The sequence below is a fragment of the Streptomyces sp. NPDC001536 genome (assembly GCF_042894505.1).
Classification (GTDB): domain Bacteria; phylum Actinomycetota; class Actinomycetes; order Streptomycetales; family Streptomycetaceae; genus Streptomyces.
The window spans coordinates 1-57,285 of the sequence record NZ_JBIAVQ010000006.1 but is presented as its reverse complement, the minus strand read 5'-3'; the positions used below and the strand labels follow the sequence as shown (position 1 = coordinate 57,285).

The following is a 57,285-nucleotide window of genomic DNA, read 5'->3' as shown; positions in this document are numbered from 1 at the left end:
CCGGTGCGGCCGTGCAGATCCTCGACTGGGCCGCGCACACTGCCCACGTGGTGGACCGGCATTGACATCCGTTCGGGCAGATGTCTTAACTTACGCCCCAGAACGGTCATGAGCGTCAGCGACAAGCCCTGGCTAGCTGACCGGCAACCCTCGCTCCGCGGTGGGGTGCCCCAGGTGACGACCGGACCGACACACATCGGTAAGCGCGAGGGCCCCACGGGCCGGAAGACACGGTGACGGACATGTACGCAGCTGCCAGGACGGCCACCCGCCGCGCCTCGCGCTGCGTACGGCCGTACGCGAACCTTCTCGTCGCCGACCGGGCCGTCGACCTCCTGCGCGTGAACAGCGCACTGTGTACCGCACCGGGCCGAGCCCGCTGTCGGGGCTGACGTCCCCCTCCGCAGCCCCAGCGTTCCCGACGAACACCGCCCGCGCGGTGTGCCGTTGTCCGCCCAGCCCCCGGTTCCCGTGCGTCCCCGTGTGCCACGACCTGCCGTAGCAGAGCCGTCGTAGCCACGTCCCGTGCGCCCGTGTCCGGGGGATCCGATCCCGCCGGAGCCCCTCATGAGCGAACCCCCAGGCACCGCCGTCTCCGTAACGGAGGCGCCGCAGACTTCTGACATCCCGTCAAAGCCACTGACAGCACAGCGAGTTCTGCCGCTGCGGCGGCCCGGACGCTGGATCGCCACCGCCGTCGTCCTGGTCCTCGCGGCCCAGTTCGTGCACGGCCTGGTGTCCAACCCCTTCTACCAGTGGGACCGGTTCGCCTACTGGTTCCTGCGGCCGACGATCCTCGACGGACTGCTCATCACCCTCGAAGTCACCGCCTACAGCGCGGTGCTGGGCCTTCTGGGCGGCATCCTGCTCGCCCTCGCCCGGCTGTCGTCGAGCCCGGTCCTGCGCGCGGTCAGCTGGACCTACATCTGGGCCCTGCGCTCCATACCCCTGATCGTGGTCCTGCTGTTCCTCTACAACTTCAGCGCCCTGTACCAGACGCTCAGCCTGGGCGTCCCCTTCGGACCGGCGTTCTTCACCTTCGACGAGTCACGGCTCGCCACCGACATGGCCGTCGCCGTCATCGGCCTCAGCCTCAACGAGGCTGCCTACGCGGCCGAGGTCGTGCGCGGCGGCATCCTCTCCGTCGACCAGGGCCAACACGAGGCGGCCGCCGCGCTCGGCCTGCCGAAGCGCTACCAGTTCCGCAGGATCGTCTTCCCGCAGGCGCTGCGCTCCATCACCCCGAACTACGTCAACCAGCTCATCGGCCTCATCAAGGCCACCTCGCTGGTCTTCTACGTGTCCCTGCTCGACCTGTTCGGCACCGCGCAGACGATGGGCTCCACCTACCCCGGCGACATCGTGCCGCTGCTGCTGGTCGTCACCGTCTGGTACCTGATCCTCACCAGCGTCGTCTCCGTCATCCAGTTCTATGTCGAGCGGTACTACGCCCGGGGCGCCACCCGCAGCCTGCCGCCGACGCCGTTGCAGAAACTGCGGTCCGGTCTCACCGACCTGCGGGCCCGCATCCGCAGGGAGGCCGCCGTATGACCACCACCGAGACCGTCAAGGCCGCGCCGGCCGCAGTCGAGGTGCACGACGTGCACAAGTGGTACGGCGCCCACCGGGTCCTGGACGGCGTCGACCTGACCGTGCGGCCCGGCGAGGTCACCGTCATCCTCGGCCCGTCCGGATCCGGTAAGTCCACCCTGCTCCGGGTCATCAATCACCTGGAGAAGCCGGAGATCGGCTATGTCAGCGTCAGCGGCGAGCTGATCGGCGTACGACGCCAGGGCGAGCGTCTCAAGGAGCTGAGCGAGCGTGCCATCCTCACCCAGCGAAGCCGCATCGGGTTCGTCTTCCAGAACTTCAACCTCTTCCCGCATCTGACCGTGCTGGAGAACGTCGCGGCGGCCCCGGTGGCGACCGGCAAGCTCGACAAGGCACAGGCCCAGGAACTCGCGCGCGAACTCCTGGACCGGGTGGGACTCGCCGACAAGGCGGACGCCTACCCGCGGCAGCTCTCCGGCGGACAGCAGCAACGCGTGGCCATCGCCCGCGCCCTCGCGCTGCGGCCCGGCGTCATCCTCTTCGACGAGCCCACCTCCGCCCTCGACCCCGAACTGGTCGGCGAGGTCCTCGCCGTCATCAAGGACCTGGCGAAGAGCGGCACCACCCTGGTGATCGTCACCCACGAGATCGGCTTCGCCCGCGAGATCGCCGACCGGGTCGTCTTCATGGACGACGGAAGGATCGTCGAACAGGGACCGCCCGCCGAGGTCCTGGACCAGCCGCGGCACGAGCGGACCCGGGACTTCCTCAGCAAGGTGCTCTGACACCGCCCTCGACTTCCCCCCACGGCAGCACCCTCACCATCTCTCCCAGTGACAAAGGACAGTCATGCCTACCCAGTTCACCCGACGCAGCCTGATACGGGGCATCACCGCGGCCACCGCCGTCGCCACCCTCGCCACCGGGCTCACCGCCTGCGGGGGCGAGAGCGACGCCGCGACCACGACCGACACCGCCGGCACGGTGACCGTGGGCCGGGTGTCCAACGGCGCCGCCACCGAGACCGCCATCAAGGTCGCCGAGGTGAAGTCCATCAGCGCCCAACTCCCGGACGCCATCAAGAAGAAGGGCACGCTGGTCATCGGCTCCGGCATCCTGCCCTCCGGCAGCCCGCCGCTCGGCTTCATCGGCAGCGACCAGAAGACGCTCACCGGCTCCGAGCCCGACCTCGCCAACCTGGTGGCCGCCGTTCTCGGCCTCAAGCCGGAAGTACGCAAGTCGACCTGGGAGAACCTGTTCATCGGCATCGACAGCGGAAAGGTCGACGTCGGCTTCTCGAACATCACCGACACCGAGGAGCGCAAGCAGAAGTACGAGTTCGCCTCCTACCGCAAGGACGACCTCGCCCTGGAGGTGAAGAAGGACAACACCTGGAACTTCGACGGCAATTACGAGAGCCTCGCCGGAAAGACGGTCTCCGTCGGCAACGGCACCAACCAGGAGAAGATCCTCCTGGAGTGGAAGGCGAAGCTGGCCAAGGAGGGCAAGAAGCCCCTCACCGTCAAGTACTTCCAGGAGAGCAACAGCCTCTACCTGGCCCTGAACAGCGGCAAGATCGACGCCTACTTCGGTCCCAGCCCCAACCTCTCCTACCACGCCACGAAGACCGCGAACACGCCCCAGGCGACTCGGATCGCGGGCCAGTTCTCCGGCGCGGGCGAGTCCCTCCAGGGGCTGATCGCGGCGACCGCCAAGAAGGGCAGCGGGCTCGCCGAGCCGCTCGCCGCCGCGATCAACTACCTGATCGAGAACGGCCAGTACGCGCAGTGGCTCAAGGCCTGGAACATCTCCGGCGACGCCGTCGCCAAGTCCGAGGTGAACCCGCCCGGGCTGCCGCTCACCAACTCCTGATCATCTGTCAGAACACCCTGTGAGAAAGGCCGTCGTGGTCCCCCAGATCGCCCTCGGAACCCGTCTCCTGGACAACCCGGTCTGGGCGGCCCTGGACGGACCGCACGCGGCCTTCGCCGAACGGGTCGGCCGGGCGGCGCGCTATCCGGCGGACGTGTACGCGTTCGCCGCGCTCGCCGACCCGGCGGACCCGGCCGCCTGGACCGACCTGCACACCCTGCTGGGCCCGGCAACCACCGCACGGATCAAGGGAGTCGAGACCGTCCCCGACGGATGGGACGTCGTCGGTGGCGGCCAGGGCGTCCAGCTCGTCGACACCCGGCTGCGGGCCGAACCCGCCCCGGAAGCCGTACGGCTCGGCCCCGACGACGTACCCGACATCCTGGACCTGGTCGCCCGCACCAGACCCGGTCCCTTCCTCGCCCGCACCGTCCACCTCGGCACCTACCTCGGCATCCGGCACCGGGGCCGGCTCGTCGCCCTCGCCGGCGAACGGCTCCACCTGCCCGGCTGGACCGAGATCAGCGCCGTCTGCACCGACCCGGCCCACCGCGGCCGGGGCCTGGGCACCCGCCTTGTGCGGGCGGTCGCGGCGGGCATCAGGGAACGCGGGGAGACCCCGTTCCTGCACGCCGCCGCGAACAACGCCACCGCGATCCGGCTGTACGAGTCGATCGGCTTCACCCTGCGCCGTCGTACGACCATCCTCCAGGTGCGCACACCAGGAACAGATCCGCGGGCCGGGGTGTTGTGAGTCACGACGAGACGCGTGCTACCGGGGCGGGAGGCAGGGACGTGCTGAGCACCCACCAACTCCTTCTGCACTCCCGCCCGTACATCGACCTCCAGCGTGTCGCCGGCGCCCTCTGTCGCCCCTGACCTCCTTCTCCGCCACCGTGCCCTGAGTGCCGCATGCCCGGGCCGGTGATCTCGTACGGATCTCCAGGAAGGCACCCACTCGTGTCCCCTTCTTCCTCCCTGCATCTCGCCGTGGCCCTCGACGGCACCGGCTGGCACCCGGCCTCCTGGCGCGAGCCGGTCGCCCGCCCCCGGGACGTGTTCACCGCCGCCTACTGGGCCGACCTGGTCGCCGAGGCCGAGCGCGGCCTGCTCGACTTCGTCACCTTCGAGGACGGCCTCGGCCTCCAGTCCTCGGTCTTCGGCGAACTGGACGGCCGCACCGACCAGCTCCGCGGCCGCCTGGACGCCGTACTGACCGCCTCCCGCGTCGCGCCCCTGACCCGGCACATAGGACTCGTGCCGACCGTCATCGCCACCCACACCGAGCCCTTCCACATCTCCAAGGCGATCGCCACCCTCGACTACGTCAGCACCGGCCGCGCCGGGCTGCGCGTGCAGATCGCGCCCCGCCCCCACGAGGCCGACCACTTCGGGCGCCGCACCGTCCCGCCGCTGAGCCTGGAAGAGCTCCAGAGCCCGGCCGGACAGGAACTCGTCAGCGACCTCTTCGACGAGGCCGCCGACTACGTCGAGGCCGTCCGCCGGCTCTGGGACAGCTGGGAGGACGACGCGGAGATCCGGGACGTCACCACCGGCCGCTTCATCGACCGCGACAAGCTGCACTACATCGACTTCGAGGGCAGGCACTTCAGCGTCAAGGGCCCCTCCATCACCCCGCGCCCGCCGCAGGGCCAGCCCCTGGTCAGCGCACTGGCGCACCAGACCGTGCCGTACCGGCTGGTGGCCCGCCAGGCCGACGTCGGCTACGTCACCCCGTTCGACGCCGATCAGGCCCGGGCGATCGTCGCGGAGATCCGCGCCGAGCAGGAGACGGCGGGCCGGACCGACGAGCCTCTGCATGTCTTCGGTGACCTGGTGGTCTTCCTCGACGAGGACCCGGCTGAGGCCGAGGCCCGCAAGGAGCGCCTGGATGCCCTCGACGGCGGTGCATTCACCAGCGACGCCCGCATCTTCACCGGCACCCCCGCCCAACTCGCCGACCTCCTCCAGGAGTTCCAGTCGGCCGGTCTGACCGGCTTCCGGCTGCGCCCCGCCGTCCTCGGCCACGACCTCCCGGCCATCACCCGCGGCCTGGTCCCCGAACTCCAGCGCCGCGACGCCTTCCGCACCGCCTACGAGGCCGACACCCTGCGCGGTCTGCTGGGCCTCGCCCGCCCCGCCAACCGCTACGCCGCCGCCTGAGCCGGAAGGACCCCGCAGAGCCATGACCAAGCCGCTGAAGCAGATCCATCTGGCCGCCCACTTCCCGGGCGTCAACAACACCACCGTGTGGAGCGACCCCCAGGCCGGCAGCCACATCGAGTTCAGCTCCTTCGCCCACTTCGCGCGGACCGCCGAACGCGCCAAGTTCGACTTCCTGTTCCTCGCCGAGGGCCTGAGGCTGCGCGAACAGGGCGGCAAGATCTACGACCTGGACGTCGTCGGCCGCCCCGACACCTTCACGATCCTCGCCGCGCTCGCCGCCGTCACCGAACACCTCGGCCTGACCGGCACCATCAACTCCACCTTCAACGAGCCCTACGAGGTGGCCCGCCAGTTCGCCAGCCTCGACCACCTCTCCGGCGGCCGCGCCGCCTGGAACGTGGTCACCTCCTGGGACGCCTTCACCGGCGAGAACTTCCGCCGCGGCGGCTTCCTCCCGCAGGAGGAGCGCTACTCCCGGGCGAAGGAGTTCCTGGCCACCGCGAACGAACTGTTCGACTCCTGGCAGGGCGACGAGATCCTCGCCGACCAGGCTTCGGGGCAGTTCCTGCGCGACGCCAAGGCCGGTTCCTTCGTCCACACCGGCCAACACTTCGACATCCACGGCCAGTTCAACGTCCCGCGCTCGCCGCAGGGCCGCCCGGTCATCTTCCAGGCGGGCGACTCCGAGGAGGGCCGCGAGTTCGCCGCGTCGAGCGCCGACGCCATCTTCAGCCGGTACGCCACGCTGGACGGAGGCCAGGCCTTCTACACGGACGTCAAGAAGCGCCTCGCGAAGTACGGCCGCCGCCATGACGAGTTGCTGATCCTGCCCGCCGCCAGCTTCGTCCTCGGCGACACCGACGAGGAAGCCGAGGAGCTCGCCAAGGAGGTGCGCCGCCAGCAGGTCAGCGGGGCCACCGCCCTCAAGCACCTGGAGTTCGTCTGGAACCGGGACCTGTCCTCCTACGACCCGGAAGGACCGCTCCCCGACATCGACCCGGACGTCAGCGGCGACCACATCGCCAAGGGCCGCGCCCAGGTCCGGATGTACCGTGACCCGCTGGCCACCGCCCGCGAATGGCGCGAGCTCGCCGCCGCCAACAACTGGTCCATCCGTGACCTCGTCATCGAGCAGGGCAACCGGCAGAACTTCGTCGGCTCCCCGGAGACGGTGGCGAGGACCATCAACGACTACGTCCAGGCGGACGCCAGCGACGGCTTCATCCTCGTCCCGCACATCACCCCGACCGGCCTCGACGCCTTCGCCGACAAGGTCGTCCCGCTGCTCCAGGAACAGGGCGTCTTCCGCACCGAGTACGAGGGCCCGACCCTGCGCGACCATCTCGGCCTCACCCACCCGGACGAGACGCGGGGCGAGCAGCGAGTGGCGTCGTGAAGTTCCTCGCCATCACGCTGATCGTGCACCGGCCGGACCCGGTCACGGGTGTGCGGAAGTCGACGCACGACCGGTTCCGCGAGGTGCTCGACAACGCCGTGCTGGCCGAGGAGTTGGGCTTCGACGGCTTCGGGGTGGGGGAGCGGCACGAACGGCCGTTCATCTCCTCCTCGCCGACCGTCGTGCTCAGCCACATAGCCGCCCTGACCAAGCGCATCAGGCTCTTCACGGCGGTGACGACGCTGAGCCTGCTCGACCCGGTGCGCGCCTACGAGGACTACGCCACCCTCGACCACCTCTCCGAGGGCCGCCTCGACCTGATCATCGGCAAGGGCAACGGCACCGCCCAGCGTGAGCTGTTCCAGGTCACGCCCGAGGACCAGTGGGACCGCAACGCCGAGAGCTACGAGGTCTTCCGGAAGATCTGGCGCCAGGACAAGGTCACCGCCAAGACCCGCTTCCGGCCGGAGCTGACGGACGCCGAGGTGTGGCCGAGGCCCTACCAGCGGCCGATCCGGGTCTGGCACGGCAGCGCCACCAGCAGGGAGTCGGTGGACCTGGCGGCCCGCTACGGCGACCCGCTGTTCTCGGCGAACGTCACCAACCCCATAGAGCCGTATGCCGAGTTGATCCGCCACTACCGCGAGCGCTGGGAGCACTACGGGCACGACCCGGCGAAGATCGCGGTCGGCGCCGGGACGGCCGGGCTCCTGGTGACGCCCACCTCCCAGGAGGCGCTGAAGATCTACCGGCCGATCTTCGAGTCGACCCTGGCGTTCCAGAAGCAGTTCGGGCTGCCGGTGGTCTTCGAGACCGTGGAGGACTTCGTCGAGCGCAGCTCCGCGCTGATCGGCAGCCCGCAGCAGGTCATCGACAAAGTGCGGCGCTATCACGAGCAGTTCGGCCACACGGTCCTGCATCTGCACGCCGACGCCAGCGGGTTGACGGACACTCAGCATCGGGACTCGCTGGAGCTGTTCCAGTCCGAGGTCGCCCCGGTGCTGCGGCGCGAGATACCGGATCCGCCGTTCCCCTGGGGACCCGTACTGGAGGAGTCCGCCCATGCCTGAGATCCCCCTCGGCGTCCTGGACCTGGTCCCCGTCTCGACCGGCTCCACCGCCGCCGACGCCCTGCGCAACTCCATCGACCTCGCCCAGCGGGCCGAGGGGTTCGGCTACGCCCGTTACTGGTTCGCCGAGCATCACCTCAACCCGGGTGTGGCCGGCACGTCCCCGGCGGTCGTCCTCGCCCTGACGGCCGCCGCGACCTCCACGATCCGGCTCGGCTCCGGTGCCGTCCAGCTCGGTCACCGCACCGCGCTGAACACGGTCGAGGAGTTCGGCCTGCTCGACGCCCTGCACCCGGGCCGCTTCGACCTGGGCCTGGGCCGCTCGGGCGGACGGCCACCGGCGGAGCAGGCGGCCACCTCCTCCTCCGTCGTCGACGGCCGTGCCCCGAACGGCCTGCTCATCCCGCCCCGCTTCTCCTTCGCCCGCCTCCTCGGCTCACCCCGGATCGCCCTCCAGCGCAAGCTGCTCCTGCTGCCCGGCGCCGAGTCGCAGGAGTACGCCGAGCAGATCGACGACATCCTCGCCCTGCTGGCCGGCACCTACCGCTCCCCGGAGGGCATCGAGGCACACGTGGTGCCGGGCGAGGGCGCCGACGTCGAGCTGTGGATCCTGGGCAGCAGCGGCGGCACGAGCGCCGAGGTCGCGGGAGCGCGCGGCCTGCGCTTCGCCGCGAACTACCACGTGAGCCCGGCCACCGTCCTGGAAGCCGTCGACGGCTACCGCTCCTTCTTCGAGCCCTCCGACACCCTCGACAAGCCCTACGTCAGCGTCTCCGCCGACGTCGTCGTCGCCGAGGACGACGAGACCGCCCGCGAACTGGCCACCGGCTACGGCCCCTGGGTCCGCAGCATCCGCACCGCCGAGGGCGCCATCGAGTTCCCGACGCCGGACGAGGCCCGCGCCCACACATGGACCGACGAGGACCGGGAGCTGGTCCAGGACCGCCTCGACACCCAGTTCACCGGCTCCCCTACCACGGTCGCCGACCGTCTCGAACAACTCCAGGAGGCCACCGCAGCCGACGAGTTGCTCATCACAACCATCACCCACGACCACACCGACCGAGTGCGCTCCTACGAACTCCTCGCGAACGAATGGCGAAAGCGAGGTCACTCCGCCCAGTCGAGCTGATGCTCGGGCGTGCCGAGGCCCCTACCGTGCGCCACCTCCTCGGCACGGCCCTCCGGATGTAAGGGAGTTGGTGGCGGACACGCCGGACGGCCGCTCGCTACTGAAGCACCAGGGCGGCGGCACCCCAGCAGGCGGCGAGGAACACGGCGAGAATCCCGGTTGCCACGGCGTTTCGGGCCTTGGCCGTCGCGGCATGTGTCTCGCCGGCCGCGCGCAGCCTGCGCCCGGCGCCGAGGAACACGGCACAGGAGACCGCACACAGCCCCGCCGTGACCGGCAGCAGCCACAGGACCGTCAGGAGGAAGTGCCGCAGCTCATCGCCGGTGCCGCCGTCCGAAGCAAGCATGAGCGGATCCTAGGCGGGCGGGCCGGCGGCGGCAACGGCCGCGAGCAGCACGTCCAGGGACTCCTCGGGTGCCTGCCCCGCGGTGTCGACCACCACGCGCTCGCGCTCCCATGGCTCGTACTCCCGACCGATGATCTCCTCCCAGTCGGGCAACGGCAGCCCCGGCACATCGACCGACCGCGAGGTGGCCCGACGGCGGTGCTCGACGGGGTCGGAACAGCGCACCTCCACCTCGACGACCCCGACACCGGCCCGTGCGGCGGTCTCCCGCCAGGCGTCCCGTGTGACGGCCAGCGGGTTGACCGACTCGGCGACGACGGTCAGCCCCTGCCGCAACTGCTCCTCGGCGAGGGCGTATCCGACGACGTACCCCACCGGCCCCACCGGATGGTCCGCGAGCCCGGACCGCACGATCGCCTGCTCGATGGTGTCGATCCGCAGATGCACCGCCCCGACACGGGCGGCCAGGAGCCGGGAGAGGGTGGTCTTTCCGGACGCGGGAAGGCCGCCGACGACGATGAGCATGCCGTCATCCTGCCGCAGCCGGCGAATGTTCATACGGGCGCAATGCCACGCCCTGGCGATTCCCGAAGCCGCGTGCCTACGGTGAAGAGGTGACCGGTCAGGTGTTCTTCCGCAGGCTGCACGTGGACCTGGCGCGCATGGGCGCGTCCTTCTGTCCGCGCGTCTGACGCCGCCCGCATCCCGGCGCCCCTCGTCGCGCCCGGCTGCCTCGTCGTCCCCGCACGACGACCCTCTCCGCATCCCAGCCCGAGGAGCAGGCATGACCACTGCCGCACGCCCCGACATCCGCCGCGCAGGCCCCCGCTTCGGGGCCGAGATCGACGGAGTGGACCTCACCCGACCCGTCGACGACCTGACCGCGGGCGAACTGCGCCGCGCCTTCGCCGAGCACAAGGTCCTCGTGTTCCGCGGCCAGCATCTGACGCCCGATCAGCAGGTGGAAGCCGTAAGGATCTTCGCCGAGCCCTTCGACCACCCGACCGCCCTGCGCCACCCCGAGAACCCGCTCGTCTACCCGTACAACGTGCGCCAGACCGGCAAGGCCAGCACCTGGCACATCGGCGGACTGTGGCGCACCCCCGTCTTCGCCATCGAGTCCCTCGTCTACGAGGAGGTCCCCGAACTCGGCGGCCACACCCTGTGGGCGGACCTCCAGGCCGCCTACGACGATCTCTCCGAGCCCTTCAAGCAACTCCTCGCCTCGGTGAAGGCCGTCTACGACGGCAACGCGGAGAACTACGCCCAGGGCAGCAAGAGGACGGCACAGGGCGACCCCGTCGAGCACCCGGTGGTCCTCGAACACCCCCTCACCGGACGCAAGGGCCTGTTCATCAGCTCCTCGGCCCAGGGCCTCACCGGAGTCACCCCGCAGGAGGGCCGGGTCCTGCTCGACCATCTGCTGCGGCACGCCTCCTCGCCGAACTACACGATCCGGTTCGGCTGGCAGCCGGGTGACTTCGTGCTGTGGGACAACCAGGCGACCTGGCACTACGCCGTCGACGACTACGGCGACGGTGCCCGCGTCTACCGCAAGGTCCTCGCCGTGGAGCCGCTGCGCCCGGCGCCCACGGAGTAGGCCACAAGGTCCACCAGCCTCCGCCCGTCGCGGCCCGCGAACCACTCGGCGTGGCCCACGTAGTACGCGTAGGCCAGCCGGGTGTTCGCCGGCGAGCGGGTGACGCCGTGGAAGTAGCCCAGCTCGGAGAGCGCGAACTCCGCGTGCACCAAAGGCAGTAGAGCGGGGAGCGCCGAGGACTCGGCGGGGGAGAGGGGGCGTACGCACTGGTAGCCGTCGAGGAGCGCGACCGCGTCCTCCTCGCGTACCGGGTGGCCCGGCAGCAGCCACTGCACCGCGTTCCGTTCGATCGCCGTGGCCAGGTCGTGGACCGCGGTCGTGCGGTCGCTCATGCCGAAGTCCAGAACGGTGGCCACCCGGCCGTCGGTGTCCCACAGCAGGTTGGAGGCGTGCCAGTCGTTGTGGGTCCAGAGGGGGAGCAGACCGGGGAGGTGCGGGGCCAGTTCCTCGTGGAGGGGCACGAGTACACGGTCCGTGTCCTCACGCCAGGCGAAATCCCTTAGACCGTCCGCCAGGTGGGGACGCTCCGCCACGTACCGATCCAGCGCCGCCCACGGAACCTCCGCCGCGAACACCGTGAACGAGGCGACCAGCGGCTGCACTTGACGTCTCGGCGCATCGAAACCCTCCGCCGCCAGATGCAGCCGCGCCAGCGCCTCGCCCGCCGCCCTCGCGTGCGCGGCAGACCGGAACGGCGACCAGGACAGCGCGTCGCGGTACAGGTCCGTGCCGGCGCCGGTCGAGTGGACCTCGTACGTCCACTCGCCGCGTGCCGTCACGTCCAGCACCTCCACGACGGGCGCGCCGCGCTCCCGCAGATGGCGCAGGAACGCGTGCTCCTCGGCCAGCCCTTCGAGGGTTCGTACGGTGGCGTGGTGCCGTTTCACGAACAGCCGCCGCCCGTCCCGCTCCACGACAGCCGCCGCCGACAGCGGACGCGGGCTGCGCCACACCACCCGGGCAGGGCCGACGACCTCGGTCACCTCGGCGTCGGTGAGCGGCGCCCAGTCGGGCTCGACCGGGTCGGTGCCCAGGCCGTGTGCCTGATGCGAACTCACGCCGTCCTCACCGCCGTTGTGCCACGCAGCGCCTCCAGGACCCGGCGCTCGGTCGCCGCGAACTCGGGCGTGGTGAAGTCCTCCTCGCCGCGCGGGCGGGGGAGCGGCACCTCGATACGGTCCACCACGGTGGCGGGGCGCGGTGACAGCACGTGGACGGTGTCCGCGAGCAGGACCGCCTCGCGGATGTCATGGGTGACCAGGACGACGGTCCAGCGGTGGCGCTGCCACATGCCGGCCAGCCACAGCTGCATCTCGGTCCGGGTCAGCGAGTCCAGCGCGCCGAACGGCTCGTCGAGCAGCAGCACCGGCCGCTGAAGGACCACCGTGCGCAGCAGCGCGGCCCGCTGCCGCATCCCGCCGCTGAGCTGGGAGGGATACGCCTTCTGGAAGCCGTCGAGCCCGAAGTCGGCGAACAGTGCGTCGGCCCGCGCCCGTGCCTCCTTCCGCCGCACTCCCTGCGCTTCGAGACCCAGCGCCGTGTTGTCCAGGACGGTCCGCCACGGGAACAGCAGGTCCTTCTGCGGCATGTAGGCGACCTTGCCGGACGCCACCGAGGCCGGTTCGCCCTCCACCAGGACCTGTCCCGACGTGGGCCGGTCGAGACCGGAGACCAGGTTGAACAGGGTGCTCTTGCCGGAGCCGCTGGGGCCGATCACGGCCGCGAACTCGCCGGGCTCGACGGAGAGTTCGAGGTCCCTCAGCACCTCCAGTCCGTCGAAGGACTTGCCGACGCCATCGATCCGCAGACTGCTCACTCGCCCACCTTCCGCTCCCACGGCAGCACCAGCCGCTGCACCAGATACGTGGCCCCGAACAGCGCGATGCTCAGCGCCGCCGTCACCCCCACCGCCGCGAACACCAGGTCCGTACGGAACGCGCTCTTCTGCGCCTGCATATAGATCCCGAGCCCCGCCTCGGCGCCCGCGTACTCGGCGAACACGGCGCCGACGACGGCGTAGGTGATGCTCACCCGCAGCCCGGCGAAGAAGTACGGCATCGCGCTCGGCACCCGCACCAGCCGGAACGTCCGCCACCGGCCCGCGCCCAGCGAGCGCAGCAGCCGCATCGCCTCGCGGTCGGTCGCCGCGAACCCGGCGGCCAGGTTGGCGGCCAGCGGGAAGAACGTCGTCAGCGTCACCACCAGCATCTTCGGGAGCAGCCCGAAGCCGAACCAGATGATCAGCAGCGGTGCCACGGCGACGATCGGGATGGTCTGCGAGGCGACAAGCAGCGGATACAGGCCTCGCCGGGCCGCCGACGAGAAGTCCAGGAGCACGGCGACCAGCCAGGCCGACGCGAACGACAGCGCGAAGCCGAGGAGGGTCTCCTGGAGGGTGGGCACGGTCTGCGCCCACAGGTCCTCGCGGTTCGCCCAGCCCTGCTCGACCACTCGGGCGGGGGACGGCAGTGTCGTCGGATCGACCCCGGCGGCGCTCACGTACAGTTGCCAGCCGCCGACCACCACGGTCAGCACCAGCAGCGGCGGCCACAACGACCGCAGCAGCGGCATCACTTCGCGGCCGGGAGGTAGGCGTCGGTGAAGAACTCCGAGGCGTCCGGGGCCTTCGTCAGCTTCTTGCCGTCCGCGTCGACCAGCAGCCCCGCCTTGTACTCGAAGTCGGCGAACGCCTGCCAGCGCTCGGCGCTCTGGGTGCCGATCGTGCCGTCCGCCGCCTTGTAGTACTCCTTGGCCAGCAGCGCCTCGCTCTTCTTCACCAGCTCGGTGTTGGTCAGGACGCCCTTGTTCTCGGAGATCAGCAGATCGGCCGCCTGGTCGGGGTGGTCGGCCGCGTAGCGGTAGCCCTTGTCGAGCGCCGCGAGGAACTTCTTGGCGAGGGTCGGGTTCTTCTTCAGGAACCGGTCGGAGGACGCCACGAGTGTCGAGTAGATCGCCGGGAAGCCGTAGTCGGACAGCTGGAAGTTCTTCAGCGGCTTGCCGCTCAGCTCCGCCTCCAGGCCCTCCCAGGTCGGCATCGGCATCGCGAAGTCGGCCTTGCCCGCGTAAAGCGCCGCGTACGCCGAGGTGTTGAGGGTGACCTGCTTGAAGTCGCCCTCGCCGCCCGCGTTCTGGATGACCTTCTGGAGCAGCGGCTTCTCGTAGGGGGCGCCGAACCCGGCATAGGTCTTGCCGTCGAGGTCCTTCGGGGAGCCGATGTCCTCGCGGTCGGCGCGCACCGCGATGGTGACGTTCGTCTTCTGCGTGACCGCGTAGACGGAGGTGATGTCGGCGCCGGCTGCCCGCGCGGTCGTCACGCCCTCCTGATAGGAGATGCCGAAGTCGGCCTTGTGAGCGGCGAGCAGTGTCTCGGGCGCGGTCGAGCCGTAGGGCACGATCTTGAGGTCGATCCCGGCGTCCTCGAACCAGCCCTTGGCCTGGGCGACATAGATGCCGGTGTGGTTGGTGTTGGGCGTCCAGTCCAGGGCGAGGGTGATGGTGGTGGTGCCGTCCTTCGCGGCGGCCGAGGAGTCGGCGGCGCAACCGGTGGCGCCGAGCAGGGCGCCGGCGGCCATGACGGACAGGAGGGTGCGGCGGTGCATGACAGGTCCTTCGTGCGGAGGGGAGGGCGGCGGTGAGGGGCGGTCACGCCCGACACAGCGCGCTCGCCACCCGCTTGAAGTCGACGGCCAGCCGCCGGGTCAGCCGGGGCAGAAGGGTCACGCGGCCACGTCCAGCAGGCCGTTGGTGAAGGAGCGGTCCCAGTCGCGGTCGTGGGCGAGGGCACCGTTCTCCGCGAGCCAGTGCGCGTACGGGCCCATCCGGGAGGTGTCGATGACGCCCCAGCGGCCGTCCGCGTCCGTCCAGGTCGGTGCGATCAGGGCAAGGGAACGGGCGATGAGCGGGCGCGGGAAATACGGGATCACGCCCTCCAGGAGCTCCAGGGTGCGGTCCTGTTCCCGGGCGGCGGCCGCGTAGCCGTGGGCCGTCACGGCCAGGAAGTCCCGTACGAGAGACGGCTGTTCGGCGAGCAGCCGCTCGCTCGTGCCCAGCAGGTAGCTGTGGTAGCGGGGTGCGCCGATCTCGTCCACCGGCCAGGTCACCCGGCGCTCCTCGGGCAGATGGCCGCGCAGCGCGTCCCAGGACCAGTAGGTGCCGAAGGTGGCGTCGGCCTCGCCCGCCTCGATGTCGTCCACGGTCAGCTCGCGGGTGCCCGCGTCGACGGTGATCACCGCGTCCGGGTCGCCGCCGTCGGCCGCGACCAGGTGGCGGACCATCGCACGGCCGCGCGGGGTCGGGTTGAGGGCGATACGGCGGCCCTCCAGGTCACGGGGGCGGGTGATGCCCGTCGAGGTCGTCGTCTGGATCGCCTCCAGGCCACGGTGGTTGACGGCCGCCACAGCGATGAGCGGCTGGCCGTGCTCGGCACGGCGGGCGAGCAGCCGGTTCGGCGGGAAGATCCCGAAGTCCACCTCGCCCCGGGCCAGGTACTCCAGCGTGTCCCCGCGGCCCGGGTCCTGCACCACCAGCTCCACGTCGAGACCCGCCTCGGCGAACCAGCCGCGAGCGCGAGAGACATACAGACCGGCTGAATTCGGCCAAGGGTGGAAATAGTCGAGCATGACCCGGATGTGCGGCATGGGGGTACTCCGAAGGAGGTGCGCGAGCGCGCGGTGAACGGTGAGAGGGGTGCGGGAGGGTCAGCGACAACAACAGGAGCAGCGCACCGGGGTGTGGGACACCGGTCGCTTCGGCTCGACTGCTGCGGACACGTGAACTCCTACGCGGGACGCCTGGATGGCGTGGTTGGTGCGGTCGGCGTCCCCATGGGGACCGCGTTCGAACCGAACGGATCCCAGACGCCCTCTCAGCCCAGCCGGGTAGGGGCTCCCGCGTAGATGGCCGAAACCATAACCGCATGCCCGGGATGCTGTGCAAGCGAGGTCCGGAATATGGGATGACCTTGCTCGACGGGCGAGACGCCCAGCTCACGGGCGTACCATCGGCCGCCATGACCTCCCTGCTGCCCGGCCCCCTTGTCGACGACACCTGGCTCGCCGCCCGCCTCGACGACCCCCGTCTGGTCGTCCTGGACGCCACCGCCCTGCTGCCCTCACCCCGGCACGACGGCGACTACCGGTGTACGAGCGGCCGCGCGGAATGGGCCGAGCGGCACCTCCCGGGCTCCCGCCACGCCGACCTGACCGGCGACCTCTCCGACCATGACGCGCCCTACCACTTCGCCGTACCGGCCCCCGGGGCACTGGCCGGCGCACTCGCCGCGCTCGGTGTGGGGGAGGGCAGCGCGGTCGTGGTGTACGACGACGGCGGCGGCATCTGGGCGGCCCGGCTGTGGTGGATGCTGCGCGCCATCTCCGTACCGGCCGCCGTGCTCGACGGCGGCCTGGCGGCGTGGGAGGCGGCCGGGCACCCCCTGACCTCAGGTGAGGACGCGCAACCGGCCCCCGCCGTCACGCCCGTGACCCCCGTCCCGCGCCCCGAACTGTGGACCGACCTCGACGAGGTGGCCGCCATCAGCCGCGGGGAACGCCCCGGCACCCTGGTGTGCGCCCTGCCGACCGGCGGCTTCGACGGCACCGCCCCCACCCGCTACACCCGCCGCGGCCACATCCCCGCCAGTCGCAGCCTCCCCGGACGCGAACTTCTGGACCCCGCGGGCCGCGTGCTGCCCGGCCCCGAACTCGCCGCCAGGGTCGGCACGGTGCTCGGCGCCGAGGACTCGCCGGTCGTCCTGTACTGCGGCGGCGGCATCTCGGCGGCGGGCGCGGCGCTCGCCCTGACGCTGCTGGGGCGCGAGGACGTGTCGCTCTACGACGGTTCGCTGGAGGAGTGGTCCAAGGACCCGGAACTTCCCCTGGAGTTCTGAAACATGCCGTGGGCGGCGACAGTCTCCCTCCCCCGAAGGAGACTGTCGCCGCCGCTTCCCCCGGCGCCGGACAGTGGCCGGCATCGCCCGTGTGCGGTCTGTACGCGCTGTCACCAGCACATGACCGCGGTTTCCCCCGAACCCCACGCGGAGTACAGGCGCACACGGACGAAGTATCGACGGCCCTTGACGAGACGGGCCTTGACGGTGGCGTTGTGCGGTGTTCCTCCGTCGTCCTGGCCGGCGAGATAGCGGGGCTCCCCGTCCCTCTCCTCGAAGACCACCACGACGGTGTCGCTGTCGCCGAAGGTGCCCACGCTGTACTCGCGGGTCTCCGGCGGCTCGACGGTGAAGTCGGCCTGCTCGCCCGGGCCGAGACCGAGCGGGGCCGAACGGAACGGCACCAGCGTGGGCGGCCGCGACGGGCCGGCCGGCGGGTACCAGCGCAGGACGTACTCCTTGTCGCAGGGCGAGAGCGTGCCGGGCGGGTTGAGACCCGCGCGGAACTGCTCCGGCTCCAGGATCAGTCCTGCCGAGAACGGATACTCCATGATCGACTGCGGGTCCCAGACCGAACCGTTCACCTCGCGCCCGTCGAGCTTGCGCAGGATGTTGAAGAACGTCCGGTCCCGGGTCCAGAAGTTCGGCGGGCCCGCCAGGTCGGCGTAGACGGCCTCGTCGTCCCAGTGGATCCCGGCGAACGGGTTCTGGTGCTCGTGGTGCATGCCGAGCGCGTGCCCGATCTCGTGCAGGGCCGTCCCGCGCTCCCCGGGCGCGGTCAGGTCCCAGCCGAAGTTCATCGTCCGCTCGTGCAGTCCGACCCGCAGCGCGTCCTTGCCCACGGTCGACCAGGAGCCGTCGCCGAGCTGGAACCCGATGCGCAGTTCCGCCTCGCCGCGGTCGGCCACCTCGGCGAAGGTGACGCCGACACCGAGGTCCTGCCACTCCTGGAAGCACTCGCGCACGACGTCCCGCTGCTCCTTGGCGCCGACCCACGACACCCGTCGGGTCGCCCCGCTGCCGGGCACGGCGATGACCGAGGCATCGGACTCGCCGTCGAAGAAGTGGTAGTGCAGCACGGTGTTGTTGACCCACATCCGGCTTCCGCCGATGAGCGCACTGAGCCTCTCGGCGGCCAGCCCCGGTGCGAAGGCGGGGGCCGGCTGCTGCGCGAGGGAGCAGTAGCGGGAGGTCATGCGCCAAGAGTGCCGTCGGTGCTCCGCGGGCGCCTGAGTCGAGGGCTACTCAAGTCCCTGTGTATCAGGCGTGAGTACTCGGGCTCTTGTAGGCGTGACGACTTTCGAACGCGATGCGAAGACCCTGGAACTGCCCTGGCCGTTCACCGGCCGGGAGGACGAACTGGAGCTGATCCGCCGGTCCTCGGCCGCAGGTCACCACGGCATCGTGGTGACCGGCCCGGAGGGCTGCGGCAAGACCCGGCTCGTCACGGAGGCCGTACGCGGCACCGACTGCGCCAGGGTGGCCGGGACGCCGGAGACCCGGCACATCCCCTTCGCCGCGTTCGCCCATCTGCTGCCCGAGACGGTCTCGCTGCACCGGGCCGTCCAACTGCTGTCCGCGGTACGGCTGTTGCTGGTCGACGACGCACACCTGCTCGACGACGCCTCGGCCGCCCTGGTCCACCAGCTCGCGGTGCACGGCCGCACCCGGCTCCTGGTGGTGGCCACGGACGGCACCCCCGTCCCCGGCGCGGTGTCCCGCCTGTGGACCGGCGAACTGCTGCCCCGACTCGCCCTGGAGCCGCTACCCCACGAGGAGACGGCCCAGCTGCTGGCGGCGGGCGTCGGCGGCGGCCTGGAGCCGCTCACCGTGAACCGGCTGCACCGACTGTGCCTCGGGGACCTGCGGTTGCTGCGCGAGGTGGTCGGTGCCGTACGGGAAGGCGGGCTGCTCATACGGCTGCCGGGCTCGGACGAGTGGGCGTGGCGTGGGCCGGTGCCCGTGACGGCGACCGTGCGGGAGCGGACGGCCGGCGTCCTGGACCGGGCGGACCGCGAGACGCTCGAACTCCTCGCGTTCGCCGAGCCGTTGACACTGGACATGGACGGACTCGACCTGCGGGTGCTGGAGGACCTGGAGGCCGAGGGACTGGTACGGGTCGACGACCACGGCGGCGTACGCCTCGCCCACCCCCTGCACGGTCCGGTGCTGCGGGCGGCGGCCGGCCGGCTGAAGGCGCGGCGGCTCGCGCGTACGCCGGAGCAGTGCAAGGCGGCCCTGGAGGACGAGGCGGCCGAGCTGTCGCGGCGGATGGAGCGGGCCGACGTACGCACCTCGTGCGCACCCGTGGGCGAGTGGCTCGTCGCGGAGGGTGCGTCGGTGCCGTCCTGGTACGCGGCCGTGCGGGCGGGGTTCGCGCGGCTGCGGGGAGAGCTGCGGGAGGCGGCGGCCTGGGCGAGGGAGGGGCTGCGGGACACGGCGGGCGATCCGGCCTGCCGTGCCGAACTCGCCCTGGCCGTCCTGCAGTCCGGCGAGATGACCGACCCCGACGCGGACACCCAGGTGCGCACCGACCCCCGGACGGCGCCCTGGCTGGCGGCCGCGCGCGGCGACCTCGACACGGCGCTGGAGGCGGTCACCGACGCCTACGACGCCGTACGCCTGGGAGCGCCCGGAGAGCCGCCCGGCGGCGGGGTGTTCGCGCTGCACGCCGACGCGCTCGCCCGGGGGGACGGGCCCGCCCTGGACCGGGCGGCCGAACGGCTGGAGGAGCGCGGGTTCCTGCTCTTCGCCGCCGAGGCCAGCGCTCAGGCCGTGCACGTGCACCGCGACCCACGCGCCGCCCGCACCTCACGCACCCGCGCGGTCGCCCTGGCCCGCCGCTGCCAGGGCGCCCGTACCCCGGCCCTGTCCGGTCTCGTCCTCGGTGAACTCACCGCCCGTCAACGGCAGATCGTCACCCTCGCGGCCGCGGGCCTCAGCAACCGCCAGATCGCCGAGAAGCTGACCCTGTCCATCCGCACCGTCGGCAACCACCTCTACAGCGCGTACGCCCGCCTCGGCGCGGGCGGCCGCGGCGCCCTGCCCTGGCTCGTGGAACTGCCCGACGCACAGCCGGCCTAGCCGGCCCACAGACCGGCGGTCTGACCCCCGTGATCGGGGGAGGGGTCAGGCCGCCACATTCCTTCGCCCCGCCTTCGCGGCTCGGGGCGTCAGGCCGCGCCGAACGCCGAGAACGCCCACCCCGTGGCCTGGTGCGTGGCATCACCCGGCAGTGCCGCCCGTGCGTCGCGCAGGGCCTCCGCCAGGGACAGCCCCGCGTCCAGCCCCTTGTGCAGCGCGAGCATCAGCGGTACCACCGCGGCGTCGTTGACGGGGGCCGTGCACGCCACCACGCCCGCGGTGCCCAGTGGCAGCAGTGCGGTGACCAGGCCGAGGAGTTCGTCGGCGCCGACCGACGCGAAGCGGGCGGTGTCGCAGCAGGACAGGATGATCCGGTACGGGCTGCGGTCCAGGCGCTCGAAGTCGTGCACGATGAGCGGCCCGTCCGCCATCCGCAGCGACGAGAAGAGCGGGCTGTCGGCCCGGAAGGTGCCGTGCGCGGCGATGTGCGCGAGCGCGGCCCCGTCCAGCTCCTCCAGCACCCGCGGCACGCGCGCCTCGTCGTCCTCCAGCACCGTCGAACCGCCGTACCGGTCCGCCAGTTCGGGCACCTCGGCGCCCTCGGTCGCCAGCCCCGGCCCCCGCACCAGCACCTGGCGCCCACCGGGCGGCGGCTCGGTCTCCCGGGCCCGCAGCCAGCCGCTCGCCGACGGCGACACACTGAGCACCCGTTCCCGCAGCGACGGCAGCAGCGCCCACGGCACCCGGTGCAGCCGCCCCGGGGGAACGACCACGACCGGACCGGACCCGAGCTGCGCCGCCGCCGGACCGAGCAACAGCTCCTCCAGCCGCCGCCCCGCCTCCGCCACCAGCGGAAGCCGCGCCTCCGCCCCGGGGTGGGCCAGCCGCCGCAGCCCCGCCTGCACATGTTCGGCCTCGGTCTCCGCGTCCGCCAGGAGCCCCGCCTCGAACCGCCGCACCCGCCCCTGCCCGCACAGCAGCACCTGGACCCGCCCGTCCAGCACGGCGAGTTCGACCAGACGTACGTCGTCCCCCAGCCGCTCCAGCAGCCGCGCCGGGTCGAAGCGGCTGCCGTAGCCGGGCGCGTCCCCGCGGATGTGCAGGGTCCGGGAGCGGATCTCCCGCTCCAGCCGGCGCTGTTCGCGATCGAGCGCCGGCACGGGACGGCCCTCCATGCGGGCCTCCTCCGCGCGGGCCGCGATCTCGCGGAACGCCGTCAGGTCGCCCAGCAGCGTCGGATCGGCCGGCGGGCGGGTGGGCGGCGTGGACAGCGCGGTGGCCCGCCAGCGCTCGCTCCACACCAGCAGCCGGCGCGGACCGGAGTCGAGACTGGCCCGTTGGGCCAGCGCGGCCAGTTCGGCGCCCTGGGCGGTGGCCCGGGCCCGCAGCTCCGCCGCGCCCAGCGTCATCCGGTGGTCGTCGAGCACGTCCAGGCCGCGCCGGCAGGCCTCCAGCACACCCCGCCCCGACCCGGCCGCCCGGGCCCGCAGCGCCTGCGCCGCCCAGCCCGTCATCCGGGCCAGCGGCGGACCGCTGTGCCTGCTGCGGGCCGCGACCGCCAGATGCCGTTCCGCGTCGGCCGTCCAGCCCAGCCCGAGCGCGATCCGGCCCGCGAGCAACGACGCCTCCGGCGCGGCCGGCGCGCCGAACGAGGCCAGCCGCTCGGCCACTTCGGCCGCGTCGGCCACCAGCCGCCCCGAACCGCGCCCGGCCATGACCCGCGCCTCGATCAGCACAAGACGGGCATGCGTCTCCCACCAGGGCCGCCGCTGCCCGGCGAACAGCCGCACCGCGAGCGCGGCCCGCGCGATCGCCGTGTGCGGATCTCCCGCGAGGCGGGCGGCCCGCGCCGCGGCCAGCAGCAGCTCCGCCTTGCGCGTGGACTGCCCGCCGATCCGGTCGAGGACCCCGATCGCCGCGTCCGCCTCGGCCAGCGCCTCCGGCACCAGCCCGGCGGCCATCAGGACCTCGCAGCGCCGGATGTACAGCATGAAGGACGGCGTGCCGAGCTTGGCGTACCGCTCCTCGGCCTCGTCCAGCAGCCGCAGCGCGACCGGGACGTCCCCGGACCGGAACGCGGCCAGCCCCCGGCTCTCCACCACGTCCGCCTTGTCGTGGTCCTGCCCGGTGGTGTCCCACAGCGCCTCGGCCGCGGTGAAGTCGGCGTCCGCCCGCTCCACCGCGCCCAGCGCCAGATGCACGGTCGCGCGCAGGGTGAGCGCCCGCGCGGTCCAGATCACGTCGTCCGCCTGCCGCAGCACGGGGATCGCCCGCCGTACGTCCTCCAGCGCCTCCCGGTGCCGGCCCAGCACCCATGAGGCGAAGGCACGGCGGAACAGGACACGCGCACGCGTGTGTCCGCTGCCGATCGCGACACCCCGCTCCAGCGCGTCCAGGCCCTCCCGGGTCCGGCCCGCGTGCACCAGCGCCACACCGAGCGCGGCCAGCACATCGGCCTCGCGGTCGGCCGACTCCGCACGCGCCGCGAGATCGCGGGCGCGCCGCAGATGCTCCAGGGCGATCCTCAGGTCGCCCCAGTCCCGTTGCCAGATGCCGATGACCTGGTGGGCGACGGAGGCGTGCAGCGGTAGGGGATCGGAGCCGAGTACCTCTTCCGCCCTCGCCAGCGCCTGGTTGGGGGCGGCGAACACCATGGGCAGCAGTTCGAGAACCGAGTCGCTTCTCGCCGTCACTCAACGGATGGTAGTGGCCCGGGTGGTGCGCCACACCGGTTTGGCGCTGTATCAATCAACGGCCCCGCGACTCTGACTGACGACCACCGCCCCAGTGGGAGGACACGCCATGGCACCACAGCGATTCCACGAGCAGTTCGACCAGATCCAGCGTTCGATGCCCGACGTCGCCCTGGCTCTGGGGCCCGACGACTCGGCCGAGTTCATCTACGAGAAGGGTGTGGTCCTCGCCCGGGACGGTGAGGAGGCGGCACTCGTCGAGGAGACCGTGCGCACCCACTTCACCGCGGCGACCGGTCTGAGCGGCGACCAGGTACGCCGGGCAGGGCCACAGACCAACCGCTCCGGCATCACCCGTATCCAGGTCGGCGACCCCGGCCACGGCGACCGCCGCGCCGACCGGGCCGTAGCCAACGCCCTGCGCGCCATGCGCGAACCCGAGGGACGCGTCGGACGCCGGCTCGTCAGCCGCAACCACGTCGTGTCCATCGCGGTCAACTCCTGCCCCGGCGACGAGCCCGTGCCGGCCCCGCTCAACCAGGGCACCAACCCGGCCCCCGCGGAGGCGGGTTACCACGCGGACACCGCCGTGGGCGTCCTCGTCATCGACAACGGCCTCACCCACGACTACCAGCTGGTCCCGCTGCTGAGCCATGTCCAGGGCGATCTGCACGGCACCGAGACCGACGAGCACGGCAACCTGCTCCAGTACGTCGGCCACGGCACCTTCATCGCCGGGATACTCGCGGCCATCGCGCCCAACACGGACATCACCGTGCGCAACACCCTCAACGACGCCGGCGCCATCCTCGAATCCGACTTCGGCGAGGCCCTGTTCGCCGCCGTCGACGAGAACGGCTGGCCCGACATCATCAGCCTGTCCGCCGGCACCTCCAACGGCCGCACCGACGGCCTGCTCGGCGTGGACGCCTTCATGCGGGAACTGCGGCAGCAGCGCACCCTGTTGGTCGCCGCGGCCGGCAACAACGCCAGCGCCACACCCTTCTGGCCCGCCGCCTACGCCTCGCTGCCCGAGTACGCGGGTTCCGTCCTGTCGATCGGCGCGCTGCGCAGCGACGGCGACCACGGCGCCTGCTTCAGCAACCACGGCTCCTGGGTCAACGCCTACGCCCCCGGCGAGCGCCTCACCAGCACCCTCACCGGCTTCGACGCGCCGATCCCGTACGTCTACCAGCACTCCACGTACGAGGCCTGCCGCTTCCACTTCACCTACCTGTGCACCTGCCAGCACCCGCGCCACGCGGGCGTGTTGAGCGACGACGGCACCCCCGCCAAGCCGGATCAGGTGATGTTCGACGGCTTCGCGCACTGGAGCGGCACCTCCTTCGCCACCCCAGCCGCCGCCGGCATGGTGGCCGCGTACATGACCGCCAACAAGGAGGGCGACCCGCGGGCCGCCCGGCAGCAGCTGATCGCGGCCAACACCGAGTTCGCGGAGGTACGAGGGGCGCACGTCACCGCGCTCATTCCGCCGACCTGGCGCCCGAGCACGGCCGTACAACTGTGAGGGCCGAACTCGCCCCCGTCACGGCGTACGATGACTTGCCGTACACGAGGGGTGGGGCCGTGGACCGAGCAGATGTCGGCGCGCTGGTCCAGTCCGCCGTCGACGGTGACGCTGCGGCCTGGAAGGCGCTCGTGGAAGGGCTGAGCCCGCTGGTGTGGTCCGTCGTGCGCGCGCACCGGCTGTCCGACGCCGACGCGCACGAGGTGTACCAGACGGTGTGGTTCCGCTTCGCCCAGCATCTGGGCCGGATCCGGGAACCGCAGAAGGCCGGCTCGTGGCTGGCGAGCACCGCACGGCACGAGTGCCTGAAGGTGCTCAAGAGCTTAAGGCGGCTCACCCCCACGGACGATCCGCATGTGCTCGACCGGGTCAGCGAGGACCGCACCCCCGAGCAGTCGCTCCTCGACTCCGAGGAGGCGGCCGTGGAGAGCGAGCGGATCCGTCATCTGTGGCAGGAGTTCGAGGAACTGGGCGAACGCTGCCGGCAGTTGCTGCGCATCCTGATGGCCTCACCGCCGCCCAGCTACCAGGAGGTCTCCTCGGCCCTGGGGATCGCCGTGGGCAGCATCGGACCCCTGCGCCAGCGCTGTCTGCGCCGGCTGCGGGCACGTATGGAAGCAAGGGGGGCGGTGTGAACACCGTGAACGACGACTTCGACGAAGAGGCCCACGACGGCGAGGAGTTCGACGTCGATGTCGATCTGCTGGAGGAGGAACTCCGCCGGGCCGCCTCGATCCTCGATCCGGTACCGGCCGAGCTGCTGCAACTCGCCGTGGAGGCCTACGCGTTGCACAACCTCGACGACCGTATCGCCGAGCTGACCTTCGACTCGGTGGTGGACGCCATCCCGGTGCGGGGAGCCGTCGACGCACCGCGGATGCTGACCTTCCGCGCGGGCGAGGTCACCGTCGACGTCGAGGTGAGCGGACAGGAACTGCTGGGGCAGGTGCTGCCGCCCCAGCAGGCCCTGATCGAGGTGCTCACCGGTCCCCAGGCGACCGCGCCCCTGGTCACCGACGACATGGGCCGCTTCACCGGCGACGCACCCCCTGTCGGCCCCTTCGCGCTGCGGCTGCGGGCGGGCGGGGAGGTCGTGGTCACGGAGTGGCTGCGGGTCTGAGCCCCTCCTCAGGGGCGGCCTACCAGGTCACGGGGAGCGCTTGGGGCCCGCGGATCATCGTCCTGCGGCGCCAGGCGACCTGGTCGGCCGGGACCGCGAGGCGCAGATCGGGCAGCCGGTCGAGCAGGGTGTCGACCAGCAGCTCGATCTGGAGCCGGGCGAGGACGGCGCCGGTGCAGTAGTGCGCGCCGTTGCCGAAGGACAGATGCGGGTTGGGGTCGCGGTCGGGGTCGATCCGGTCGGGGGACGGGAAGACGTCGGGGTCGCGGTTGGCGGCGAGGTAGGAGACGTAGACCGGCTCGCCCGCCGCGATCCGCACCCCGTGCATCTCGACGTCCTCCAGGGCGATCCGGGCCAGGCCGACCGAGGTGCGGTGCGGGATGTAGCGGAGCAGTTCGTCGAGGACGGGCCCGCGCTCCGCTGGCCGCTCCCGCATCCTGCGCATCAACTCGGGCCGGGTGAGCAGCAGATACAGCATCTGGCCGCAGTTGTGGGTGACGGCCTCGCCGCCGATCTGCAGGGGCGCGGCCAGTCCGACCGCCTCCGCCTGGCTGATCTCGCCACGCCGCACGGCCGAGCCGATCAGCGAGTACACGTCGTCGCCCTCGCTGTGGGCGCGCGCCCGCACGGTGTCCGCGATCCAGCCGAACATGCCCTTCTTGGCCGCCGCGGAGGCCTCGGCGCCGCCCTTCGTGGAGACGATCTGCGCCGCCCAGGCGTGCATCCGCTCGCGGTCGGCGGCGGGCACCCCCATGACCTCGCAGATCACGGCGACCGGGAAGGGCTCCAGCACCCGCTCGACGAGATCGGCGGGCGGTCCGTCCCGTACGACACCCTCCACCAGCGGGTCCAGGATCTCCTGCGCGCGAGGCCGCAGCCGCTTCATCGCACTCACGGTGAACGCGTCTGCCACCACCTTGCGCAGCCGGTTGTGGTCGGGCTGGTCGGCCCACGCGGGGGAGCCCGGCTGGGGACTGAAGTGCGGGGCGAGCCGGGTGACCTGGCGGGTCATCCCCGCGGTGCGGCTGAAACGCGGATCGTTGGTGATCGTCCTGACGTCCTGGTACCGGGTGGCCAGCCATGCCCAGCCCTCCCCGAACGGCAGCCGGATGCGGGTCAGCGGCCCCTCCCGCATGAGGTCGGCGAGGATCGGATCGAACTCGGTGCCGTCGAGGTCGAGGGCGGGCCAGTCCCGTACGTCGGGCAGGTCCTGGCCGGTCAGCGTGCTGGTCTCCTCGGTCATGCCCCCAGCCTCACCGGCCGCGCGGTGCGCTGTCGCGCGGGAGTGCTCCAGCCGGAGGTCAGCGGGTGGTGGCGTCGACCAGTGCGGCGAGGGCCGCCGCCAGACGCCGGAGCCCCGGGCCGGCGGGCCCGCCGGGTTCGCTCATGTAGGTGTCCCGCCGGATCTCCACCATCAGAGCGGACACGCGGGGATCACGGCCGTAGAACTCCAACGGCACGTACGTCCCGCTGAACGGACTGTCCAGCCCGATCCCCCCGAAGCCCGCGAACGCCTCCCGGGCGGCCTCGACCAGCTCGGGAGGGGTGTGGAAGGAGTCGGTCCCCAGGCACACCGGCGGCCGGGGCCCCTCGCCGTGCAGTTCGTAGGGGAGCGGTGCGCTGGGGTAGGAGTGCACGTCGACGATCACGGCCCGCCCCGTGGCGGCGAGCCGCTGCGCCACGGCATCGGTCATGGCCCGCGCGTACGGCCGGAAGTACCGCGCGATCAACGGCTCGGGATCGAAGCCCTCGGGCCGCAGCGGCGCGCGCTGGGTCGTCCGTGTGTACACGGCGCCCATCCCGACGGCGAGCATCTCCTCCCGCTCGTCCGGGAAGCGCTCGGGATCGACGACCAGCCGGGACAGCCGGTTCACGAACCGCCACGGCGCCACGTGCGACATCGCGGCCGCCTCAGCGGCGAGCTCCGCGGTGTGCGCGTCGACGATGTGATCCAGCTCCCGCTCCAGCGCTCCGTCCGCCGGCACGATCCCCGCCCGCACCTCGTCCGGTATCTCCCGCGCCGAGTGCGGCACATGCAGGATCACGGGCGATTCCTCGGCTCCGGGCACCAGCTCGAAGGACGGTTCGGCGGAGGTCATGCGGCGGCTCCGGGGGCGTTGTCGGTGGTGTGGCGCACGATCACAGCATGAACGACCGTGAGGTGCGCGCAGGCCTCAGGGCGGCACCATCGGCACCGAGCGGGACAGGCCGCGCGGGGTCGACGCGGTCATGCACTGGACTCTCACGTCGAGCAGGGAGTGCCGGAAGTCGTGGGTGGGGACGGTGTCGACGAGGAGGCGGTAGGTGACCGTCGTTCCGGAGCCGAGGCGTCCGGGGCCTATGCGCAGCTCGGCGCCGCGTAGTCGGGCCGGGGGTGCCTGGGCGTCCCCGGGCCGGGACTCGGTGCTGAGCAGCTCGGCGTAGGGGACGCCCAGACGGAGACGGAACGGCTCGCTGCGGTCGAAGGCACTGCTCCCTATGTCCCGCCGCCCCGAGTTGGTGAGCACCACCGTGACCACGTGCGGGTCGGTCAGGGGAGTGCCGTTGTGACTGATCTCCAGGCTGCCGTCGACGGGGCCGCGGACCAGCGGGTCGTGGCTGACCGTGCAGGTGAGCCGACGCCGGGGGTACGCCGTGCGGAACACGGCCCAGATCCCGCACCAACCCAGCACCACGGTGGCGGCGACCCCGGCCGCGGCCCAGAAGGTCTCCGCCGCGTAGAAAGGGTCGGACGCTACGGGGTGGGTGGATAAGACGTCGTACACGGTCAGCCCCCCTGGCCGGTCTCAGCGTTGGTGCGGGCGGCCGTCGGTGGCCGTTCGGAGGAAGGCGCGCCACCCGCGTGGCGAGAAGGCGAGGGCCGGCCGGTCCGTGTCCTTGGAGTCCCGGACCGCCACCACCTCCTCGACGAAGGTGATCTCGACACATGCCCCGTTGCCCGTGCTGTGACTGCTCCTGTGCCACACGGCGTTCTCGAGACCGACCTGCGGCGGGCGCGGGCCGTTCTGCTTGTTCATGAGTTCTGCATCTCCCTTGTGATCTGATCCAGCAGGTCGAGCGCCTCCTGGGGATCCGGAGCCGCCGCCCGCAGCAGGTCGAACGTCTGGATGAAGGTGCGGACGTCGCGCTCCTTCTCCAGATAGACGTTGCCGGCCATGGAGTTGACGTAGACGACTGTAGGCGTGTGGGGTTCGAACTCCAGCAGGGAGAAGGCACCGGACAGCGCGGCGTGCGCGCCCTTGGCGAGCGGCATGATCTGGAGCGTGACGTTCGGCATGGCCGCCGCCTCCGCGAGGTACTTCAGCTGTGCCGTCATGACGTCCTTGCCCCCGACCGGTCGGCGCAACGCGCTCTCCTCCAGCACCACCCACAGTTCCAGGGGGTCGGGCTGCCGGGTGAGCAGGGCCTGGCGCTCCTTGCGGAACCGCACCAACTGGTCCGTCTCGTGCGGCTGGTTGTACGGGAGCGGGGCGATCACCGCACGGGCGTAGTCCTCGGTCTGGAGCAGGCCGTGCACCACCATCGACTCGTACGACCGCAGGACGCGGGCGTCGGCCTCCAGGCCCGCGTAGGTGGCCATGCCCGAGGGCAGCACATCCCCGTAGTGCGCCCACCAGCCCTGCTGCTGGGCGTCCTTGTGGATCTGCATGACGGTCTCGATGCGCAGCGGATCGGCGACGCCGTACCACTCCAGCAGGTCGCGCACGTCCCGGGCCTTGATGGGGGCCTGTCCCGTCTCCACCCGGCTGATCTTCGACATGGAGCACTCGAGATGGGTGGCGACGTCCTCGATCCGCCTGCCGGCCTGCTCGCGCAGCCGCCGCAGCTCCGCGCCGAGCTGACGTCGCCGTACCGTGGGCCCCCCGGCCGTGGCCATCGCCTCACCCCTCGCAATCGATGCTGTGGAGTATTGCTGGACGCAAGTGTGCCTCGCCCCCAAGGTGCTTGTACCCACGAGGAGTTGAGCCGAGACATTTGGTTCACGCAATTGCGTCACGGAAGCCGCTCGGTCGTCAAGAGGCCGGACACACGACCGCCCCGGCCGGGAGAACCCGACCGGGGCGGAGTGGCTCGGAGTGCCCGCGTCAGCTCAGGGACGCCAGCGCCTCGTTCCACGTCGTGGACGGACGCATGACCTTCGCGGCCTTGGCCGGGTCGGGCTGGTAGTAGCCGCCGATGTCGGCCGGCTTGCCCTGGACGGCGATCAGCTCGTCGACGATCTTCTGCTCGTTCGAGGCGAGGGTCTCGGCGAGCGGCGCGAAGGCCTTCGCGAGGTCCGCGTCCTCGGTCTGGGCCGCCAGCTCCTGCGCCCAGTACAGGGACAGGAAGAAGTGGCTGCCGCGGTTGTCGATGCCGCCGACGCGACGGGTCGGGGACTTGTCCTCGTTGAGGAAGGTCGCCGTGGCGCGGTCGAGGGTGTCGGCGAGGACCTTGGCCTTCGGGTTGTCGGTGGCCGTCGCGTACTGCTCCAGGGACGGGACCAGCGCGAAGAACTCACCGAGGGAGTCCCAGCGCAGGTAGTCCTCCTTGACCAGCTGCTGTACGTGCTTGGGCGCGGAGCCGCCGGCGCCGGTCTCGAAGAGACCGCCGCCCGCCATCAGCGGGACGACCGACAGCATCTTGGCGCTGGTGCCCAGCTCCAGGATGGGGAAGAGGTCGGTGAGGTAGTCGCGCAGGACGTTGCCCGTGACCGAGATGGTGTTCTCGCCGCGGCGGATGCGCTCCACCGAGAGCTTGGTGGCCTCGACCGGGGCGAGGATACGGATGTCCAGGCCCTCGGTGTCGTGCTCCGGGAGGTACGCGTTGACCTTGGCGATCAGGTTGGCGTCGTGCGCGCGGGTCTCGTCCAGCCAGAAGACGGCCGGGTCGCCGGTGGCGCGGGCGCGGGTGACGGCCAGCTTCACCCAGTCCTTGATCGGCGCGTCCTTGGTCTGGCAGGCGCGGAAGATGTCGCCCTCGGCGACCGGCTGCTCGATGAGGACGTTGCCGGCCTGGTCGACCAGGCGGACCGTACCGGCCGTCTTGATCTCGAAGGTCTTGTCGTGGGAGCCGTACTCCTCGGCCTTCTGCGCCATGAGGCCGACGTTCGGGACCGAGCCCATGGTGGAGGGGTCGTAGGCACCGTTGGCGCGGCAGTCGTCGACGACGACCTGGTAGACACCGGCGTACGAGGAGTCCGGCAGCACCGCGAGGGTGTCGGCCTCCTGGCCGTCGGGGCCCCACATGTGGCCGGAGGTGCGGATCATGGCCGGCATCGAGGCGTCGACGATGACGTCGGACGGCACGTGCAGGTTGGTGATGCCCTTGTCGGAGTCGACCATCGCCAGGGCCGGGCCCTCGGCGAGCTCGGCGTCGAAGGAGGCCTTGATCGCCTCGCCCTCCGGCAGGGACTCCAGGCCCTTGTAGATGCCGCCCAGGCCGTCGTTCGGGGACAGGCCCGCCGCGGCGAGCGTGGCGCCGTACTGCGCGAAAGTCTTCGGGAAGAAGGCGCGCACCACGTGACCGAAGATGATCGGGTCGGAGACCTTCATCATCGTGGCCTTGAGGTGCACGGAGAAGAGCACGCCCTGGGCCTTGGCCTCGGCGATCTGCGCGGTGAGGAACTCCCGCAGCGCGGCCACGTGCAGCACGGACGCGTCGACGACCTCGCCCTCGAGGACCGGTACGGACTCGCGCAGCACCGTGGTGGTGCCGTCCTCGGCGACCAGCTCGATCTTGAGCGCGCCGGCCTCGGAGATCACGACGGACTTCTCGGTGGAGCGGAAGTCGTTCTGCCCCATGGTCGCCACGTTGGTCTTGGACTCGGGGGTCCAGGCGCCCATGCGGTGCGGGTGGGTCTTGGCGTAGTTCTTGACCGAGGCGGGGGCGCGACGGTCGGAGTTGCCCTCACGCAGGACCGGGTTCACGGCGGAACCCTTGATCTTGTCGTAGCGGGCCTGGATGTCCCGCTCCTCGTCGGTCTTCGGGTCGTCCGGGTAGGCCGGTAGCGCGTAACCCTGCGCCTGCAGCTCGGCGACCGCGGCCTTGAGCTGCGGGATCGACGCCGAGATGTTCGGCAGCTTGATGATGTTCGCCTCGGGCGTCTTCGCCAGTTCGCCCAGCTCGTGCAGGGCGTCCGGGATGCGCTGGTCCTCGGTCAGGTACTCCGGGAACACCGCGATGATGCGCCCGGCCAGCGAGATGTCCCGCGTCTCCACGGCGACACCCGCCTGCGAGGCGTACGCCTGGACCACCGGCAGGAAGGAATACGTCGCCAGGGCCGGGGCCTCGTCAGTGTGCGTATAGATGATGGTCGAGTCAGTCACCGGGTGCTCCGCTCCACGTCTGCAACATTGCTCGACATCAAGATATCTCCTGATCGACCAAGGCTCGACAGGGGTCCGCGCCAGCTGTCCGAGAACCTGCGCATCCGAAGATCTGTTCGATGCGTCTGATCCTGGGGTCATGCATGTTGATCACGCGTCTTCCGACGGCCGGACCCGACCGGCCGCCCTGCTCGGCACCGCCGCGGTCCTGAGCGTGGCATCCCCGGCACTCGCGGCCCCCGAGACCGGCACCCCGGGCCCGGAGAGCGCTTCCGCAACTGCTCCGCGACGACGGACGACTGCATCGCCGTCGCCTCGGAGGTCTCCGGCACCGACCGGTCAGGGGTACCGGACGGTGACGCCGGTGAGTTCCCGAGCGGCGGCTGCCACGACAACTCGGCCACCCTGTGAGGCGGTTCAGTCGAGACGGGCGGAGGTCACTTCGCCCGCCTCCTCGACGCCCCGCTGCTGCGGGATCACCACGGCACCCTGCTGGAGCGCCACCGTGCGCGTGGGCGCCGGGATGCGGATGCCCTCCGCGCGGTAGCGCTTGTGCAGGCGCTTGATGAACTCGTGCTTGATGCGGAACTGGTCGCTGAACTCGCCGACGCCCAGGATGACCGTGAAGCCGATCCGGGAGTCGCCGAAGGTGTGGAAGCGGACCAGCGGTTCGTGGTCGGGGACCGCGCCGGTGATCTCGGTCATCACCTCGGCGACGACCTCGATGGTCACCCGCTCGACGTGCTCCAGGTCGCTGTCGTAGCCGACGCCGACCTGGACCAGGATCGTCAACTGCTGCTCGGGCCGCATGAAGTTGGTCATGTTCGACTTCGCGAGCTCGCCGTTGGGGATGACGACCAGGTTGTTGGAGAGCGCGCGGACCGTCGTCTGACGCCAGTTGATGTCCTCGACATAGCCCTCCTCGCCGCTGCTCAGCCGGATGTAGTCACCGGGCTGGACGGTCTTGGAGGCGAGGATGTGGATGCCCGCGAAGAGGTTGGCGAGGGTGTCCTGAAGGGCGAGCGCGACCGCCAGGCCGCCGACGCCGAGGGCGGTGAGCATCGGCGCTATGGAGACGCCCAGGGTCTGGAGCACCACCAGGAAGCCGATCGCCAGGACCAGCACGCGGGTGATGTTGACGAAGATCGTGGCTGAGCCGGCGACGCCGGGGCGGGACTGGGTGACCGTCCGCATCAGGCTGGCCACCAGCCGGGCCGCCGCCACCGTGACCACGAAGATCAGCAGCACGGTCAGGACCTGGTTGGTGGTGCGCTGGGTCGTCTTCGTCAGCGGCAGCGCCGCCGCGGCGACGGCGATTCCGCCCGCGATCGCCGCCGCGGGCACCACCGTCCGCAGCGCGGCCACGATGACGTCGTCGCCGCTCCATTTCGTGCGGTCGGCGTGCTTGCCCAGCCACTTGAGCAGGATCCGCAGCAGGAACGCGGCAATGAGGCCCGCGACCACGGCGATTCCGGGGACGACCAGGTCGTCCATGGTGAGATCCCGTTGAAATGCTGACACGTTGCCACCTGTTCGAAAGTGCCGAAAGTGCTGGATGAGCGGCCGCGCGGGCCGTGCAGGCGCCACGACGGGCGCGACCGCTCATCCTGCCGTATCCGGCACAGGAGTTCGTAGACGGCCCGGGGTCGGATGCCCCCGCTCAGACGATTCCCTCGGCCAGTTCCGCCTGGTCGCGGTCGGAGCCGTACGCCGCCGTGGTGGGTGTTCCGTACGAACGGCGGGCGGCGTACCACCACACGGTGGCGAGGACGAGTACGACGGCGAGGGCGACGGACGCGTAGTTCATCGTGTCCACCGTCACCGGCGAGGACTGCGGCAGACAGAAGAGCACCGTGACGAACGCCACCCACACCACCGCGATCCACCCGATGGGCTTGCTCCACCGGCCCAGGCTCCAGGGGCCCGGCTGGAACCGGTCGCCCGCGCGCAGCCGCAGCAGTACGGGGATGGCGTACGCGGGGGTGATGCCGATGACGTTGATGGCGGTGACCGCGCCGTACGCCGTCGCCGAGTACAGGGACGGCAGGGCGAGCAGGCCGGCCACCGAGACCGACAGCCACACGGCCGCGACCGGGGTCTGGGTGCGGCTGCTGACCTTGCGCCACAGGGCCGAGCCCGGCAGCGCCCCGTCCCGGCTGAACGCGAACACCATCCGGCTGGCCGCGGCCACTTCGGCGTTGCCGCAGAACAGCTGGGCGACGATCACCACGATGAGCAGGGCGCTCGCGCCGTCGGTGCCGAGGCCGTCCAGCAGGATCTGCGCGGGCGGCACCCCGGTGTCGGTGGCCCGGGTGGCGTCGTAGTCCTGGATGGCGAAGGTGAGGCCGGCCAGCAGGACGAAGCCGGCTATCCAGGAGACCCAGATGGAGCGGACGATGCCCTTCGCGGCCGACACGGAGGCGTTGGAGGTCTCCTCGGACAGATGGGCGGAGGCGTCGTAGCCGGAGAAGGTGTACTGGGCGAGGAGCAGGCCGATCGCCGCCACGTACAAGGGGCTCGACCAGCCGGTGTCGTTGACGAACTCGGTGAAGACGAAGGACGGCGACTGGTGGTGGTCGGGGACGATCGCCAGGGCGCCGACGATGAGCGCGACGCCGGCCAGGTGCCACCACACACTGATGGAGTTGAGGACGCTGACCAGGCGCACGCCGAACAGGTTCAGTACGGCGTGCAGCAGCAGGATCGCCAGGAAGATCAGCATCGTCTTCTCCGGCGTCGGCTCGAAGCCCCACTGGAGATTGGCGAACGCGCCCGCGAACAGGGCCGCGCCGTAGTCGATGCCGGCGATCGCCCCCAGCAGACCGAGCAGATTCAGCCACCCCGTGTACCAGCCCCAGCGGCGGCCGCCGAGCCGGTCCGCCATGTAGTAGAGGGCGCCGGACGTCGGGTAGGCGCTGGTGACCTCGGCGAGCGCGAGGCCCACGCACAGGACGAACAGGCCGACCCCGGCCCAGCCCCACAGCATCACCGCGGGGCCGCCCGCGCCGAGACCGAAGCCGTACAGGGTCATGCAGCCGGACAGGATCGAGATCACCGAGAAGCTGATCGCGAAGTTGCCGAAGCCGCCCATGCGGCGGGCGAGGACCGGCCGGTAGCCGAGTTCGCGCAGGCGCTGCTCCTCGTCGCGGGGTGGGCGGCCGTCGGTGGTGCGGGACATGCGTACCTCCGGAACTGGTGGTGGGTCACGCGGGGCGGCAGCGCGTCCGGGCCTGGAGGAAGATCTCCACGGCCTGGGCGGTGTCGCCCTGATCGGGGGTGCGGTACGCCCAGGGCTGGGGCGTCCAGTAGGGGCCGAGCGCCTCGAACACCCGCGTGGCGTCGGTGAACTGGAGGGCGCCCCACAGGGCGTGGGCGAGATGGTTCAGGTCCAGCAGGGAGCGCTCGGCGGTGAAGGTCTGCTCGAACCAGGCGTACAGCGCGCGCTGCGCCTCGCGGGTGGCGTCCTCGGCGACCCAGTGCAGGTCGAGCGCGGCGTCGCGGCCGCCGGAGCGGCGGTAGCGCTCGACGCGGACGTAGAGCGGCAGGACGTGCAGCGCGGAGCCCGGGGGAGCGGTGTCGGTGGCCCAGTGCGCGTAGCCGGCGGCCTCCGCGAGCCGACCCGAGGTGCCGTGCTCGTAGAGGAACTGGAGCATCCGGTGGTGGGCCTCGCGGTTGTACGGGTCGCGCTTGTCGGCCTCGGCGAGCAGGCCCCAGGGTCCCGGCGGCAGCATCGGCCCGGGCGGCGCCACCCGGTGCTCGGCCCACTGCCGCTCCCGGTCGAGCCGGGCCAGCGCCAGCAGACACACCCACGGGACGGGGTCCGGCGGGGCCGCCCGGGCCGCGGTATGGCTCGCCTGCCAGGCCTCGTGCCACAGGTCGAGGGTGTGCGGGTGGCCCTCGCGGTGCGCCCGCAGGGCCCGTTCCACGCAGACTCTGGCGTGCATCACCGTGGCCGGGACGCTGTGCGGTTCCTCCTGGAGCCAGGCGCGCACCACGTCGGTGCCGGCGGCCGCGGTGGCGAGGACCTGGGTGCGCTGGGTCCACTGCCACCAGGCCGTGGTCTCGGTGAGGATCCGGCGCATCGACATCCAGCGCCCCGTGCGTACCTCCTGGAGCGTGGCGCGCAGCGCGGCGTCGTGGCCTGCGGGATCGTAGGCGGGGCGTGCTCCGTCTCTCGCCATCAGCCTCCCGCCCCGGGCAGCGGGTGGGTTCTGACGGCAGGGTGGAGTAACAACAGCCCTCCTCTGGGCGGCAGTTGAGGAGCTCACTCGGTCGCGGCGGTCACTATAGAGGCGGGGGTTCCGCATCTCCCGCGGTTTCCCGATCTTTTCGAACTCCTTTGCGGAGTCCGAGAGCTGACCGGCAGTCAGCCTCGCTTGACGCGATGTGTCGGACGGCGGCAGTCTGTCGCACGGTGATCGCCGAGGGATGATCCCCAGACACGCCCCGGGGAGGGCTCGATGACAGGTCCGGTGCTCGCCGTCGACCAGGGCACATCCGGCACCAAGGCCCTCGTCGTCTGCCCCGAACGCGGCGTCATCGGCGCCGGCTTCGCCGAGGTCCGCCCACGCCATCTGCCCGGCGGCCTGGTCGAGGTCGACCCCGAGGAGCTGTACGCCTCCGTCGTCGACGCCGGCCACCGCGCCCTGGCCGAGGCACGCGAACCCGTCGTGGCCCTGGGCCTCGCCAACCAGGGCGAGACCGTGCTCGCCTGGGACCCCGCGACCGGCCGCCCGCTCACCGAGGCGCTCGTCTGGCAGGACCGCCGCGCCGAGTCGGTGTGCGAGGAACTCGCCCCGTACGCCGACGAGTTGCGCGAACTGACCGGGCTGCCCCTCGACCCGTACTTCGCCGCGCCCAAAATGGCCTGGATACGCTGCCACCGCACCCGCGAGGGCGTCATCACCACCACCGACGCCTGGCTCGTCCACCGTCTCACCGGCGCCTACGTCACCGACGCCGCGACCGCCGGCCGCACCCAGCTCCTCGACCTCGACCGCGCCCGCTGGTCAGCGCGCGCCCTCGACCTGTACGGACTCGCCGACGAACGGCTGCCCAAGGTCGTCGACAACGCCCAACAGATCGGCACGACCAAGGAGTTCGGGCACGAGATCCCGCTCACCGGCCTCGCCGTCGACCAGCAGGCCGCCCTCCTGGCCCAGCGCATCACCGCACCCGGCGGCGCCAAGTGCACCTACGGAACCGGGGCCTTCCTCCTCGCCCACACCGGCGACACCCCCGCACACGGCACGTCCGGGCTGGTCAGCTGTGTCGCCTGGCGGCTCGGCGGACGGACGAGCTACTGCCTCGACGGCCAGGTGTACACGGCCGCGTCCGCCGTGCGCTGGCTCACCGACCTCGGCGTCATCAAGGGCGCCGCCGACCTCGACACCGTCGGCGCCACGGTGCCCGACAGCGCGGGGGTCACCTTCGTCCCCGCCCTGGCCGGGCTCGCCGCCCCCTGGTGGCGCGGCGACCTGCGCGGCTCGCTCACCGGGCTCGGCCTCGACACGGGCCCCGGCCATATCGTGCGCGCCCTGTGCGAGGGCATCGCCGCCCAGGTCGCCGAACTGGCCGACGCGGCCGGCACCGACCTCGGCGCGCCCTTCACCACCCTGCGCGTCGACGGCGGCCTCACCCGTTCCGCGCTGCTCATGCAGACCCAGGCCGACCTGCTGCAACGCCCCGTCGAGGTGTCCGCCCTGCCCGACGCCACCGCGCTCGGCGTCGGCGCCCTGGCCCGGCTGGGCGCACAGCCGGGCCTGACGGTCGCCGAAGCGCTGCCCGACTGGAAGCCGGCCGCCGTCTACGAGCCGCGCATCACCCCCGACGAGGCCGCCGAGCGCCGCGCCGGCTTCCGCACCGAGGTCGCCGCACTGCTCGACCGGAGCCCCGCATGACGGTCACCACGGCCGGACCGCTGCCCGCCACGACCTACGACGTGGCGATCGTCGGCGCCGGAGTCGTCGGCAGCGCCCTCGCCCGCGAACTCGCCCGATACCCGCGGCTGCGCGTCGCGCTCGTCGAGGCGCAGGACGACGTGGGCCAGGGCACATCGAAGGCCAACACGGCGATCCTGCACACCGGGTTCGACGCGGTACCCGGCTCGCTGGAGGCACGGCTCGTCAGGGCGGGTTACCACCGACTGGCGGATTTCGCCGCCGAGTCGGGCATCCCCGTCGAGCGGATCGGCGCCCTCCTCGTAGCCTGGGACGAGGAACAGCTCGCCGCGCTGCCCCGCCTAGCGGAGAAGGCCGAGCGGAACGACTACAAGGAGTCCCGGCTGCTCGCCGCGGCCGAAGTGTACGAACGCGAGCCGCACTTGGGCCCCGGTGCGCTCGGGGCGCTGGAGATCCCCGGGGAGAGCATCATCGACCCCTGGACGACGACCCTCGCCTACGCCACCCAGGCCGTCCGCCACGGAGTGGACCTGCACCTCAACTGCCGCGTGGAACAAGGCGTGTCGATCACCACCCGGGGTGCGCTGAAGGCCCGATGGGTGATCAACGCGGCCGGTCTGCACGCCGACGCCCTCGACCGGCGGCTCGGCCACGACGACTTCACCGTCACCCCGCGCCGAGGCCAGCTCATCGTCTTCGACAAGTTCGCCCGGTCGCTGGTCCGGCACATCCTCCTGCCCGTCCCGACGGCCCTCGGCAAGGGCGTCCTGGTGGCGCCCACCGTGTACGGCAACGTCCTCCTCGGCCCCACCGCCGAGGACCTCGACGACAAACGGGCCACGCAGTCCTCCGCCGACGGCCTGTCCCAGTTGCGCGAGAAGGGCCGCCGCATCCTGCCCGCGCTGCTCGACGAGGAGGTCACCGCCGTCTACGCGGGGCTGCGCGCCGCCACCGAGCAGGACGACTACCGCATCCGCGTCCACCCGGAGCAGTCGTACGTCACGGTGGGCGGCATCCGCTCGACCGGCCTGACCGCCTCGCTCGCCATCGCGGTACACGTCGTGGAGCAAATGGCCGAGAACGGACTGGAGTTGGGTCCCGCGCGCGACCTGGATCCCGTGCGCATGCCCAACCTCGGCGAGGCTTTCCCCCGCCCCTACCAGAGCCCCGAACTCATCGCCGCCGACCCGGAGTACGGAACCCTCGTCTGCCACTGCGAACGCGTCTCCCGCGGCGAGCTCCGCGACGCCCTCGCCAGTACGGTCCCGCCGGGCAACCTCGACGGGCTGCGCCGCCGCACCCGGGCGCGGTCGGGCCGCTGCCAGGGTTTCTACTGCGGGGCGGCCGTGCGGGAGCTGTTCGAGGAGGCCGGGACGTGACGCGTCAAGTCCACGTCCGCGACGGCGTGCGAGCCCTCCCAGGAGGCCCGGGGATGACCCGCCAGGTCGACGTCCTCGTGGTCGGCGCGGGCCCCGCCGGTCTCGCAGCGGCCGCCCGCCTGGCCGCCCGCGGGGTGGGCAGGGTGGAGGTGCTGGACCGCGAGCGGCAGGCCGGGGGAGTGCCACGGCACTGCGCGCACGGCGGCTACGGCACCTGGCTGCGCCCGCTGACCGGCCCCGCGTACGCGCGGCTCCTCACCGACGCCGCGACACGGACCGGGGCGGTCGTACGGACCGGAGTGACCGCCCTCGACTGGGCCGGCCCGCCCCACGGCCCCCTCACCCTCGCCACCGTCGGCCGCGACGGCCCCGAGACCATCGAGGCGCGGGCCGTGATCCTGGCCACCGGCGCCCGCGAACGCCCGCGCGCCGCACGTCTGGTGCCGGGGACCCGGCCGGCCGGCGTCTACACCACCGGTGAGCTCCAGCAGGCCGTGCACCAGTACGGACAGCGGATCGGGACGCGGGCGGTGATCGTCGGAGCGGAAGGCGTCTCGTACTCGGCCGCAGACACCGTACGAGCCGCCGGAGCGGACGTCGTGGCGATGGTCACGGAATCGGACCGGGCGCGCACCACCCGACTCCGCGCCCAGGACGCCCGCCTTCGCCGACGCGTCCCCCTGCTCACCGGCACCACCGTCGCCGAACTCCTCGGCCACGGAAGGCTGTCCGGCGTCGGCGTCCGGCACCGCGACGGTCGTACGGCCGTCCTGGCGTGCGACACCGTCGTGTTCACCGGCGACTTCGTGCCCGAGAACGAGCTGGCACGCAGAGGAGGGCTGACCCTGGCCCCCGAGACCTCACGGCCCGGGGTCTTCGCCGCCGGCGGGCTGCTGCACCCGGGGGAGAGCGCGGGCGAGGCCGCCCGTGCCGGTGCGCGGGTGGCCGTCACCGTTCAGGAGTTCTTGAACGATCCGTGCCGCCCCGCCCCGGAGGCGAACCGGGCGGCTCCCTCCAGGCTCTGGGACAACACGCCCATGCCGTGACCGAGTTCGCCGCGCAGGGCTGCCGTCTCGTCCAACCCTTCCTGGTCCAGCACCGACGCCCGGTCCGCGCGCAGACACGCCTGAGGGAACCGGGCGACGGCGGCGGCCAGTTCCTCGGCCGCGGCGCGGGAGGTGCCGGTGGGGACGACGCGGTTGGCCAGGCCCATCTCGTACGCCTCCGGGGCCGCCACCGGCCGTCCCGTCAGGATCATGTCCAGCGCGCGGCTCGTGCCGATCAGCCGGGGAAGCCGTACCGTGCCGCCGTCGATCAGCGGGACGCCCCAGCGCCGGCAGAACACCCCGAACACCGCGTCCTCCTCGGCGACCCGCAGATCGCACCAGAGCGCCAGCTCCAGCCCACCGGCCACGGCGTGCCCGGCGACCGCCGCGATCACCGGCTTGGACAGCCGCATCCGGGTCGGCCCCATCGGGCCGTCGCCCTGCTCGGTGACCTGGTTGCCGCGTTCGGTGCCGAGCGCCTTGAGGTCGGCGCCCGCGCAGAACGTGCCGCCCTCGCCCCACAGCACCGCCACCCGTGCCTCCGAGTCCTCTTCGAACTCCCGGAAGGCGCCGGCGAGTTCGGCGGCGGTCGGGCCGTCCACCGCGTTGCGTACGCCGGGGCGGGACAGGACGACGGTGGTGACGGGGCCGTTGCGTTCGCTCCGGACGGGCATCGCGGGCTCCCTAGGGTCAGAGGGCCCTCACACGGACGGCCTTCCTTCAGATGACCTTCATTCGTACCAGGGCCCCGAGCGTCAGCGCCCCCGGCACCAGCGGAAGCCAGACGGTGATGATCCGGTACGCCAGCACCACGGCCGTCGCGATCGCCGCCGGGCCGCCCGCCGCCACCAGTGCCACGACCAGCGCCGCCTCCACCGAGCCGATCCCGCCCGGTGTGGGCACCAGCGCCACGGCGACCGTCGCCGCGAGATAGGCCACCGCGATGTGCAGCGGCGGCACCGGCAGCCCCAACGCCTGCCCCACCGCCGCGAGTCCGGCCGCCTGGAGCGCGGGGAAGGCGAGCGAACCGCCCCACAGGGCGAACGCCCGGGCGGGCCGTGCGTGCACCTCGCGTGCCTCGCAGAGCGCCGTGCGCAGGAAGGACGTCACGGTCGTCCGCACCCGCCGTACGAACACGAGCACGCCCGCCGCCACGGCCAGCACCAGGCCGAGGGCGGGCAGCAGCGCGCCGACCGCCTCCTCGGGGAGGAGGGTTCCCAGGCTGAGCGCGTCGGGGAAGGCGATCAGCAGCGCGGCCAGCAGACCGAGGCGGCCGATCGACTCCGCCAGCAGATACAGGGCGAGGGCCGCCGAGGAACGGGCGAGGGGGAGCCCGCACACCGTCATGAACCGGAGGTTGACCGCGCTCGCGCCCAGGCCGGTGGGGAGCAGGTGATTGGCCGCGCCGGCCGCGAACTGGGTCGCCAGCAGCCGCCGTTTGGGCAGCCCCTGGACGACCGCGCCCTGACGGGTGCAGGCGGCGGCCACCCAGGTCAGACAGGTCGCGCAGACCGCGACCAGCAGCCAGGGCCACTCGGCCGACTCCAGATGGCCAAAGCCCTCGGCCAGGACCGAGCGGTGCTGCACGGCGACGACCGCGACGAGCAGAAGCGGAAGCAGACACAGGATCTGACGGATCCTGCGGGCGGGGACGCGACGGGGGCTCACGTCCTCAGAGGTTCTCCGTGCCGTGCCAACTGCGGGTTGCGGAAGGGCGGCCGGGGGATTGCGTACGGTCATCGGATCCTTCGAGCGGGGAGACGCCGGGGGAGGGACGTCCTGGGGACGGACGTCCGGGGGTTGTTGACCTCAACAACGCTTGAGGTCCTAAGTTCGCTCCCATGAGCATGGAAACCACAGCCTGGACACAGCTGCAGAGCGTGATGCACGCCGAGCAGGAGACACGGCCCTTCGCCCGCGCGACGCTGCGCCGCATCGGCGCGTTCGCCCGACCGCACCGCAGGCGCATCGCGCAGTTCGTGGCGCTCGGGGTGGCGACCGCGCTGCTCGCCGTCGCGACCCCGGTGCTCGCCGGACACGTCGTGGACGCGATCGTGACGGGCGACGACGAGGGCACCGTCGTACGACTCGCCCTGCTCATCGCGCTCATCGCGGTCGCCGAGGCGGCGCTGGGCATCCTCGGCCGGCGGCTGTCCTCGACGCTCGGCGAGGGGCTCATCCTCGATCTGCGGACGGCTGTGTTCGATCATGTGCAGCGCATGCCGGTCGCGTTCTTCACACGGACACGTACGGGAGCGCTGGTCTCCCGACTCAACAACGACGTCATCGGTGCGCAGAGGGCGTTCAGCAACACACTCTCCGGAGTGGTCAGCAACCTGGTCACCCTGCTGCTGACCCTCGCCGTCATGCTCACCCTGTCCTGGCAGATCACCCTGCTCGCGCTGGTCCTGCTGCCGGTCTTCGTGATCCCGGCCCGCCGGATGGGCCGCCGCATGGCCCGGATGCAGCGGGAGGCGGCCGCGCTGAACGCGGCGATGGGCACCCGTATGACCGAGCGCTTCTCGGCGCCCGGCGCCACACTGATCAAGCTGTTCGGCCGCCCCGAGCAGGAGTCCGAGGAGTTCGCGGCCCGCGCCCGCCGGGTCGCCGAGATCGGCGTGCGCACGGCCACCGCCCAGTCGGTGTTCATCACCGCCCTCACCCTGGTCTCCGCCCTGGCGCTGGCCCTCGTCTACGGCCTCGGCGGCTGGTTCGCCCTGCGCGGCACCCTGGAACCGGGCGCGGTCGTCTCCCTCGCGCTGCTGCTGACCCGGCTGTACGCCCCGCTCACCTCCCTCGCCGGAGCCCGCGTCGAGGTGATGAGCGCCCTGGTCAGCTTCGAGCGGGTCTTCGAGGTGCTCGACCTGAAGCCGCTCATCGAGGACAAGCCGGACGCCGTCGACGCCCCCGAGGGGCCGGTCGCGGTCGAGTTCGAGGACGTCCGCTTCGGCTACCCGTCCGCCGACAAGGTCTCCCTGGCCTCCCTGGAGGAGGTCGCCTCCCTCGACACCCGGGGCTGCGACGAGGTCCTCAAGGGCATCTCCTTCCGCGCCGAACCGGGCCAGACCATCGCCCTCGTCGGCTCCTCCGGCGCGGGCAAGTCGACGATCGCCGGACTGCTCCCGCGGCTGTACGACGTCGACGAGGGCGCCGTGCGGATCGGTGGCACCGACGTCCGCGACCTGACCGCGGGCTCGCTGCGCGCCACCCTCGGCATGGTCACCCAGGACGGCCACCTCTTCCACGACACGGTCCGCGCCAACCTGCTGCTGGCCCGCCCGGAGGCCACCGAGGCCGAGCTCCGCGACGCCCTGCGCCGCTCCCGCCTCGACGCCCTGGTGGACTCCCTCCCCGACGGCCTCGACACGGTGGTCGGCGAACGCGGCTACCGCCTCTCCGGCGGCGAACGCCAGCGCATGACCATCGCCCGGCTGCTCCTGGCCCGTCAGCGCGTCGTCATCCTCGACGAGGCGACCGCCCACCTCGACAACACCTCGGAGGCGGCCGTCCAGGAGGCCCTCACGGAAGCCCTGGAAGGACGGACCGCGATCGTCATCGCCCACCGTCTGTCCACGGTCCGGGCGGCCGACCAGATCCTGGTGGTCGAGGGCGGACGGATCGTGGAACGGGGCACGCACGAGGAGCTGTTGGCGGCCGGCCGACGCTACGCCGAGCTGTACCGCACACAGTTCGAGGAGCGACCGGGCGACGTCCCGGAGATCGAGGCGGCCGCATAGGGCAGTCGCACGCGACACGTCAACCCCGCAGGTTCACACAAAGACCGACAACATCATTGCCTCCCTCGGAGCGGCGACCTAGTGTGCGTTCGGTTTCCCAACAGCACCGAACAGGATCTGACGCTCACTCCAGCAGTGCCCCCACACTGTCGTCCCGAGGAAGGCCACGGTCATGTCGCACTTTCCCGTGTCGCCCGTCAGCCGCCGCCGTCTGCTGGAGGGAGGTGCCGCTCTCCTCGGCGCGCTCGCCCTGCCCGGATCGATCACCGCGGCACGAGCGGCCGACGCGGCGGACACTCCCGAGTGGAACGGAAACATCGCCGTCTTCCGGCTGGGCTCCGAGCCACCGCACACCACCCTCATGCCGTACGCGGACGTGAGACAGGCCCTGGCCGCGGACCGCACCCGCTCCCCGTACCGGCTGAGCCTCGACGGCAAGTGGAAGTTCGCGTACGCCGACCGCCCCGACGACCGCGACACGGACTTCTACCGCGCCGACGTCGACGACAGCGACTGGGACACGATCCCGGTGCCCTCCGCCTGGCAGCTGCACGGCTACGACCGTCCCATCTACATCAACATCACCTACCCCTGGTGGGGCCCCAACGGCCTGGGCGAGGAGGCGCAGCCACCGGCCGCACCGACCCGCCGCAACCCCGTGGGCCAGTACCGCCGCACCTTCACGGTCCCGCGCGACTGGACGGGCCGGCGGACCTTCCTCCACTTCGAGGGCGTCAAGTCCGCCCACTACGTGTGGATCAACGGCGAGTTGGTCGGCTACCACGAGGACTCCTACGACCCCGCCGAGTACGACATCACCCCGCACCTCAAGCCGGGCACCAACCAGATCGCGGTGGAGGTCTACCGCTACTCCGACGGTGACTGGCTGGAGGACCAGGACATGATCCGGCTGAGCGGCATCTTCCGCTCGGTGTACCTGTACTCCACGCCCGCCGTGCACCTGCGCGACTTCCGCCTGGACACCCCGCTGAGCGACGACTACAAGTCCGCCGCCCTGTCGGTCACCGCGAGCGTGCGGGACTACGGCGGCCAGGGCGGCGGCCGGTACTCCGTCGAGACCCAGCTGTACGACCCCAGCGGGCACCCGGTGTGGCCCCGACCGCTCCAGCAGGCCGTCGCCCTCGACCCCGGCGAGGAGGAGACCGTACAGGCCGCGAAGGCCGTGCCCCGGCCGCGCCTGTGGTCGGCCGAACACCCCGACCTCTACACCGCCGTGCTCCGGCTGCGCGACCCGGCGGGCAAGGTGATCGAGACCCTCTCCCACCGCGTCGGCCTGCGCGAGTTCGCGCTCAAGGACGGCCTGATGCGCATCAACGGCCAACCGGTCTCCTTCCGGGGCACCAACCGCCACGAGATGCACCCGGTCCACGGATCCGCCCTCACCCGCGCGGACATGGTCGAGGACATCGAGATCATCAAGCGGCTCAACATCAACAGCGTCCGCACCTCGCACTACCCCAACAACCCGCAGTGGCTCGAACTCGCCGACGAGTACGGCCTGTACCTCGTCGACGAGACCAACCTGGAGACCCACGGCATCCGCGGCGAGTACCCCGGCAACCACGCCGACTGGACCGCGGCCTGCGTGGACCGCGCCCGCAACATGGTCCACCGCGACAAGAACCACGCCTCGGTGGTCATCTGGTCGCTCGGCAACGAGGCGGGCGGCGGCAGCACCTTCAACGCCATGTACGACTGGATCACGTCCTACGACACCACCCGGGTCGTCCAGTACGAGGGCGACGACCGCCCGGGCATGAGCGACATCCGCTCCGAGATGTACGACAGCCCCTCCCGCGTCGAGGCGCGTGCGAGGGACACCGGCGACACCCGGCCGTACGTGATGATCGAGTACTCGCACGGCATGGGGAACTCCAACGGCAACTTCAAGAAGTACTGGGACATCGTCCGCCGCCACGACGTCCTCCAGGGCGGCTGGATCTGGGACTTCGTCGACCAGGCCCTGGAATGGCCCACTCCGACGCGCAAGCGGTTCACCGAGTCCGGACCCGCCGCGGTGCGCGGTGAGATCCAGGCCGCCGCCGGCACCTTCACCCGGGCCGAGGGCGTCTCCGGCGGCACCGTCTTCGCCCGCGACCCGGGTCTCGACCTCACCGGCTCCCTCACCCTGGAGGCCTGGGTCACCCCGCATGTGACCGGCTCCCACCAGCCGATCCTCGCCAAGGGCGACACCCAGTACGCCCTGAAACAGACCGACAGGAACCTGGAGTTCTTCATCTACGGCGGCGGCCAGTGGATCAGCGCGAGCTGGGCGCTGCCGGCCGACTGGACCGGCCGCGAACACCACGTCGCGGGCGTCTTCGACGCGGACGCGGGCACCCTGGCCCTCCACGTCGACGGCGCGATACGGGCCACCCGCACCACCACCCGGCGCCCCTCGAACAACACCGCGTCCCTGGCCCTGGCCACCGATGTCGACAACCCGACCCGGGAGTTCAGCGGCACGATCCGACGGGCCCGGGTGTACGCCCGCGCGCTGAGCGCCGCCGACCTCGCCTCCACCGGCCGGGGACCCGGTGACGACGGCGTGCGGTTCTGGTTCGACGCGGCCACCGTCGACCTCACCGAGCAGCGGCCCCGCGACAGGACGTTCTACGCCTATGGCGGCGACTGGGCCGACAACCCCAACGACGGGGCCTTCTCCGGCGACGGCATCGTCACCGCCGACCGCGGACTCACCGGCAAGTCCGCCGAGGTCAAGCGGGTCTACCAGGCGATCGACGCGGCCTGGGCGTCCGGTGGTTCGGGGGCGGTGACCCTCACCAACGAGTACCTCTTCACCAACCTCCGTGAGTTCGACGGACGGTGGGAACTCGTCGCCGACGGAGAGGTGGTCCGGCGCGGCAGGCTGACCCGGGCCCAGCTGGACCTGGCGCCGCTGTCGAGCAAGGACATCACCGTGCCCTTCGAGATACCGGACGACCCGGCGCCGGGCACGGAGTACTTCCTCCAACTGTCCTTCACCACCACGCAGACCACGAAGTGGGCCAAGGCGGGCTTCGAGGTGGCCCGGCAGCAGCTCGCCGTCGACACCGACAGCCCCGCAGTGACTCCCCTGCCCCTGGCACGCGTCCCGGCACTGAGTCACAAGGACGCCGACGCGACGGTCACCGTCATCGGCAAGGGCTTCTCCGTCACCGTCGACAAGAAGACCGGCGTCATCACCTCGTTCCGGGCCCGAGGCGCCGAACTGATCTCCTCCGGCCCCGCCCCCAACTTCTGGCGGGCCCCCACCGACAACGATCGCGGCAACGGCCAGCACACCCGCAACCAGACCTGGCGCGACGCCGGTAGCGGCCGCGAGGTCACGGACGTCGTCGTCAGCACCCTGGGCGACAAGGCCGTCGTGATCAAGGTCGCCGGCACCCTGCCCACGACCACCGAGTCGACGTACACCACCACCTACACGGTCTTCGGGAACGGCGAGATCAAGGTCGACAACACCCTGCACCCGGGAGCCTCCTCGCTGCCGTACATCCCGGAGGTGGGAACCCTGCTGTTCCTGCCCGCCCGGCTGGAGAAGCTGCGCTACTACGGCCGCGGGCCCGAGGAGAACCACTGGGACCGCAACAACGCCACCGACGTGGGCCTCTACTCCGGCACCGTCACCGGCCAGCGGACCTCCTATCTGCGCCCCCAGGAGAGCGGCAACAAGACCGACGTCCGCTGGATCGCCCTCACCGGCGGCGACGGCCCCGGTCTGCTCGTCAGCGGTGAACCGCTCCTGGAGGTCAACGCCTCCCACCTCACCCCGGAGGACCTCTCGGTCGGGGCCCGCCACGACTACCAGCTCACCCCGCGCAAGGAGGTCGTCCTGCGCCTGAGCCACCACCAGATGGGCGTCGGCGGCGACAACAGCTGGGGCGCCCACACCCACGACGAGTACAAGCTGTTCGCCGACCGCGACTACGCCTACACCTACCGGCTGCGGCCGCTGACGGACCCGGACGAGGCGATGCGGGCGGCACGGAGGCCCACCGGCCTGGAGTGACCCGGCGCCGCGGCATGACAAGCTGTGTTCCCCACCCCGAACCAGGAGGTCACCATGACCGCAGAGCCCGTATCGCCGGAAGGTTCGGAGCCGGCCACCCCCGAGACGTCCCCTGTGGCGCCGGACGGCGACGGCAACTACGACCTCAAGCGCAAGTTCCGCGAAGCCCTGGCCCGCAAGCGCGGCGCGCAGGCGGACGCCGGCGATGTCGCCGCCAACCCCGACGCGTCGAAGGTGCGCGCGGCCCACGGCCCGGCCGCGAGCCAGCGGTCGTTCCGGCGCAAGAGCGGCGGCTGAGCCGACCGGAGGGCACGCGGCCGATGTCGCGTGCCCTCCGTCCCGCACCGGGATTCCGCGTCAGCCGGCTCGCAGCACATCCAGGGCCGTGAGAGCCACGTGGAGCTCGGTGCGCTGGTCGCCCGATTCCAGGTCGCGGGCGAGGAGGCGCTCGATGGTGCGCAGCCGCTGGTACAGGGTTTCGCGGGAGAGGCCGCCCCGGCGGGCGCCGGTGGTCTTGTTGCCTGCCGCGTCGAGGTAGTGGCGCAGGGTCGTCAGCAGGTCGGTGCCGTGCTGGACGTCGTGGTCGATCAGGCGCCGGAGCTGCCGTTCGGTGTACTCCTGGACACGCGGGTCCTCACGCAGTGCGTACAGCAGGCGGCGCAGGCCGATGTCGGACAGCTCGTGGAAGGAGCGGTCCGGGGGGAGGGGCTGGCCGGGCGGGGTGGCCTCGGCGACGCGGGCCGCCGCACGGAACGAACGGGCGGTGTCGGTGAGGTCCGTGACCTCGGAGCCGACACTCACGACCGCTTCCGGGGCCAGGCCCAGTACCGTGCCGGACAGGCGCTCGACGACGGGACGCCAGGGCTGGGAGGCGCGCAGAGCCAGCAGGATGCCGATGCGGTCGGGGGCCAGTTCGCCGACGAGGGCCGGCACGCCCGCCGTCCTCAGCTCCTGCAACAGACGGGACTCGGTCTCGGTTCCGCCGCCCTTCCCCGCATGTAGGTCCACCAGTGCGGCGACGAAGTGGCCGCGATCAGTCGGCAGGCCCAGGGCGGCGCAGCGGGCGCGGGCGTCCTCCACGGAGCGGTGGCGCTGTTCCACGAGGTCGAGCAGGGCGTTGCGGTGTGCGGTGCGTTCCCATGGGGTGGGGTGGATGAGGCGCGCGACGGTCAGTGCCATCGCGGTCCTCTCCAGCAGGGTGACGTCCTCCGGCCCGAACGCCGGTCCGTCGGAGCGCGCCGGGAGCATCGCCACGCGACCCCAGCGCTCACCCTGGTACTCGACGGAGGCGGTGAGCCAGTCCTCCGGGCCGCGGATCGCCGTGGTGTCGCCGGACCCGGTCGCCCTGGAGCGCGGTTCCCAGTCGGCGAGTGCCTCCTCGACGGTGAGTCCGGACGGTTCGCAGATCAGGGCCTGGTGCACCAGGTTCTCCAGGACGACCGTGCGGCCGCTCATCTCCGCCGCCGCACGCAGAACGTCCTCAGGGCCGGCGCCGCGCAGGGTCAGGGCGGTGAACGCCTCGTGGATGCGCTGGGTGCGGCGCATCGCGTCCGCCTGGTTGCCGAGCAGCAGGGCGTGCACGACCTGGGTGACCTCCAGGAAGTTGACGTCCTTGGCGAGCGTGACGAGGGGGAGACCGCGCACGCGGCAGGCGTCGACCAGCGCGTCCGGCGGGCGGTGGTAGCGGCGTACGAGTTCGATGACCAGCGCCGCGGCCCCGACGCCGGCCAGTTCGTCCACGTAGCGGCGCACACCGGCCGCGTCCTCCGGAAGCGGCATGCCGGTCGTGAGGACGAGTTCGCCGCCCTTGAGGAAGGACGCGGGGTCGGTCAGTTCGGTGATGTGGACCCATCTGACCGGCCGGTCCAGATGCGGCACGCCGGTGACGACCTCGGGCTGTCCCGCGGCCAGGACCGGAAGAGCCAGGACGTCGGCCACGGTGACCTCACGGGTGGGCCCATGGCCGGCCGGGTGGTTGTCGTTCACATGTCTCCATGGGGTCCCTGCCGAGCACGGCCCAGCGCCCGGGAGTGCCCGGCCACTGTGACAAGCGTTGCTGACCAGCGCAAGTGCGGTCCGTGAGCGAGCATCACCCGCCATGTCCCCGATGCGGCTGACACATCGTCCGGATGTCGCCTCCCGGCCGGACAGATCGCGCATTGGCGCACCTCTCGCCCGCGGAGATGCTCGGGAGACCGCATCAGACCGAGCACCGAGGCCGGGAGACGAACATGACCGCACTGTCGCCGCACCTTCGCCAGGCCACGCCCGTGGTGGCGGCCCGGGGCGAGGGCGTCCACCTCTTCGACCAGGACGGCCGCCGCTACCTCGACTTCACCGCCGGCATCGGTGTCACCAGCACCGGGCACTGCCACCCCAAGGTCGTCGCGGCGGCGCAGGAGCAGGTGGGCACGCTGATCCACGGCCAGTACACGACGGTCATGCACGAGCCGCTGCGCCGCCTCGTCGACAAGCTCGGCGAGGTGCTGCCGACCGGCCTGGACAGCCTGTTCTTCACCAACTCCGGCAGTGAGGCCGTCGAGGCCGCGCTGCGCCTGGCCCGCCAGGCCACCGGCCGGCCGAACATCGTCGTCTGCCACGGCGGCTTCCACGGCCGGACCGTCGCCGCCGCCTCCATGACGACCTCCGGCACCCGCTTCCGCTCCGGTTTCTCCCCGCTGATGAGCGGCGTGGTCGTCACCCCCTTCCCGTCCGCCCACCGGTACGGCTGGGACGAGGAGACCGCCACCCGCTTCGCCCTGAAGGAGCTCGACTACACGCTCCAGACGATCTCCTCGCCCGCCGACACGGCCGCGATCATCGTCGAGCCGGTGCTCGGCGAGGGCGGGTACGTGCCCGCCAACCGCGCGTTCATGGAAGGGCTGCGGGAGCGGGCGGACCGGCACGGCTTCCTGCTGATCGCCGACGAGGTGCAGACCGGCGTCGGCCGCACCGGCCGCTTCTGGGGCCACGACCACTTCGGCGTCGCGCCCGACATCCTCGTCACCGCCAAGGGCCTGGCCAGCGGCTTCCCGCTGTCGGGCATCGCCGCATCCGAGGAGCTGATGACCAAGGCCTGGCCCGGCTCGCAGGGCGGCACGTACGGCGCCAACGCCGTGGCCTGCGCCGCGGCCTGCGCCACCCTCGACGTCGTCCGCGACGAGAAGCTCGTCGAGAACGCCGAGGCGATGGGCAAGCGCCTGCGCCAGGGCCTGGAGGCGGTCGCCGACCGGACGCCGGGCATCGGCGACGTGCGCGGCCTCGGACTGATGCTCGCCACCGAGTTCGTCACCGAGGACGGCAGCCCCGACCCCGAAACGGCCGCCCGAGTCCAGCGCGCCGCCGTCGAGCAGGGCCTGCTCCTGCTGCTGTGCGGCGCCTGGAACCAGGTCGTCCGCATGATCCCGGCACTCGTCATCGACGAGACGGCGGTGGACGAGGGCCTCCAGGCGTGGGCGACCGCGGTCGAGGCCGGCGCATCGGGAGCGGCAGGGCGATGACGGACCCCACCACGGCCCTGGAGCCGCTGGTCGTGCGGCTCGCCGAGACCGCTCCCGGCCTGCGGGTGGAGACCGGCCCCGGATCCACCGGTCTCTACGCCTACGACGCCTCCAACTACCGGGTCCCGCCGCGGGCCGTGGTGTTTCCCCGCAGCGCTGACGACGTCGTCGCGGTGCTGGGGGCCTGCCGGGAGACAGGCATCCCGGTCACCGCGCGCGGCGGCGGCACCAGCATGGCGGGCAACGCCGTCGGGCCCGGCGTCGTGCTGGACTTCTCCCGGTACATGAACCGGATCCTGGACATCGACCCGGTGGCCCGCACCGCGCGCGTCGAGGCCGGCGTGATCCTGGACGCGCTGCGGTCCGCGGCCGCCCCGCACGGGCTCGCCTTCGGCCCCGACCCCTCCTCGCACAGCCGCTGCACCATCGGCGGCATGATCGGCAACGACGCCTGCGGCAACCGGTCCGTGCGGCACGGGCGCACCAGCGGGCACATCGAGGCGCTGGAGATCGTGACCGCCGGCGGCGTGCGGGCCGTCGCCGACCGCACCGGACTGCGGGCCGCCGACCCGGACGACACGGACGCCGTGCAGCGGATCGCCGCTCTGGAAGCGGACGTGCGCCGCCTGATCGACGGCAACCTGGCGTCGATCCGCACCGAGCTGGGCCGGGTACCGCGCCAGGTCTCCGGCTACCAGCTGCACCACCTGCTGCCCGAGCACGGCTTCGACATGGCCCGCGCACTGGTGGGCACCGAGGGCTCCTGTGCGGTCGTCACCGCGGCGACGGTCCGCCTGGTGGCGACCGCACAGGCTTCCACCCTGCTCACCCTCGGCTACGACGACGTGGTCGACGCCGCCGAGGACGTCCCTGAGATCCTGCGCCGGCACCCCACCGCCGTGGAGGGCATGGACGAGGCGATCGTCGCCACCATGCGGGCCCGGCGCGGCCCGGACTCCGTCACCGGCCTCCCCGAGGGGCGTGCCTGGCTGTACGTGGAGCTCGACGGCGACGACCAGGCGGCCGTCGACGCCCGCGCCGACGAACTGCTGGACGCGCTCAGGGCACAGGGCCGGATGACCGGTGGGCGGGTCGTGCACAGTCCGGCCGAACGGCGCTCGCTGTGGCGGGTGCGCGAGGACGGGGCCGGGCTCGCCGCCCGGCTCGTCGACGGCTCGGAGTCCTGGCCCGGCTGGGAGGACGCGGCCGTGGCGCCCGAGGATCTGGCCGCCTACCTGCGCGACTTCCGCAAGCTGCTGGCCGCGCACGGCCTGACCGGCGTGCTGTACGGGCACTTCGGCGCCGGATGCGTCCACGTGCGCATCGACTTCGACCTCGCCACGGACACCGGGCGGGCCGCCACCCGCCGGTTCCTGACGGAGGCCGCCGCCCTGGTCGTCGAGCACGGCGGAAGCCTGTCGGGCGAGCACGGCGACGGGCGGGCCCGGGGCGAGCTGCTGGAGGTCATGTACAGCCACCGGTTGATCCGGGCGTTCGCCGACTTCAAGGAGCTCTTCGACCCGGAGGGGCTGCTCAACCCCGGCGTGATCGTCGACCCGGCGCCGCTCGACGCCGACCTCGCGCTGCGTGAACTCCCGCTCGTGGACACGACGTTCACCTTTCCCCACGACGAGGACGGCTTCGCGGGAGCGGTACGCCGCTGCGTCGGTGTCGGCCGCTGCCGCAGCGACGCCGGCGGCGTGATGTGTCCCAGCTACCGGGCCACGGGGGAGGAGAACGACTCGACGCGGGGCCGGGCCCGTCTGCTCCAGGAGATGGTGCGGGGCGGAACCGTCCAGGACGGCTGGCGCTCCACGGAGGTGCGTGACGCCCTCGACCTGTGCCTGTCCTGCAAGGCCTGCTCCAGCGACTGCCCGGTCGGCGTCGACATGGCCACGTACAAGGCGGAGTTCCTGCACCAGCACTACAAGGGCAGAGTCAGACCCCGCTCCCACTACTCCCTGGGCTGGCTGCCCCTGACGTCCAAGCTCGTCGGGTACGCGGCCCGCCCGGTGAACGCGCTGCTGCGCGGCCCCCTCGGCAAGCTCCTCGCGCGCCTCGGCGGCGTGACCACCAAGCGCCGTATCCCTGCCTTCGCCTCCCGCCGTGCGCTGCGCAAGGCCCTGCGCACGGCGAGGACCGGCGAGCCGGCGAAGGCCCTGCTCTTCGTCGACAGCTTCACCCGCGCCTTCCGCCCCGAGGTGGCCGGGGCCGCGAGCCGGGTACTCGCCGACGCGGGTATCCCCTGCACGGCACAGGACGACCTGTGCTGCGGCCTGACCTGGGTGAGCACCGGCCAGCTGTCGCTCGCGCGCCGCATCATGGCCCGCACCGTCGCCCGCCTGGACAACGGCGACGACCGGCCCATCGTCGTGGCCGAACCCAGCTGCGCCGCGGCGCTCAGGCGTGACGTGCCCGAACTCCTCGGCACCGACGCCGCCCGGCGCGTCGCGGCCCGCGTCCACACCCTCACCGGAGCCCTGACCGACCTCGCCGCACCCGGGTGGGCGCCACCGGAGCTGCCGGACAACGTCGTACTGCAGACCCACTGCCACGAGTACGCCACCTTCAAGGGCCGCCACCCCCGCGACCTGCTCGGCCGCCTCGGCGTACGGAAGGTCGACGAGGCCGAGGGCTGCTGCGGGCTCGCCGGCAACTTCGGCTTCGAGGAACAGCATTACGACACCTCGATGGCCGTCGCCGACCTCGCCCTGAGGCCACGCCTCGACGACGTGGACCCGCGTACATCGGCCGTCGTCGTCGCGGACGGCTTCAGCTGTGCCACCCAGATCGACCACCTCGCCGGAGACCGGGGCATCCGCGCCCTGCACCTCGCGGAACTGCTCGACCCCGCCGCCGACCGACCCGGACAACCAGGAGAGAACTCATGACCGACACACCCACGCAGTTGTTCATCGGTGGCGCCTGGGTGGACGCCTCGGACGGCGCCACCATGCCCGTCGACGACCCCGCCACCGGCGAGATCCTCTGCCACGTGGCCGACGCCGGCCCGAAGGACGCGGGACTCGCCGAGGAAGCGGCCGTGCGGGCGCAGGAGGAGTGGGCCCGTACGGCGCCCCGGGCGCGCAGCGAGATCCTGCGCCGCGCCTACGAGATCATCGTCGAGCGCACCGACGAACTCGCCCACCTGATGACGGCCGAGATGGGCAAGCCGCTGGCCGAGGCCAGGGGAGAGGTGGCGTACGCCGCCGAGTTCTTCCGCTGGTTCTCCGAGGAGGCCGTCCGTATCGACGGCGGCCTCGCCACCCTGCCCGACGGCCGCAACCGCATGCTGCTCTCGCGTCGCCCGGTCGGCCCCTGCCTGCTGATCACCCCGTGGAACTTCCCGCTGGCGATGGGCACCCGCAAGATCGGCCCGGCGGTCGCCGCCGGCTGCACGATGGTGCTCAAGCCCGCCCCGCAGACCCCTCTGTCCAGCCTGGCGCTCGCCGCGATCCTCAAGGAGGCCGGGCTGCCGGACGGCGTGCTGAACGTCGTCACCACCTCCCGTGCGGGGGAGGTGTGCGAACCGCTCCTGCGCGGCGGGCGGATGCGCAAACTGTCTTTCACCGGTTCCACGGCCGTGGGGCGACTGCTCCTCGCCCAGAGCGCGGAGGCGGTCGTGCGGACCTCGATGGAGCTGGGCGGCAACGCGCCGTTCATCGTCTTCGAGGACGCCGACCTGGACAAGGCGGTGGACGGCGCGATGGTCGCCAAGATGCGCAACATGGGCGAGGCGTGCACGGCCGCCAACCGCTTCTTCGTGCACCGGTCGGTGGCGGAGGAGTTCGGGCGCCGGCTGGCCGAGCGGATGGACGCGCTGGTCGTCGGCCCCGGCACCCGGGACGGCGTCGATGTCGGCCCGCTGATCGACCGGACGGGACGCGCCAAGGTCGAGGAGCTGGTCGCCGACGCGGTGGAACGCGGTGCACGGGTGCTCGTCGGGGGCCGTACCCCCGAAGGCCCCGGCTGCTTCTACCCGCCGACCGTGCTGGCCGACGTCGATCCCACAAGCCGCCTGATGGACACGGAGATCTTCGGCCCCGTCGCCGCGATCCTCACCTTCGACGACGAGGACGAGGTGATCCGCCGGGCCAACGACACCCCCTGGGGCCTGGTCGGCTACGTCTTCACCGAAGGCCTCGACCGTGCCCTGCGGGTCAGCGAGCGGCTGGAGGTGGGCATGGTGGGGCTGAACACGGGTCTCGTGTCCAACCCGGCCGCACCCTTCGGCGGCGTCAAGCAGTCCGGGCTCGGCCGCGAGGGCGGCCGGGTCGGAATCGACGAGTTCCTGGAGTACCAGTACCTCGCGGTGCCGGTGAGCTGAAGGTGGAAAGCATGACGTTCCTGAAGACCATCGACACCCGTCCCACCTTCGCGCCGCACGCGTCCGGCCCGCTTCCGGAACGTCTGGTCTCCGGCGACCCCGCGTTCCTGACCTGGCCCCAGGACGTCACCCGCGGGGAAATGATCCATACGGGAGTGTGGGAAGCGACGCCCGGCGAGACGCGCTCGATCAAGGGCGAGACCTTCGAGTTCTGTCATATCCTCGCCGGCATCGTCGAACTCACGCCGGAAGGTGGCGAGCCGGTGGTCTACAGGGCAGGCGACAGCTTTGTCATGAAGCCGGGCTTCGTCGGTGTCTGGAAGACCATCGAAACCGTGCGCAAGATCTACGTGATCGTGAAGTGATGCGTTCGCTCAACCGCGCACAGAGCGGCCGGGACCGTCGTCAGGCCAGGTGCCGGCTGGTGATCTCCGCCGCCGTCTCGGCGACCAGCCGACCCAGCTCGGGCAGTCGGCCGGGCTCGAAGCGGGAGTCGGGCAGGGAGACGGCCACGGCGGCCAGCGGTGTGCCCTCACCGTCGAGCACGGGTGCCGCGATCGCGCAGACACCCTGAAGGTACTGGTTGTGGTTGACGGCGTAGCCACGCTCTCGCACGCGGTGGAGTTCCGCGCGCAGTTGCTCCGGGTCGGTGATGGTCTCCTCGCCGTAGCCCTCCAGCGTCCCCGCGGTGACCTCTGCTATCTCGGACTTGCCCAGATGGGCGAGGACGGCGTTCCCGGTGGCGGTGGCGTGCAGGGGTGAGGTGTCGCCGATGGCGTGGAAGGTGCGTACGGCGTGGTCGCAGTCGACGCGGTCGACGACGACCATGCATTGCAGGGCGTCCGGTACCGACAGGTGGATGGTCTCGTTGAGTGCGTCGCGGAGCCGGATCATGGGTTCGCGGGCTGCGGCGAACAGGCTGGAGCCCTGGAGGGCGGCGGGTCGTACGGCCAGGACGCGGGCGCCGACCTCCCAGCGGGTGGTGTCCTTGCGGTTCGCCCGCAGCCAGCCCGCTTCGTTGAGGGTGACCAGCGTGCGCTGCACGGTGGACTTCGGCAGCCCGAAGATTCTCGTCAACTCCCCGACCGTCACGGGTTGATGTCGGGCCACGGCCTCCAGAACCCGCAGTGACCTGGTGACGCTCTTCATTTCCATTCGATGCCCCTCAGACCCGTGGGTTCCTGGTGTTCACTTCTCGACTCCAGCACGGAGTGACGGTCATGATCCGTGCCGGATTCTAGCATAGCGTTCCACAATGCGGCATGCTGCTGGATTCGGCCGGTCGGCGGGCCGGATGAGAGGTGTGCCGGGTGCCCCGATTCCCCGCGGCGATGGACAGCGGTAGGACCCTGACCAGGCCTGCCGTGCCGCGTGGTGCGGCCGCCCTGTGTCCGGCCCTCCCCCGGTCGGACACAGGGCGGTGGCTGCCGTGACGCCACAAGGCCGAGGGTCGGGGGGGGGGGGGGGGGGGGGGGGGGGGGGGCCGGGGCGGGGGGGGGGGGGGGGGGGGCCCTTCTTGGCGGGGAGCGCCTTGTCCGTGGCGATGGCGGAGCAGGCGGTCGTGGCGAGGAGGGCGGCCAGCGGGAGGGCGAGGAGAGGGCGGCTCATGTGTCCAC

Annotated in this window: 47 protein-coding genes, 1 pseudogene and 1 riboswitch (1 of these 49 only partly in view); of the genes and pseudogenes, 26 read left to right on the top strand and 22 right to left on the bottom strand. The window is 71.8% G+C overall.

All coding sequences use genetic code 11. The annotated features are described in order from the left end of the window. The 10 genes from ACFY0U_RS18095 to ACFY0U_RS18050 all read left to right on the top strand — a co-directional run. On the top strand, positions 1-65 hold the end of the coding sequence (locus tag ACFY0U_RS18095; protein WP_388636366.1) for a glutathione S-transferase C-terminal domain-containing protein. The gene continues 814 nt to the left of window position 1, outside the view; the window shows 65 of its 879 coding nt (coding positions 815-879); the start codon falls outside the window, past its left edge; its stop codon occupies positions 63-65. A 39-nt stretch (positions 66-104) separates the two neighbouring features. Further along, positions 105-212: riboswitch (SAM riboswitch) on the top strand. A gap of 355 nt (positions 213-567) precedes the next feature. Beyond that, positions 568-1,551, top strand: a complete 984-nt coding sequence (locus ACFY0U_RS18090; RefSeq protein ID WP_388636364.1) for an amino acid ABC transporter permease — start codon at positions 568-570, stop codon at positions 1,549-1,551. Next, positions 1,548-2,336: an amino acid ABC transporter ATP-binding protein gene (locus tag ACFY0U_RS18085; protein ID WP_388636362.1), complete on the top strand. Its 789-nt coding sequence runs from the start codon at positions 1,548-1,550 to the stop codon at positions 2,334-2,336. Before ACFY0U_RS18090 ends, ACFY0U_RS18085 begins: the two co-directional genes overlap by 4 nt. Before the next feature lie 64 nt (positions 2,337-2,400). Continuing rightward, positions 2,401-3,423 (top strand): ABC transporter substrate-binding protein, encoded by a 1,023-nt coding sequence (locus tag ACFY0U_RS18080; RefSeq protein WP_388636360.1) that lies wholly within the window; start codon positions 2,401-2,403, stop codon positions 3,421-3,423. Positions 3,424-3,442: 19 nt separating this feature from the next. Continuing rightward, positions 3,443-4,177, top strand: coding sequence for a GNAT family N-acetyltransferase (locus tag ACFY0U_RS18075; RefSeq protein ID WP_388636358.1), 735 nt, complete (start codon positions 3,443-3,445; stop codon positions 4,175-4,177). Further along, complete coding sequence (locus tag ACFY0U_RS18070) at positions 4,174-4,302, top strand: putative leader peptide (RefSeq protein ID WP_388636356.1); 129 nt, start codon at positions 4,174-4,176, stop codon at positions 4,300-4,302. The genes ACFY0U_RS18075 and ACFY0U_RS18070 overlap by 4 nt, the downstream gene beginning before the upstream one ends. Before the next feature lie 33 nt (positions 4,303-4,335). Next, a complete protein-coding gene (locus ACFY0U_RS18065; RefSeq protein ID WP_388636354.1) occupies positions 4,336-5,586 on the top strand; it encodes an LLM class flavin-dependent oxidoreductase in 1,251 nt (416 codons plus the stop codon). Positions 5,587-5,608: 22 nt separating this feature from the next. Then, entirely contained in the window at positions 5,609-6,985 is a 1,377-nt protein-coding gene (locus ACFY0U_RS18060; RefSeq protein ID WP_388636352.1) for an NtaA/DmoA family FMN-dependent monooxygenase, read from the top strand. Next, entirely contained in the window at positions 6,982-8,055 is a 1,074-nt protein-coding gene (locus tag ACFY0U_RS18055) for an LLM class flavin-dependent oxidoreductase (RefSeq protein WP_388636350.1), read from the top strand. Before ACFY0U_RS18060 ends, ACFY0U_RS18055 begins: the two co-directional genes overlap by 4 nt. Then, positions 8,048-9,187, top strand: coding sequence for an LLM class flavin-dependent oxidoreductase (locus ACFY0U_RS18050; protein ID WP_388636348.1), 1,140 nt, complete (start codon positions 8,048-8,050; stop codon positions 9,185-9,187). The genes ACFY0U_RS18055 and ACFY0U_RS18050 overlap by 8 nt, the downstream gene beginning before the upstream one ends. A gap of 97 nt (positions 9,188-9,284) precedes the next feature. Here the strand turns inward: ACFY0U_RS18050 and ACFY0U_RS18045 are convergent, their stop codons facing one another. Together ACFY0U_RS18045 and ACFY0U_RS18040 are read right to left on the bottom strand one after the other, a co-directional pair. Beyond that, the gene (locus ACFY0U_RS18045) at positions 9,285-9,533 is read right to left on the bottom strand and encodes a hypothetical protein (RefSeq protein ID WP_388636346.1); all 249 of its coding nucleotides are present in this window, start codon (positions 9,531-9,533) and stop codon (positions 9,285-9,287) included. A gap of 9 nt (positions 9,534-9,542) precedes the next feature. Beyond that, a complete protein-coding gene (locus ACFY0U_RS18040; RefSeq protein WP_388636344.1) occupies positions 9,543-10,058 on the bottom strand; it encodes an AAA family ATPase in 516 nt (171 codons plus the stop codon). 259 nt (positions 10,059-10,317) lie between these two features. Here ACFY0U_RS18040 and ACFY0U_RS18035 point away from each other — a divergent pair, with 259 nt between their 5' ends. After that, positions 10,318-11,133: a TauD/TfdA dioxygenase family protein gene (locus ACFY0U_RS18035; protein ID WP_388636342.1), complete on the top strand. Its 816-nt coding sequence runs from the start codon at positions 10,318-10,320 to the stop codon at positions 11,131-11,133. Here the strand turns inward: ACFY0U_RS18035 and ACFY0U_RS18030 are convergent. The 5 genes from ACFY0U_RS18030 to ACFY0U_RS18010 form a co-directional block, all read right to left on the bottom strand. After that, on the bottom strand, positions 11,082-12,191 hold the full coding sequence (locus ACFY0U_RS18030; RefSeq protein WP_388636340.1) for a phosphotransferase enzyme family protein: 1,110 nt from the start codon (positions 12,189-12,191) through the stop codon (positions 11,082-11,084). The two genes, ACFY0U_RS18035 and ACFY0U_RS18030, sit on opposite strands and share 52 nt — an antisense overlap. Then, positions 12,188-12,949: an ABC transporter ATP-binding protein gene (locus tag ACFY0U_RS18025; RefSeq protein ID WP_388636338.1), complete on the bottom strand. Its 762-nt coding sequence runs from the start codon at positions 12,947-12,949 to the stop codon at positions 12,188-12,190. Before ACFY0U_RS18025 ends, ACFY0U_RS18030 begins: the two co-directional genes overlap by 4 nt. Next, positions 12,946-13,704, bottom strand: coding sequence for an ABC transporter permease (locus ACFY0U_RS18020; protein ID WP_388636336.1), 759 nt, complete (start codon positions 13,702-13,704; stop codon positions 12,946-12,948). The genes ACFY0U_RS18025 and ACFY0U_RS18020 overlap by 4 nt, the downstream gene beginning before the upstream one ends. Beyond that, the gene (locus ACFY0U_RS18015; RefSeq protein WP_388636334.1) at positions 13,704-14,732 is read right to left on the bottom strand and encodes an ABC transporter substrate-binding protein; all 1,029 of its coding nucleotides are present in this window, start codon (positions 14,730-14,732) and stop codon (positions 13,704-13,706) included. Before ACFY0U_RS18015 ends, ACFY0U_RS18020 begins: the two co-directional genes overlap by 1 nt. 117 nt (positions 14,733-14,849) lie before the next feature. Continuing rightward, positions 14,850-15,770, bottom strand: a complete 921-nt coding sequence (locus tag ACFY0U_RS18010; RefSeq protein WP_388636332.1) for an ABC transporter substrate-binding protein — start codon at positions 15,768-15,770, stop codon at positions 14,850-14,852. Between the two features lie 371 nt (positions 15,771-16,141). Between ACFY0U_RS18010 and ACFY0U_RS18005 the strand changes: the two genes are divergently transcribed. After that, positions 16,142-17,017, top strand: coding sequence for a sulfurtransferase (locus ACFY0U_RS18005; RefSeq protein ID WP_388636330.1), 876 nt, complete (start codon positions 16,142-16,144; stop codon positions 17,015-17,017). A gap of 110 nt (positions 17,018-17,127) precedes the next feature. Here the strand turns inward: ACFY0U_RS18005 and ACFY0U_RS18000 are convergent, their stop codons facing one another. Then, entirely contained in the window at positions 17,128-18,213 is a 1,086-nt protein-coding gene (locus ACFY0U_RS18000; RefSeq protein ID WP_388636328.1) for a M12 family metallopeptidase, read from the bottom strand. 94 nt (positions 18,214-18,307) lie between these two features. Between ACFY0U_RS18000 and ACFY0U_RS17995 the strand changes: the two genes are divergently transcribed. Continuing rightward, the gene (locus tag ACFY0U_RS17995) at positions 18,308-20,101 is read left to right on the top strand and encodes a LuxR C-terminal-related transcriptional regulator (protein WP_388636326.1); all 1,794 of its coding nucleotides are present in this window, start codon (positions 18,308-18,310) and stop codon (positions 20,099-20,101) included. Positions 20,102-20,190: 89 nt separating this feature from the next. Here ACFY0U_RS17995 and ACFY0U_RS17990 read toward each other — a convergent pair whose 3' ends face one another. Then, on the bottom strand, positions 20,191-22,755 hold the full coding sequence (locus tag ACFY0U_RS17990; RefSeq protein ID WP_388637181.1) for a CHAT domain-containing protein: 2,565 nt from the start codon (positions 22,753-22,755) through the stop codon (positions 20,191-20,193). A gap of 148 nt (positions 22,756-22,903) precedes the next feature. Here ACFY0U_RS17990 and ACFY0U_RS17985 point away from each other — a divergent pair, with 148 nt between their 5' ends. Genes ACFY0U_RS17985 through ACFY0U_RS17975 form a run of 3 tightly spaced genes read left to right on the top strand, consistent with a single transcriptional unit; the run spans position 22,904 to position 25,442 of the window. Next, a complete protein-coding gene (locus ACFY0U_RS17985) occupies positions 22,904-24,322 on the top strand; it encodes a S8/S53 family peptidase (RefSeq protein WP_388636324.1) in 1,419 nt (472 codons plus the stop codon). A 59-nt stretch (positions 24,323-24,381) separates the two neighbouring features. Continuing rightward, entirely contained in the window at positions 24,382-24,957 is a 576-nt protein-coding gene (locus tag ACFY0U_RS17980; RefSeq protein ID WP_388636322.1) for an RNA polymerase sigma factor, read from the top strand. A 5-nt stretch (positions 24,958-24,962) separates the two neighbouring features. Beyond that, positions 24,963-25,442, top strand: coding sequence for a hypothetical protein (locus tag ACFY0U_RS17975; RefSeq protein ID WP_388637178.1), 480 nt, complete (start codon positions 24,963-24,965; stop codon positions 25,440-25,442). 19 nt (positions 25,443-25,461) lie between these two features. Here ACFY0U_RS17975 and ACFY0U_RS17970 read toward each other — a convergent pair whose 3' ends face one another. The 9 genes from ACFY0U_RS17970 to ACFY0U_RS17930 all read right to left on the bottom strand — a co-directional run bounded on the left by ACFY0U_RS17970 (position 25,462) and on the right by ACFY0U_RS17930 (position 35,928). Next, the gene (locus tag ACFY0U_RS17970) at positions 25,462-26,685 is read right to left on the bottom strand and encodes a cytochrome P450 (protein ID WP_388636320.1); all 1,224 of its coding nucleotides are present in this window, start codon (positions 26,683-26,685) and stop codon (positions 25,462-25,464) included. Positions 26,686-26,743: 58 nt separating this feature from the next. Next, positions 26,744-27,541, bottom strand: coding sequence for an N-formylglutamate amidohydrolase (locus ACFY0U_RS17965; RefSeq protein ID WP_388636318.1), 798 nt, complete (start codon positions 27,539-27,541; stop codon positions 26,744-26,746). 75 nt (positions 27,542-27,616) lie between these two features. Continuing rightward, positions 27,617-28,207 (bottom strand): hypothetical protein, encoded by a 591-nt coding sequence (locus ACFY0U_RS17960; RefSeq protein ID WP_388636316.1) that lies wholly within the window; start codon positions 28,205-28,207, stop codon positions 27,617-27,619. A gap of 21 nt (positions 28,208-28,228) precedes the next feature. After that, positions 28,229-28,459, bottom strand: a complete 231-nt coding sequence (locus ACFY0U_RS17955) for a DUF397 domain-containing protein (RefSeq protein WP_388636314.1) — start codon at positions 28,457-28,459, stop codon at positions 28,229-28,231. Then, complete coding sequence (locus ACFY0U_RS17950; protein WP_388636312.1) at positions 28,456-29,319, bottom strand: helix-turn-helix domain-containing protein; 864 nt, start codon at positions 29,317-29,319, stop codon at positions 28,456-28,458. Before ACFY0U_RS17950 ends, ACFY0U_RS17955 begins: the two co-directional genes overlap by 4 nt. 208 nt (positions 29,320-29,527) lie before the next feature. Continuing rightward, complete coding sequence (locus ACFY0U_RS17945) at positions 29,528-31,747, bottom strand: NADP-dependent isocitrate dehydrogenase (RefSeq protein WP_388636310.1); 2,220 nt, start codon at positions 31,745-31,747, stop codon at positions 29,528-29,530. Positions 31,748-32,164: 417 nt separating this feature from the next. Continuing rightward, positions 32,165-33,241, bottom strand: coding sequence for a mechanosensitive ion channel family protein (locus ACFY0U_RS17940; RefSeq protein ID WP_388637175.1), 1,077 nt, complete (start codon positions 33,239-33,241; stop codon positions 32,165-32,167). A gap of 166 nt (positions 33,242-33,407) precedes the next feature. After that, positions 33,408-34,925 carry an amino acid permease gene (locus ACFY0U_RS17935; protein WP_388636308.1) on the bottom strand — a complete coding sequence of 506 codons (1,518 nt, stop codon included), beginning with the start codon at positions 34,923-34,925 and terminating at the stop codon, positions 33,408-33,410. Between the two features lie 25 nt (positions 34,926-34,950). Next, complete coding sequence (locus tag ACFY0U_RS17930) at positions 34,951-35,928, bottom strand: hypothetical protein (protein WP_388636306.1); 978 nt, start codon at positions 35,926-35,928, stop codon at positions 34,951-34,953. A 279-nt stretch (positions 35,929-36,207) separates the two neighbouring features. On the opposite strand from ACFY0U_RS17930, the gene ACFY0U_RS17925 reads away from it, so the two are divergent. The 3 genes and pseudogenes from ACFY0U_RS17925 to ACFY0U_RS17915 all read left to right on the top strand — a co-directional run. After that, positions 36,208-37,647, top strand: a complete 1,440-nt coding sequence (locus tag ACFY0U_RS17925) for an FGGY family carbohydrate kinase (protein WP_388636304.1) — start codon at positions 36,208-36,210, stop codon at positions 37,645-37,647. Further along, entirely contained in the window at positions 37,644-39,026 is a 1,383-nt protein-coding gene (locus tag ACFY0U_RS17920; RefSeq protein ID WP_388636302.1) for an FAD-dependent oxidoreductase, read from the top strand. The genes ACFY0U_RS17925 and ACFY0U_RS17920 overlap by 4 nt, the downstream gene beginning before the upstream one ends. A gap of 53 nt (positions 39,027-39,079) precedes the next feature. Then, positions 39,080-39,994, top strand: a pseudogene (locus ACFY0U_RS17915) (NAD(P)/FAD-dependent oxidoreductase); the annotation flags it as partial. Here ACFY0U_RS17915 and ACFY0U_RS17910 read toward each other — a convergent pair. Together ACFY0U_RS17910 and ACFY0U_RS17905 are read right to left on the bottom strand one after the other, a co-directional pair. Continuing rightward, entirely contained in the window at positions 39,982-40,746 is a 765-nt protein-coding gene (locus ACFY0U_RS17910) for a crotonase/enoyl-CoA hydratase family protein (protein ID WP_388636300.1), read from the bottom strand. The pseudogene ACFY0U_RS17915 and the gene ACFY0U_RS17910 sit on opposite strands and share 13 nt — an antisense overlap. 46 nt (positions 40,747-40,792) lie before the next feature. Then, positions 40,793-41,812 carry a YbhN family protein gene (locus ACFY0U_RS17905; protein WP_388636298.1) on the bottom strand — a complete coding sequence of 340 codons (1,020 nt, stop codon included), beginning with the start codon at positions 41,810-41,812 and terminating at the stop codon, positions 40,793-40,795. Between the two features lie 107 nt (positions 41,813-41,919). Between ACFY0U_RS17905 and ACFY0U_RS17900 the strand changes: the two genes are divergently transcribed. From ACFY0U_RS17900 to ACFY0U_RS17890, 3 genes are all read left to right on the top strand, one after another. Continuing rightward, on the top strand, positions 41,920-43,809 hold the full coding sequence (locus tag ACFY0U_RS17900; RefSeq protein ID WP_388637173.1) for an ABC transporter ATP-binding protein: 1,890 nt from the start codon (positions 41,920-41,922) through the stop codon (positions 43,807-43,809). 172 nt (positions 43,810-43,981) lie between these two features. Further along, the gene (locus ACFY0U_RS17895) at positions 43,982-47,842 is read left to right on the top strand and encodes a glycoside hydrolase family 2 TIM barrel-domain containing protein (protein ID WP_388636296.1); all 3,861 of its coding nucleotides are present in this window, start codon (positions 43,982-43,984) and stop codon (positions 47,840-47,842) included. Between the two features lie 54 nt (positions 47,843-47,896). Further along, entirely contained in the window at positions 47,897-48,139 is a 243-nt protein-coding gene (locus tag ACFY0U_RS17890) for a DUF5302 domain-containing protein (protein WP_388636294.1), read from the top strand. A gap of 60 nt (positions 48,140-48,199) precedes the next feature. Here ACFY0U_RS17890 and ACFY0U_RS17885 read toward each other — a convergent pair whose 3' ends face one another. Continuing rightward, positions 48,200-49,828, bottom strand: coding sequence for a PucR family transcriptional regulator (locus ACFY0U_RS17885; RefSeq protein ID WP_388636292.1), 1,629 nt, complete (start codon positions 49,826-49,828; stop codon positions 48,200-48,202). Between the two features lie 245 nt (positions 49,829-50,073). On the opposite strand from ACFY0U_RS17885, the gene ACFY0U_RS17880 reads away from it, so the two are divergent. The 4 genes from ACFY0U_RS17880 to ACFY0U_RS17865 are packed head-to-tail and all read left to right on the top strand — an operon-like array spanning position 50,074 to position 56,034. Further along, positions 50,074-51,342: an aspartate aminotransferase family protein gene (locus ACFY0U_RS17880; RefSeq protein WP_388636290.1), complete on the top strand. Its 1,269-nt coding sequence runs from the start codon at positions 50,074-50,076 to the stop codon at positions 51,340-51,342. Continuing rightward, positions 51,339-54,233, top strand: coding sequence for an FAD-binding and (Fe-S)-binding domain-containing protein (locus tag ACFY0U_RS17875; RefSeq protein ID WP_388636288.1), 2,895 nt, complete (start codon positions 51,339-51,341; stop codon positions 54,231-54,233). The genes ACFY0U_RS17880 and ACFY0U_RS17875 overlap by 4 nt, the downstream gene beginning before the upstream one ends. After that, positions 54,230-55,669 (top strand): NAD-dependent succinate-semialdehyde dehydrogenase, encoded by a 1,440-nt coding sequence (locus ACFY0U_RS17870; protein ID WP_388636286.1) that lies wholly within the window; start codon positions 54,230-54,232, stop codon positions 55,667-55,669. Before ACFY0U_RS17875 ends, ACFY0U_RS17870 begins: the two co-directional genes overlap by 4 nt. A gap of 11 nt (positions 55,670-55,680) precedes the next feature. Continuing rightward, positions 55,681-56,034, top strand: a complete 354-nt coding sequence (locus ACFY0U_RS17865) for a cupin domain-containing protein (protein ID WP_388636284.1) — start codon at positions 55,681-55,683, stop codon at positions 56,032-56,034. 40 nt (positions 56,035-56,074) lie between these two features. Here the strand turns inward: ACFY0U_RS17865 and ACFY0U_RS17860 are convergent, their stop codons facing one another. Continuing rightward, on the bottom strand, positions 56,075-56,818 hold the full coding sequence (locus ACFY0U_RS17860) for an IclR family transcriptional regulator (protein WP_388637170.1): 744 nt from the start codon (positions 56,816-56,818) through the stop codon (positions 56,075-56,077). Positions 56,819-57,285: the final 467 nt, after the last annotated feature.

What these genes read in the sequence shown, in the direction of transcription:
- ACFY0U_RS18000 (WP_388636328.1), bottom strand. Translation starts at nt 18,213, where the DNA reads ATGACCTCCCGCTACTGCTCCCTCGCGCAGCAGCCGGCCCCCGCCTTC.
- ACFY0U_RS18035 (WP_388636342.1), top strand. Translation starts at nt 10,318, where the DNA reads ATGACCACTGCCGCACGCCCCGACATCCGCCGCGCAGGCCCCCGCTTC.
- ACFY0U_RS17900 (WP_388637173.1), top strand. Translation starts at nt 41,920, where the DNA reads ATGGAAACCACAGCCTGGACACAGCTGCAGAGCGTGATGCACGCCGAG.
- ACFY0U_RS18085 (WP_388636362.1), top strand. Translation starts at nt 1,548, where the DNA reads ATGACCACCACCGAGACCGTCAAGGCCGCGCCGGCCGCAGTCGAGGTG.
- ACFY0U_RS17925 (WP_388636304.1), top strand. Translation starts at nt 36,208, where the DNA reads ATGACAGGTCCGGTGCTCGCCGTCGACCAGGGCACATCCGGCACCAAG.
- ACFY0U_RS17865 (WP_388636284.1), top strand. Translation starts at nt 55,681, where the DNA reads ATGACGTTCCTGAAGACCATCGACACCCGTCCCACCTTCGCGCCGCAC.
- ACFY0U_RS18080 (WP_388636360.1), top strand. Translation starts at nt 2,401, where the DNA reads ATGCCTACCCAGTTCACCCGACGCAGCCTGATACGGGGCATCACCGCG.
- ACFY0U_RS17890 (WP_388636294.1), top strand. Translation starts at nt 47,897, where the DNA reads ATGACCGCAGAGCCCGTATCGCCGGAAGGTTCGGAGCCGGCCACCCCC.
- ACFY0U_RS17880 (WP_388636290.1), top strand. Translation starts at nt 50,074, where the DNA reads ATGACCGCACTGTCGCCGCACCTTCGCCAGGCCACGCCCGTGGTGGCG.
- ACFY0U_RS18050 (WP_388636348.1), top strand. Translation starts at nt 8,048, where the DNA reads ATGCCTGAGATCCCCCTCGGCGTCCTGGACCTGGTCCCCGTCTCGACC.
- ACFY0U_RS18015 (WP_388636334.1), bottom strand. Translation starts at nt 14,732, where the DNA reads ATGCACCGCCGCACCCTCCTGTCCGTCATGGCCGCCGGCGCCCTGCTC.
- ACFY0U_RS18065 (WP_388636354.1), top strand. Translation starts at nt 4,336, where the DNA reads ATGCCCGGGCCGGTGATCTCGTACGGATCTCCAGGAAGGCACCCACTC.
- ACFY0U_RS17920 (WP_388636302.1), top strand. Translation starts at nt 37,644, where the DNA reads ATGACGGTCACCACGGCCGGACCGCTGCCCGCCACGACCTACGACGTG.
- ACFY0U_RS17950 (WP_388636312.1), bottom strand. Translation starts at nt 29,319, where the DNA reads ATGGCCACGGCCGGGGGGCCCACGGTACGGCGACGTCAGCTCGGCGCG.
- ACFY0U_RS18060 (WP_388636352.1), top strand. Translation starts at nt 5,609, where the DNA reads ATGACCAAGCCGCTGAAGCAGATCCATCTGGCCGCCCACTTCCCGGGC.
- ACFY0U_RS17965 (WP_388636318.1), bottom strand. Translation starts at nt 27,541, where the DNA reads ATGACCTCCGCCGAACCGTCCTTCGAGCTGGTGCCCGGAGCCGAGGAA.
- ACFY0U_RS18005 (WP_388636330.1), top strand. Translation starts at nt 16,142, where the DNA reads ATGACCTCCCTGCTGCCCGGCCCCCTTGTCGACGACACCTGGCTCGCC.
- ACFY0U_RS18045 (WP_388636346.1), bottom strand. Translation starts at nt 9,533, where the DNA reads ATGCTTGCTTCGGACGGCGGCACCGGCGATGAGCTGCGGCACTTCCTC.
- ACFY0U_RS17935 (WP_388636308.1), bottom strand. Translation starts at nt 34,925, where the DNA reads ATGTCCCGCACCACCGACGGCCGCCCACCCCGCGACGAGGAGCAGCGC.
- ACFY0U_RS17860 (WP_388637170.1), bottom strand. Translation starts at nt 56,818, where the DNA reads ATGAAGAGCGTCACCAGGTCACTGCGGGTTCTGGAGGCCGTGGCCCGA.
- ACFY0U_RS18020 (WP_388636336.1), bottom strand. Translation starts at nt 13,704, where the DNA reads ATGCCGCTGCTGCGGTCGTTGTGGCCGCCGCTGCTGGTGCTGACCGTG.
- ACFY0U_RS18090 (WP_388636364.1), top strand. Translation starts at nt 568, where the DNA reads ATGAGCGAACCCCCAGGCACCGCCGTCTCCGTAACGGAGGCGCCGCAG.
- ACFY0U_RS17875 (WP_388636288.1), top strand. Translation starts at nt 51,339, where the DNA reads ATGACGGACCCCACCACGGCCCTGGAGCCGCTGGTCGTGCGGCTCGCC.
- ACFY0U_RS17970 (WP_388636320.1), bottom strand. Translation starts at nt 26,685, where the DNA reads ATGACCGAGGAGACCAGCACGCTGACCGGCCAGGACCTGCCCGACGTA.
- ACFY0U_RS17930 (WP_388636306.1), bottom strand. Translation starts at nt 35,928, where the DNA reads ATGGCGAGAGACGGAGCACGCCCCGCCTACGATCCCGCAGGCCACGAC.
- ACFY0U_RS17910 (WP_388636300.1), bottom strand. Translation starts at nt 40,746, where the DNA reads ATGCCCGTCCGGAGCGAACGCAACGGCCCCGTCACCACCGTCGTCCTG.
- ACFY0U_RS17955 (WP_388636314.1), bottom strand. Translation starts at nt 28,459, where the DNA reads ATGAACAAGCAGAACGGCCCGCGCCCGCCGCAGGTCGGTCTCGAGAAC.
- ACFY0U_RS17990 (WP_388637181.1), bottom strand. Translation starts at nt 22,755, where the DNA reads ATGGTGTTCGCCGCCCCCAACCAGGCGCTGGCGAGGGCGGAAGAGGTA.
- ACFY0U_RS17870 (WP_388636286.1), top strand. Translation starts at nt 54,230, where the DNA reads ATGACCGACACACCCACGCAGTTGTTCATCGGTGGCGCCTGGGTGGAC.
- ACFY0U_RS18010 (WP_388636332.1), bottom strand. Translation starts at nt 15,770, where the DNA reads ATGCCGCACATCCGGGTCATGCTCGACTATTTCCACCCTTGGCCGAAT.
- ACFY0U_RS17940 (WP_388637175.1), bottom strand. Translation starts at nt 33,241, where the DNA reads ATGGACGACCTGGTCGTCCCCGGAATCGCCGTGGTCGCGGGCCTCATT.
- ACFY0U_RS17905 (WP_388636298.1), bottom strand. Translation starts at nt 41,812, where the DNA reads ATGACCGTACGCAATCCCCCGGCCGCCCTTCCGCAACCCGCAGTTGGC.
- ACFY0U_RS18040 (WP_388636344.1), bottom strand. Translation starts at nt 10,058, where the DNA reads ATGCTCATCGTCGTCGGCGGCCTTCCCGCGTCCGGAAAGACCACCCTC.
- ACFY0U_RS17985 (WP_388636324.1), top strand. Translation starts at nt 22,904, where the DNA reads ATGGCACCACAGCGATTCCACGAGCAGTTCGACCAGATCCAGCGTTCG.
- ACFY0U_RS17895 (WP_388636296.1), top strand. Translation starts at nt 43,982, where the DNA reads ATGTCGCACTTTCCCGTGTCGCCCGTCAGCCGCCGCCGTCTGCTGGAG.